Annotated in this window: 51 protein-coding genes, 7 tRNA genes and 1 pseudogene (1 of these 59 cut by a window edge); 25 read left to right on the forward strand and 34 right to left on the reverse strand. The window is 69.2% G+C overall.

Annotated features, from left to right (window positions below; all coding sequences use genetic code 11):
• Positions 1 to 139: 139 nt before the first annotated feature.
• Together ACIRR9_RS30920 and ACIRR9_RS30925 are read right to left on the reverse strand one after the other, a co-directional pair.
• Positions 140 to 934 (reverse strand): M15 family metallopeptidase, encoded by a 795-nt coding sequence (locus tag ACIRR9_RS30920; RefSeq protein ID WP_403758915.1) that lies wholly within the window; start codon positions 932 to 934, stop codon positions 140 to 142.
• Positions 935 to 954: 20 nt separating this feature from the next.
• On the reverse strand, positions 955 to 2202 hold the full coding sequence (locus ACIRR9_RS30925) for an MFS transporter (RefSeq protein ID WP_403758504.1): 1248 nt from the start codon (positions 2200 to 2202) through the stop codon (positions 955 to 957).
• A 501-nt stretch (positions 2203 to 2703) separates the two neighbouring features.
• Here ACIRR9_RS30925 and ACIRR9_RS30930 point away from each other — a divergent pair.
• The gene (locus tag ACIRR9_RS30930; protein WP_403758507.1) at positions 2704 to 3516 is read left to right on the forward strand and encodes a hypothetical protein; all 813 of its coding nucleotides are present in this window, start codon (positions 2704 to 2706) and stop codon (positions 3514 to 3516) included.
• 224 nt (positions 3517 to 3740) lie between these two features.
• On the opposite strand, the gene ACIRR9_RS30935 is transcribed toward ACIRR9_RS30930, so the two are convergent.
• Both ACIRR9_RS30935 and ACIRR9_RS30940 read right to left on the reverse strand, forming a co-directional pair.
• Positions 3741 to 5144: a ricin-type beta-trefoil lectin domain protein gene (locus ACIRR9_RS30935; protein ID WP_403758510.1), complete on the reverse strand. Its 1404-nt coding sequence runs from the start codon at positions 5142 to 5144 to the stop codon at positions 3741 to 3743.
• A 142-nt stretch (positions 5145 to 5286) separates the two neighbouring features.
• Entirely contained in the window at positions 5287 to 6765 is a 1479-nt protein-coding gene (locus ACIRR9_RS30940) for a M1 family metallopeptidase (RefSeq protein ID WP_403758513.1), read from the reverse strand.
• A gap of 420 nt (positions 6766 to 7185) precedes the next feature.
• On the opposite strand from ACIRR9_RS30940, the gene ACIRR9_RS30945 reads away from it, so the two are divergent.
• Positions 7186 to 8031: an alpha/beta fold hydrolase gene (locus ACIRR9_RS30945; RefSeq protein ID WP_403758516.1), complete on the forward strand. Its 846-nt coding sequence runs from the start codon at positions 7186 to 7188 to the stop codon at positions 8029 to 8031.
• Positions 8032 to 8072: 41 nt separating this feature from the next.
• Positions 8073 to 8230, forward strand: a pseudogene (locus ACIRR9_RS30950) (iron-containing redox enzyme family protein); the annotation flags it as partial.
• An 80-nt stretch (positions 8231 to 8310) separates the two neighbouring features.
• Here ACIRR9_RS30950 and ACIRR9_RS30955 read toward each other — a convergent pair.
• The 15 genes from ACIRR9_RS30955 to ACIRR9_RS31025 all read right to left on the reverse strand — a co-directional run bounded on the left by ACIRR9_RS30955 (position 8311) and on the right by ACIRR9_RS31025 (position 19784).
• A complete protein-coding gene (locus tag ACIRR9_RS30955; RefSeq protein WP_403758519.1) occupies positions 8311 to 8673 on the reverse strand; it encodes a glutamate ligase domain-containing protein in 363 nt (120 codons plus the stop codon).
• Complete coding sequence (locus ACIRR9_RS30960) at positions 8673 to 9221, reverse strand: C39 family peptidase (RefSeq protein ID WP_403758522.1); 549 nt, start codon at positions 9219 to 9221, stop codon at positions 8673 to 8675. The genes ACIRR9_RS30955 and ACIRR9_RS30960 overlap by 1 nt, the downstream gene beginning before the upstream one ends.
• A 12-nt stretch (positions 9222 to 9233) precedes the next feature.
• Complete coding sequence (locus tag ACIRR9_RS30965; protein ID WP_403758525.1) at positions 9234 to 10325, reverse strand: ATP-grasp domain-containing protein; 1092 nt, start codon at positions 10323 to 10325, stop codon at positions 9234 to 9236.
• The gene (gene dapF / locus ACIRR9_RS30970) at positions 10322 to 11122 is read right to left on the reverse strand and encodes a diaminopimelate epimerase (protein ID WP_403758527.1); all 801 of its coding nucleotides are present in this window, start codon (positions 11120 to 11122) and stop codon (positions 10322 to 10324) included. The genes ACIRR9_RS30965 and dapF overlap by 4 nt, the downstream gene beginning before the upstream one ends.
• 62 nt (positions 11123 to 11184) lie before the next feature.
• Positions 11185 to 11430 (reverse strand): hypothetical protein, encoded by a 246-nt coding sequence (locus tag ACIRR9_RS30975; protein ID WP_403758529.1) that lies wholly within the window; start codon positions 11428 to 11430, stop codon positions 11185 to 11187.
• 85 nt (positions 11431 to 11515) lie between these two features.
• Positions 11516 to 12058: an NUDIX hydrolase gene (locus ACIRR9_RS30980; protein ID WP_403758532.1), complete on the reverse strand. Its 543-nt coding sequence runs from the start codon at positions 12056 to 12058 to the stop codon at positions 11516 to 11518.
• Entirely contained in the window at positions 12055 to 12441 is a 387-nt protein-coding gene (locus tag ACIRR9_RS30985) for a hypothetical protein (RefSeq protein ID WP_403758535.1), read from the reverse strand. The genes ACIRR9_RS30980 and ACIRR9_RS30985 overlap by 4 nt, the downstream gene beginning before the upstream one ends.
• Before the next feature lie 95 nt (positions 12442 to 12536).
• Positions 12537 to 13382, reverse strand: coding sequence for a helix-turn-helix domain-containing protein (locus ACIRR9_RS30990; RefSeq protein WP_403758538.1), 846 nt, complete (start codon positions 13380 to 13382; stop codon positions 12537 to 12539).
• 27 nt (positions 13383 to 13409) lie between these two features.
• Positions 13410 to 13922 (reverse strand): DUF6879 family protein, encoded by a 513-nt coding sequence (locus tag ACIRR9_RS30995; protein ID WP_403758541.1) that lies wholly within the window; start codon positions 13920 to 13922, stop codon positions 13410 to 13412.
• Positions 13900 to 14130, reverse strand: coding sequence for a hypothetical protein (locus ACIRR9_RS31000; RefSeq protein ID WP_403758544.1), 231 nt, complete (start codon positions 14128 to 14130; stop codon positions 13900 to 13902). The genes ACIRR9_RS30995 and ACIRR9_RS31000 overlap by 23 nt, the downstream gene beginning before the upstream one ends.
• A gap of 354 nt (positions 14131 to 14484) precedes the next feature.
• Positions 14485 to 16212 carry a relaxase/mobilization nuclease domain-containing protein gene (locus ACIRR9_RS31005; protein WP_403758547.1) on the reverse strand — a complete coding sequence of 576 codons (1728 nt, stop codon included), beginning with the start codon at positions 16210 to 16212 and terminating at the stop codon, positions 14485 to 14487.
• Positions 16209 to 16880 (reverse strand): plasmid mobilization relaxosome protein MobC, encoded by a 672-nt coding sequence (mobC, locus tag ACIRR9_RS31010; RefSeq protein WP_403758550.1) that lies wholly within the window; start codon positions 16878 to 16880, stop codon positions 16209 to 16211. The genes ACIRR9_RS31005 and mobC overlap by 4 nt, the downstream gene beginning before the upstream one ends.
• 140 nt (positions 16881 to 17020) lie before the next feature.
• Positions 17021 to 17866: a DUF2637 domain-containing protein gene (locus ACIRR9_RS31015; RefSeq protein WP_403758553.1), complete on the reverse strand. Its 846-nt coding sequence runs from the start codon at positions 17864 to 17866 to the stop codon at positions 17021 to 17023.
• 209 nt (positions 17867 to 18075) lie between these two features.
• Entirely contained in the window at positions 18076 to 19356 is a 1281-nt protein-coding gene (locus tag ACIRR9_RS31020) for a DUF3631 domain-containing protein (RefSeq protein WP_403758556.1), read from the reverse strand.
• Positions 19357 to 19589: 233 nt separating this feature from the next.
• Positions 19590 to 19784, reverse strand: coding sequence for a hypothetical protein (locus ACIRR9_RS31025; protein ID WP_403758918.1), 195 nt, complete (start codon positions 19782 to 19784; stop codon positions 19590 to 19592).
• A 141-nt stretch (positions 19785 to 19925) separates the two neighbouring features.
• Between ACIRR9_RS31025 and ACIRR9_RS31030 the strand changes: the two genes are divergently transcribed.
• Together ACIRR9_RS31030 and xerC are read left to right on the forward strand one after the other, a co-directional pair.
• Complete coding sequence (locus ACIRR9_RS31030; protein WP_403758559.1) at positions 19926 to 20612, forward strand: helix-turn-helix domain-containing protein; 687 nt, start codon at positions 19926 to 19928, stop codon at positions 20610 to 20612.
• The gene (xerC, locus tag ACIRR9_RS31035; protein WP_403758562.1) at positions 20609 to 22246 is read left to right on the forward strand and encodes a tyrosine recombinase XerC; all 1638 of its coding nucleotides are present in this window, start codon (positions 20609 to 20611) and stop codon (positions 22244 to 22246) included. Before ACIRR9_RS31030 ends, xerC begins: the two co-directional genes overlap by 4 nt.
• Before the next feature lie 34 nt (positions 22247 to 22280).
• Here xerC and ACIRR9_RS31040 read toward each other — a convergent pair.
• From ACIRR9_RS31040 to ACIRR9_RS31060, 5 genes are all read right to left on the reverse strand, one after another.
• Positions 22281 to 22353: transfer RNA gene (locus ACIRR9_RS31040), tRNA-Lys, on the reverse strand.
• A 142-nt stretch (positions 22354 to 22495) separates the two neighbouring features.
• Positions 22496 to 24025, reverse strand: coding sequence for an amino acid permease (locus ACIRR9_RS31045; protein ID WP_403758565.1), 1530 nt, complete (start codon positions 24023 to 24025; stop codon positions 22496 to 22498).
• A gap of 82 nt (positions 24026 to 24107) precedes the next feature.
• On the reverse strand, positions 24108 to 26231 hold the full coding sequence (locus ACIRR9_RS31050) for an FG-GAP repeat domain-containing protein (RefSeq protein ID WP_403758568.1): 2124 nt from the start codon (positions 26229 to 26231) through the stop codon (positions 24108 to 24110).
• Positions 26232 to 26430: 199 nt separating this feature from the next.
• Complete coding sequence (locus tag ACIRR9_RS31055; protein WP_403758571.1) at positions 26431 to 28659, reverse strand: DEAD/DEAH box helicase; 2229 nt, start codon at positions 28657 to 28659, stop codon at positions 26431 to 26433.
• A 593-nt stretch (positions 28660 to 29252) separates the two neighbouring features.
• Entirely contained in the window at positions 29253 to 29780 is a 528-nt protein-coding gene (locus ACIRR9_RS31060) for a hypothetical protein (RefSeq protein ID WP_403758574.1), read from the reverse strand.
• A 186-nt stretch (positions 29781 to 29966) separates the two neighbouring features.
• On the opposite strand from ACIRR9_RS31060, the gene ACIRR9_RS31065 reads away from it, so the two are divergent.
• Complete coding sequence (locus ACIRR9_RS31065; protein WP_403758577.1) at positions 29967 to 30557, forward strand: hypothetical protein; 591 nt, start codon at positions 29967 to 29969, stop codon at positions 30555 to 30557.
• 38 nt (positions 30558 to 30595) lie between these two features.
• Here the strand turns inward: ACIRR9_RS31065 and ACIRR9_RS31070 are convergent, their stop codons facing one another.
• Entirely contained in the window at positions 30596 to 31519 is a 924-nt protein-coding gene (locus ACIRR9_RS31070; RefSeq protein WP_403758579.1) for a TolB family protein, read from the reverse strand.
• A 248-nt stretch (positions 31520 to 31767) separates the two neighbouring features.
• On the opposite strand from ACIRR9_RS31070, the gene ACIRR9_RS31075 reads away from it, so the two are divergent.
• From ACIRR9_RS31075 to ACIRR9_RS31125, 11 genes are all read left to right on the forward strand, one after another.
• Positions 31768 to 32109 carry a metallopeptidase family protein gene (locus ACIRR9_RS31075; protein WP_365339764.1) on the forward strand — a complete coding sequence of 114 codons (342 nt, stop codon included), beginning with the start codon at positions 31768 to 31770 and terminating at the stop codon, positions 32107 to 32109.
• Between the two features lie 55 nt (positions 32110 to 32164).
• Positions 32165 to 33634: a metallophosphoesterase gene (locus ACIRR9_RS31080; RefSeq protein ID WP_403758582.1), complete on the forward strand. Its 1470-nt coding sequence runs from the start codon at positions 32165 to 32167 to the stop codon at positions 33632 to 33634.
• 200 nt (positions 33635 to 33834) lie between these two features.
• Positions 33835 to 33907: transfer RNA gene (locus ACIRR9_RS31085), tRNA-Glu, on the forward strand.
• Between the two features lie 47 nt (positions 33908 to 33954).
• Positions 33955 to 34029 (forward strand) — tRNA-Asp (locus ACIRR9_RS31090).
• Positions 34030 to 34053: 24 nt separating this feature from the next.
• A tRNA-Phe gene (locus tag ACIRR9_RS31095) sits at positions 34054 to 34127 on the forward strand.
• A gap of 220 nt (positions 34128 to 34347) precedes the next feature.
• A complete protein-coding gene (locus tag ACIRR9_RS31100) occupies positions 34348 to 34764 on the forward strand; it encodes a hypothetical protein (RefSeq protein ID WP_403758585.1) in 417 nt (138 codons plus the stop codon).
• A 259-nt stretch (positions 34765 to 35023) separates the two neighbouring features.
• Complete coding sequence (locus ACIRR9_RS31105; RefSeq protein ID WP_403758588.1) at positions 35024 to 37900, forward strand: PKD domain-containing protein; 2877 nt, start codon at positions 35024 to 35026, stop codon at positions 37898 to 37900.
• 131 nt (positions 37901 to 38031) lie between these two features.
• On the forward strand, positions 38032 to 38403 hold the full coding sequence (locus ACIRR9_RS31110; RefSeq protein ID WP_403758591.1) for a hypothetical protein: 372 nt from the start codon (positions 38032 to 38034) through the stop codon (positions 38401 to 38403).
• A 74-nt stretch (positions 38404 to 38477) separates the two neighbouring features.
• Positions 38478 to 42446, forward strand: coding sequence for an ATP-dependent RNA helicase HrpA (hrpA, locus tag ACIRR9_RS31115; RefSeq protein ID WP_403758593.1), 3969 nt, complete (start codon positions 38478 to 38480; stop codon positions 42444 to 42446).
• A gap of 93 nt (positions 42447 to 42539) precedes the next feature.
• Positions 42540 to 42614: transfer RNA gene (locus ACIRR9_RS31120), tRNA-Asp, on the forward strand.
• A gap of 399 nt (positions 42615 to 43013) precedes the next feature.
• A complete protein-coding gene (locus ACIRR9_RS31125) occupies positions 43014 to 43205 on the forward strand; it encodes a DUF6274 family protein (RefSeq protein ID WP_403758596.1) in 192 nt (63 codons plus the stop codon).
• A 521-nt stretch (positions 43206 to 43726) separates the two neighbouring features.
• Here the strand turns inward: ACIRR9_RS31125 and bldC are convergent.
• Complete coding sequence (gene bldC / locus ACIRR9_RS31130) at positions 43727 to 43933, reverse strand: developmental transcriptional regulator BldC (RefSeq protein WP_003949541.1); 207 nt, start codon at positions 43931 to 43933, stop codon at positions 43727 to 43729.
• A gap of 618 nt (positions 43934 to 44551) precedes the next feature.
• A complete protein-coding gene (locus ACIRR9_RS31135; RefSeq protein WP_403758599.1) occupies positions 44552 to 45394 on the reverse strand; it encodes a hypothetical protein in 843 nt (280 codons plus the stop codon).
• Positions 45395 to 45651: 257 nt separating this feature from the next.
• On the opposite strand from ACIRR9_RS31135, the gene ACIRR9_RS31140 reads away from it, so the two are divergent.
• Both ACIRR9_RS31140 and ACIRR9_RS31145 read left to right on the forward strand, forming a co-directional pair.
• Entirely contained in the window at positions 45652 to 46743 is a 1092-nt protein-coding gene (locus ACIRR9_RS31140; protein ID WP_403758601.1) for a Leu/Phe/Val dehydrogenase, read from the forward strand.
• Positions 46744 to 47043: 300 nt separating this feature from the next.
• Complete coding sequence (locus ACIRR9_RS31145; RefSeq protein WP_365339614.1) at positions 47044 to 47310, forward strand: DUF3073 domain-containing protein; 267 nt, start codon at positions 47044 to 47046, stop codon at positions 47308 to 47310.
• Positions 47311 to 47395: 85 nt separating this feature from the next.
• Here the strand turns inward: ACIRR9_RS31145 and purM are convergent, their stop codons facing one another.
• From purM to ACIRR9_RS31165, 4 genes are all read right to left on the reverse strand, one after another.
• Positions 47396 to 48469, reverse strand: a complete 1074-nt coding sequence (purM, locus tag ACIRR9_RS31150; protein ID WP_403758604.1) for a phosphoribosylformylglycinamidine cyclo-ligase — start codon at positions 48467 to 48469, stop codon at positions 47396 to 47398.
• Between the two features lie 31 nt (positions 48470 to 48500).
• Positions 48501 to 50030: an amidophosphoribosyltransferase gene (gene purF / locus ACIRR9_RS31155; protein ID WP_123975899.1), complete on the reverse strand. Its 1530-nt coding sequence runs from the start codon at positions 50028 to 50030 to the stop codon at positions 48501 to 48503.
• 232 nt (positions 50031 to 50262) lie between these two features.
• On the reverse strand, positions 50263 to 50694 hold the full coding sequence (locus ACIRR9_RS31160) for an META domain-containing protein (protein WP_365339618.1): 432 nt from the start codon (positions 50692 to 50694) through the stop codon (positions 50263 to 50265).
• A 57-nt stretch (positions 50695 to 50751) separates the two neighbouring features.
• Positions 50752 to 51549 carry a sterol carrier family protein gene (locus ACIRR9_RS31165; RefSeq protein WP_403758608.1) on the reverse strand — a complete coding sequence of 266 codons (798 nt, stop codon included), beginning with the start codon at positions 51547 to 51549 and terminating at the stop codon, positions 50752 to 50754.
• A 109-nt stretch (positions 51550 to 51658) separates the two neighbouring features.
• Between ACIRR9_RS31165 and ACIRR9_RS31170 the strand changes: the two genes are divergently transcribed.
• Together ACIRR9_RS31170 and ACIRR9_RS31175 are read left to right on the forward strand one after the other, a co-directional pair.
• Positions 51659 to 51862: a helix-turn-helix domain-containing protein gene (locus ACIRR9_RS31170; RefSeq protein WP_123975896.1), complete on the forward strand. Its 204-nt coding sequence runs from the start codon at positions 51659 to 51661 to the stop codon at positions 51860 to 51862.
• Positions 51863 to 51869: 7 nt separating this feature from the next.
• Positions 51870 to 52334 carry a Clp protease N-terminal domain-containing protein gene (locus tag ACIRR9_RS31175; protein ID WP_403758611.1) on the forward strand — a complete coding sequence of 155 codons (465 nt, stop codon included), beginning with the start codon at positions 51870 to 51872 and terminating at the stop codon, positions 52332 to 52334.
• Positions 52335 to 52391: 57 nt separating this feature from the next.
• Here the strand turns inward: ACIRR9_RS31175 and purL are convergent, their stop codons facing one another.
• From purL to purS, 3 genes are read right to left on the reverse strand one after another with little or no spacing between them, the layout of a single operon-like run.
• A complete protein-coding gene (purL, locus tag ACIRR9_RS31180; protein ID WP_403758614.1) occupies positions 52392 to 54650 on the reverse strand; it encodes a phosphoribosylformylglycinamidine synthase subunit PurL in 2259 nt (752 codons plus the stop codon).
• Positions 54647 to 55327 (reverse strand): phosphoribosylformylglycinamidine synthase subunit PurQ, encoded by a 681-nt coding sequence (gene purQ / locus ACIRR9_RS31185; protein WP_365339626.1) that lies wholly within the window; start codon positions 55325 to 55327, stop codon positions 54647 to 54649. The genes purL and purQ overlap by 4 nt, the downstream gene beginning before the upstream one ends.
• Entirely contained in the window at positions 55324 to 55587 is a 264-nt protein-coding gene (gene purS / locus ACIRR9_RS31190; RefSeq protein WP_015659417.1) for a phosphoribosylformylglycinamidine synthase subunit PurS, read from the reverse strand. The genes purQ and purS overlap by 4 nt, the downstream gene beginning before the upstream one ends.
• Before the next feature lie 361 nt (positions 55588 to 55948).
• On the opposite strand from purS, the gene ACIRR9_RS31195 reads away from it, so the two are divergent.
• From ACIRR9_RS31195 to ACIRR9_RS31210, 4 genes are all read left to right on the forward strand, one after another.
• Positions 55949 to 56266, forward strand: a complete 318-nt coding sequence (locus tag ACIRR9_RS31195; RefSeq protein ID WP_123975892.1) for an Lsr2 family protein — start codon at positions 55949 to 55951, stop codon at positions 56264 to 56266.
• A 149-nt stretch (positions 56267 to 56415) separates the two neighbouring features.
• Positions 56416 to 56487 (forward strand) — tRNA-Gly (locus tag ACIRR9_RS31200).
• An 80-nt stretch (positions 56488 to 56567) separates the two neighbouring features.
• Positions 56568 to 56643: transfer RNA gene (locus ACIRR9_RS31205), tRNA-Gly, on the forward strand.
• Between the two features lie 128 nt (positions 56644 to 56771).
• Positions 56772 to 57133: the beginning of an ABC transporter ATP-binding protein gene (locus ACIRR9_RS31210; protein WP_403758618.1), read on the forward strand. The gene runs 577 nt beyond the window's last position; the window shows 362 of its 939 coding nt (coding positions 1-362); its start codon is at positions 56772 to 56774; its stop codon lies off the right edge, out of view.

Genomic DNA, 57133 nt, shown 5'->3' on the forward strand with positions numbered 1-57133 from the left:
GGGGGGGGGGGGGGGGGGGGGGGGGGGGGGGTGTGGTTGTTGTTGCTTTGTTTTTGCGGGCCCCGGGGGGGGGGGGCCCCCCCCGGGGGGGGCCCCCCCCCCCCCCCCCACGTCGTGGAACGAGGTCTCGGTGGTCCGGTCAGCCGGTCAGTGAGGACCTGGAGACGGGGAAGTCGAAATAGGTGGACGGGTAGGGTTCGGCGGCGAAGGTGAAGTGCCACCATTCCTCGGCGAGATTGACGAACCCGACAGATTCCAGCTCGTTCTTGAGCAGCAGTCTGTTGCTGTGCTGGACTCCCACGATCCGCGGGTCGAGCGTGTGCGCGAGCGTGTCGAAGCAGTCGTACCCGGTGCCCATGTCGATCGAGTTGTCCGGGAACCTCTGCGCCGCCGGCGCGTAGCACGGCTCCAGCTTCTCCCCCGGAACGTAGGGACGCGTCGAGTGGACCGGCAGCTTCACGAGCGTGAGGTCGATCGTGCTGCCGCGGCTGTGCCCGGACTTCGCCGCGATGTACCCGTCAGTGAAGAGGTCGGCCTTGTCCACCTGCGGGTAGAACTCGTCCTTCATCTTCAGGTCGGTCAGGTCCTGCGCCCAGTCGACGAACTGGTCCACCGCGCGCTGCGGCCGGTAGCAGTCGTACACCTTCAGCGTGTAGCCCTGCGTCAGGAAGTAGTGCTCGGCCTTCGCCAGGGCCTGTGCCGTCGGGGCGGTGACGATGCACAGTGGTTCGGTATAGCCGTTTATCGGTGTGCCGATGAAATTGTGGGGCGTGGCGTAGCGGATTTCCTGCAGGATCGCGGGGGCCACGTCGTGGAGTGCCACGAAATCGGCGGGAGCCTTGCTCTCCGTATCGGCTGCCTGCGCGGTGACGGACGCACTCGTCACCGTGACGAGGACGGCCGCCAGAAATGCCAGCAGCACCGGGACGCGCATGCGCGCGTTGCTGATTCTCACTATGTCGTACCTCTACTTGATATATGGGCGGAGAATTTCCCCAGCCCCGCGAACGGCGTCAGCGAGAGCGCCATGACGAAAACACCGAAGAACAAGGTGCAGTGCAGGAGCCCGTATTCGCCAACGAGCAGACCCGTCACCAGTACCGGAACACACATCGACGTATAGGTGATGGTGTAGATGGCGGCCATCAGACCCGCCCGTTCCGTCGCGAGGACGTTCGCCGTCACCAGACGGACGCCGCCCTGGAACGCGGGGCCGAATCCCGCGCCGGCCACTGCGGTCCCCACGTACAGGGCTGTGGAGGAGTCGCGGTGGGCAGCCAGCAGCGTGACGGCCACCCCCGTCGTGAGAAGCAGGGAGCCGCCCAATGCCGTTCGGCCGGCCTCGGCGCGCCGGGTCAGCAGCACGGCGGGGACCGCACTGGCGGTCAACAGGGACACGATCAGGCCGTCGGCGGTCGACGACGCCGATCCTGTGATGCCCTGGACCAGATCGGGCCCGAGGGACAGATAGAAACCGCCCAGGGCCCAGACGGCGACGAACACGGGTGCGGTGACCAGGAGAGCGCGTCGGCTGGACCGGGGTGCGCGGATCCGTGGTCGCAGCGAAAGCCAGGCTCCCGGCCTCGGCAACCTCGACTCCGGAAGGAAGGCCAGACCGAGCGTCTGCACGGCCAGCGCGCCGAACAGCAACGAGTACACACTGCCGGGATGAGTCGGCATCAGGTCCATGAGCAGGCTGGTGCCGATCGTCCCCAACGCCATGCCGATGAGCGGTGCGATGCTGACGAACAGGGGCCCCCACCGCCTGGTCACGTCGAGCAGGGCGGCACCCAGTGCACTCGTCGCGGCACCTGTGGCCAGCCCCTGGAGCGTCCGGGCGAGGATCAGCGAGGTCACGCCGCCGGCCTGCAGGAAAAGCAGCATGGACAGTGCTTCGAGGGCGAGAGCGGCGCCGATGACCGGCCGTCGGCCGACATGGTCCGAGAGCGCGCCGACGGTCAGGAGCGCGACCAGGACGCTCAGGCAGTACACGCCGTAGACCACGGTGACCGTGCCGGAGGAGAGGTGCCAACTCGCCTGGTAGACGCGGTAGAGCGGAGTGGGCGCACTGGAGGCGACGAGGAACGTGGTGAGGACGACGGATAAGAAGACAGCCGACCTTCGGCGAGTGACCGCCTTGTCGGCCCGCCTGCTGGGCGGCCTGGCCCTCACCTCGGACCTGACATGAAGCTCTTCGAGCATCGTTGTTCGGCTCTCTGTACGGGAAGGGCGGAATGGGTGACAGGAGCGGCAGCCGCGGGGCGCACGTCACCTGGTCCGACGGCACATGGGGGAGTCATCGCCGTGCTCTCGGCACCGCAGGCGACTCGACCGGCATCAGGGCGGCCTCCCGCCGAGGGGGACCGGGGGAGGCCGACGGGGACCACCGTAGGGCTCCGGACGACCTGCTCACGGCTGCCGTAGCGCATCGGGTACCAACGGGACCCCGGCAGGGTCCGAACAGACACTTCGGCACGGCAGGTGCGACGGATGACGCGTCGGCAAGCTGGGGACATGCCGATCCGGCATCGGAGCGCCCCTGGTCGGTATGGGCGGGATCGGCCGCCCCTGACCGAGAATCGGCGAGCGGGTCAGGTCTGCCTCTGCCGCCCGGCGACCCGCCGACGTCCGAGGGAGCCGGCCATCGCCAACGCCTCCAGGCCCAGGTCCGGGCCCCGCCATCCCGGAGGACGAACACCGAACATGACTGACCTCAACATCGCCCAGGGCCCCATCGGTCTCGCGGAAGAGGACGACGTCACCTATCCGGTGAGCATCGTGCTCACGCTTCAGCGCGAGCAGACGGCGTCACTGCTCCGCGCCCTGCGCAGTCAGCAGGTGCTGCCCGCCCAGACGCACACCTGGGGCTCCGAGCGGGCTTACGGCGCCCTGCTGCATGAGGCCGGCCCTCGCCTCACCGTCCTGGACGTACCCGGTTCGCAGTGGAGCGACGGCCTGGAGCAACGCGTGCGCGCGCTCAGCAACATCTCGTCCGTGGTCGTACTCGTACCGGATCACACGGATTCCGTACGGCTCCTGCTGGCGGGTGCCGCCAACGTCCTCCCCCGCGACTCGCCGCCCAGGGAACTCGCCAGCAGAATCGCCGCCGAGAGGCGATGGCTGGACATGCGGCGCGTATCGCGGCGGAGGGCCGCGGACTCACCACCGTTCCGCGCTGTCCGCGCCCAGCAACACTCCCAGCAGGTGCTGTTCGACATCCTCTGTTCCTCCTCGCGGCCCTGGTGCTGCCACGACCTGTGCCTACTGCTCGGCACAGCCGGGGAACCGATGAGCCGCCGAGCGCTGCAGGGCAGGATCGTACGGCTCAACGAACGGCTCGCGCGTGACGGGTTGTCGGTCGACTGCACGACCCAGTGGGGGCGCACGACGTTCCTGGGCCTCGTCGAGGGGTCCGGGGAAAAACCTGGGCCTTCGGACCGCGCCAGCGCGAAAGGGACGACTGAACGGCCCGTCCAGCTTCGTGCCTCGGAGATGAACAGACCTACGGAGAGATGAACATGGACGAGCGAGCGGCGGCACCGGGCGATGAGGCAGAACCGGAGGAATCGGAGGAGGCGGTAAGGGCCGCGCTCCTGAACGCCTGGACAGCGGGCTCGACGGCAGGGGGTGGCGCGAATGTGGCCGGCCCCCATGTGAGACTTCGCGGAATCCCCCCGCAGGGCGGCTTACCGGGTGCCTGAGCACGCCTCCGGCACCCGGTAAGCCGCCCCGGTGAAGGGTCAGGTGGGGATGTTCCAACGCTGGTTGACGGCGCCTGCGCAGGTAGAGATCTGGAGCTGGGTGAGAGCGGTGGTGTAGTCGGCGGTGCCGTCGAGGCACTTGCCGGACTGCGGGTTGTAGATCGTGCCGTCGGCACGCGCCTGCCAGTTCTGGCCGCCGGAGCCGTCGCAGTCGTACAGCTCCACCAGGGTGCCGTCGGCTGTGCCCCCGCCCTTGACTGCCATGCACTTGCTCTCGGCCATGATCGTGCCGTTGAGTTGCAGCGTCCACTGCTGCGAGTTCGTGTCGTTGCACCAGTACAGCTGGACCGGGTTGCCGTTCGCGGTGTCGCTCAGGCGGTTGTCCACGCACATCCCGGCGGAGTTGCCGATGGGGCCCGTCGGGTTCTTCTCGTTGGTCAAGGAGAACCCGCTGTTCGGCGTCAGTACCGCGTAGGACAGATCCGAGCAGCCGAGGTCGGACGACTTCACCGTGGTCGCCACGCTCGAGTTGGCCTCCGTGGCGGCCGTCCAGCCGCCAGCGTAGGAGGTCTGGTACTTGAGTCCCGTGGTCTGGAACACCGCGCCCTTGGTCTCCGCGCAGTACTGGCCCTCGCCGGTCGTGGGGTCGTAGTGCGTGTAGACCTCCATCATGTCCCAGCCTCCGCCGGTATTGCTCAGCTTGCTGGTGTCCGCGCTCTTGAAGAAGGTCTCCCATTCGTGCGTGTCGTAGTTGTAGAGGTACGAGGTCCACTCGTTGGTCGTCGCATTGGTCTGGACGTCCTGGACCGAGTACGACGGCCGGCCGTTCACCTTCTTGGTATAGGTGTCCAGGAAGGCGGAATTGACCACCACGTACTTCCCCCAGCCCGGGCTTGCCGCACACCAGTCCCACGCACCGACCCAGACCGTACCCCCGGAGTAGATCGTGGTCATCTCGATGCAGGTGGCATTGCTCGGGTCCAGGGTCGGCGCATAGACGGTGTCGTCGCCGGTGACCGGGGTCGAGAGATTCACGCTGTGGGTGGCCTGCGCGCCGTGCATGGTCCCGCCGGTGGGATAGACACCCCAGTAGGCGTGGTACTTCCCGGTCCAGGAGGACAAGGCGCTGGCGGTGGAATCCGTGACGGACGGCGCGTCCTCGGCGACATCGCCCAGGCTGACGTGCCCGGAGGCGTTGAGCTCGTAGAACCGCCGGGAGACTTTGGCGGGCAGTTTCTTCCGCGCCGCCGCCCCCGTGGTGCCGGGGACCACGCGCTCGCTGTGCCGGGCACCGGGTGCGGGTGAGCCTGGGTCCGTCCGGGCGGAGGCCGCCGCCCCGGAAGGCCCAGCGGGGGGCGCCGCTTCGGAAGCGGGTGTCCCGGTGGTCAGCGCCAGCACGGCGACGACCCCCACCAGGGCGGAGCTCAGCTTGTGTATGCGCACTACTTTTCCTATCTGGACGTACTCATGGCGGTGCCCGCGCTCGGGCTGTGGTGGCGCGACCGTTGTGTCCGGCGCGGTCCGGGCGGTCTCCGAGGCCGACGCACCGTCGTCGTGACGTGGGAAGACACGGGCCGTCGGCGGCTCAGCGCTCGTGCATGCCGTTCGTGGCCTCGATCTGCGTCCATGAGCTGGGCCGGACCGGAAGAGAAGACCGGCCGGCCATGGTGGGCACCGAGGGCTTGGCCGGCTCGAAGAGCCAGGTGTCGAACAGCGCGCCCAGCTTCTTGCCGGACATCTTCTCGGCGTACCGCTGGAAGTCCGCGACCGAGGCGTTGCCGCAGGCGTGCTTCTGCGGCCACCCCTTCAGCACCGCGAAGAACGCCTTGTCTCCCATCTCGTCGCGCAGTGCCTGGATCGCCAGTGCGCCGCGGTCGTAGACGGCGATGTCGAACTGGTTCTCCGGCCCCGGGTCACCGGGCGCCACGGTCCAGAACCCGTCGTCGGCCGGATGGGACGCGTACACGTGGTCGGCGAGCTCCTGGGTCGTGCCCTGGCCCTCGTGCTCGGACCACAGCCACTGGGCGTAGCGCGCGAAGCCCTCGCTGATCCAGATGTCCTTCCAGTCGGCCACGGACACGGAGTCCCCGTACCACTGGTGGGCCAGCTCGTGCACGACCACCGACGGGTTGGGCCCGCTCGCGAACTGCCGGGGGCTGTAGAAGGGACGGGTCTGGGTCTCCAGCGCGAACCCGGTGGGCACGTCCGGCACATAGCCGCCGAGCGCGTCGTAGGGATACGGCCCGAAGTACCCGCTCAGCCAGTCGGCGATCTCCCCTGTGCGCTCCACGCTGGCCCGGGCCGCACCGTCCCGGTCTCCGAGGTTCTTGCTGTAGGCGTTGACGACGGGGATGCCGCTCGCGCTCGTGCTGGTCATGATGTCGAACTTCCCGACCGCGAGCGTGGCGAGGTAGGTGGCCTGCGGCTTGTCGGACCGCCAGTGATAGGTGGTCCAGCCACCTCCGGAACGCGTGGACCGGAGCCTGCCGTTGGAGATGGCCTGGGTGCCTTCCGGGACTTGCACCGACACGTCGTAGGTGGCCTTGTCCAGCGGGTGGTCATTGCTGGGGAACCACCACCACGCCGACTCCGGCTCGTTGGCCGCGACCGCGCCGTCCGGAGTGTGCAGCCAGGTGGTGAAGCCGTAAGCCTGCTTCGACGACGGTATCCCGCTGTAGCGCACCACGACGGTGATGTCCGTGCCCTCGGCCAACCCGGTCCTGGGAGTGATCACCAACTCGTGCTCGCCAGCGGTCGCGAACGCCGCTTCGACTCCGTTGACTCGCACCTCGCTCACGTCGAGCAGGAAGTCGAGGTCGAACCGGGAGAGGTCCTGGGTGGTGCGGGCCCGCAGGGTGGCCGTGCCCTCCAGCTCGTCCGTGACCGGCTGGTACTTCAGCCGCAGGTCGTAGTGGGAGACGTCGTATCCGCCGTTGCCGTAGGCGGGGTAGTACGGGTCGCCGATGCCCTCGGCGCCGGGCGTACAGGTCGCCGCGAATGCCGGGACGGCCAGCAGGAGAGAGGCGGTGGCGAGCGCGCCCGGAGCGATGACTCTGTAGTGCACTGAAGCTCCAAGTCTTGGCAGATAGACAGGGGTTTGCCCCTGCGGGATCAGCTTTCGGCATGCCGACCACGTCACCGTCCTCACATGGTCGGCGTCCGGTCACCACGAAGACGGCCGCTCCGAGGCGACCGTGCCCGTTCGTACCCCTCGCAGTGCCCACGCCACTGCATTGCCGGCGACTCTCACCGTTTTGAGCGTCAGAATTTCGGTACTGGAAATCGAAGAACTGTAAGAGTCCACTGGCTCATGCCGGATCGACATGGAAAGAAGCAGGATTGGCATTAGCCTTCCGCCGATGCGGCCGCCATAGTCGATTCTGCGAAGCGCCGCCGGCCGCAACAAATACGGTTTCCGTGTCCCTGCGAACCACGCCGCTTCCTCTGCCTTTTATGCTCGACAATCCGAGAGGAACACCACCACATGAAGTCCACCGCTCGAATCAAAGCGCTGGCGGCTGCCGGGCTGGTGAGTGGCGCGGTCGTGGCCTCGCTGGCCGTGACGAACGCGAGCGCCGTCACGCCCCAGGCGAACGACCACGCCGTCGCCTCGCAGACGGCGCACCGCGCGAAGCCGACGGTGGTCCTGGTCCACGGGGCGTTCGCCGACTCCTCCAGCTGGAATAGCGAGATCGGCTACCTTCGACGCCACGGCTACCCGGTCCTCGCGATCGACACCCCGCTGCGCGGCCTGGCCTTCGACAGCGCCTACGTCGAGGCACAGGTCAAGACCGTCAAGGGTCCCGTCGTGCTGGTCGGCCACTCCTACGCGGGAGAGGTCGTCAGCCAGGTCGCCGCGACGACGTCGAAGGTCAAGGCCCTGGTGTACGTGGCGGCGCTCATCCCGAAGGTGGGAGACACCGCCGGCTCCCTCATCGGACAGTTCCCCGGGTCGCAGCTCGTTTCGGAGAACTTCCGCACCGTTCCGCTGCCCGGCGGTGACACCGACGTGTACCTCAAGGCCGACAAGTTCGGGACCGTGTACGGAAACGGGCTGTCGAAGTCGGCCATCCGTACCGCCTCCGTGACCCAGGAGCCGGTCGCCCTTTCCGCGTTCACCGACAAGGCCACGGTGAATCCGCCGGCGACGACTCCGAAGTGGGCGGTCATCTCGACCGAGGACCACGCGGTGCCGACGGCCGCCCAGAAGTTCCAGGCCAAGCGAGTGGGCGCCCACATCAGCTACACCCGCTCGGGCCATGACGTTCCTTCGATCAGCCCGGGAGCGGTCGACCGAGCCATCGTCGCTGCCGCCGCCTCCGTGCACTGATCAACCCCTGTATCGCGGCGCCCGTCAGATCGCTACGGGGGCTTCCGGCGGCCACTCGCTTCTGCACGGAACACGTCGAGGCGGACACGGTGCACGAACAGGTCGTACGGCACGAGGTCGTCGCGGGTCTGTTGGCCGACGAGCCGCATCTGGAGCCGATGTGATGTTCGGCATCCGCGCGACCGGCCACCCGCAGGACTAGGTGGCAGGCCGCCGTGCTGACAGCCTGACGGCACTGCTGGGCCGCGCTGCGCACGGGCCACGCGAGTCAGAGCCGACTCACAGGCTCGTGACAGGCTGCCCGGTCAGTGTTTGGGCGATCTGCCAGAGCTGGCCGCCGCGGGATGCCTTCACGAGGACGACGTCGCCGGGGCGGATGACGGATTTCAGGTAGGCGGCGGCGGTGGCGTTGTCGCCGACCATCGCGATGTCCGGCACACCCGCCGCGCCCGCCGCGAGGGCGAGTTGCTTGGCGAGAACGTTGCCGACTGCCACGACGAGGTCGACGCCGTTCTCGGCTGCCATGCGCCCAACCTCGCGGTGGGCTTCGACGGCCTCGGCGCCCAGTTCCAGCATCTCTCCGAGTACGGCGATCCTCCGGCCGCCCGCGGCCTTGGACGTGTCGCCGTCTACCTCGGTCATCAAGACTCTCCGTTAGGGATAAGGGGTGCGAAGGTGATCACGCGGCCGGTGTAGGAGGCGCACAGGCGGCTGAGGGGGACTCGGTCGTGCGTCTGGCCCCAGGCCGACGGGTCCCGGAAGTGGATCGTGGGGTCGGAGCCGTTCTCGTAGCCGCGAAGGATGACGAGGTGTCCGCCGGCGCGGCCGTCGTCCGGGAACTGCTCGGTCACGGAGACGATGAGCGGGGCGTCATCCAGGCGCCTCGTCAGGTCTTCGGCTGGCACCGGCTCGGCGGTCGAGGGGACGCCGAGGTCGGTCGCCAGGTTCGCGATCCCCGCGTGGAGTGCTCCGCGCCGGGTCAGTACCTCGTACTTGACCGCGAGTTTCAGGAGCTCTGTGACCGTGGGGGCCTCGCGCCCGTAGGCGAGGAGGATCATTCTCAGCGAGGCCAGGCCGCACGCCCGGTTGGACCACTCGATTCTGTCCCCGAGAGCCCATCCCCCGTGTTGATCCCACTCGGTGGGGGCGATGAGCTGACGGCACATGGGGACCTCGTGGACGCGCGGCACAGCGGCGGGCTCCTACGGCGAGACGGCAGCCTCCCGAGCCCGTGTGGTACTGGAGAACGCGGGAGTGGGCAGGGGGACATCGTAGGGCGGGCGGGCCAGGGCCTCGTGCAACATGGCCAACGCGACGTCCGTGTGCGTGAGTCCGACCATCGCCGCCCCGACCACGAAGTTGCTGTCACGGGACATACCCGGCGTGCTGTTGACCTCCAGCACGTACGGCTCGCCGTCCTCAGCGAGGATGAAGTCGATGCGCGCCGAGCCGCGCAGCCCGATGCCGTCCCACAGGATCCGGGTGTCCCTGGTGATCTTGTCCAGCACGTCGGGCGGCAGGTCGGCGGCGCGCACGGTCACAGTGCCGCTGGAGTCCACGTCCAGCTTCGTGTCGGCGTCGTAGAAATCGGCGCCGGTAGCCTCGGTGGCCAGCGGCGGGAAGACAACGACCGAACCACCCGGCAGCTCCAGGAGCCCGACGGTCACCGGTGTGCCAGGCACGTACTCCTCGACGAGCACGGCCGCGCCCTCTTCGCCGGTGGCGTCTGCCAGGGCGCTGGGCAGATCCGCCGGATCGCGCACGAGGCTCATGCCTACGCTGGATCCGCCAAAGGGCGGCTTGACCATCACCGGGCGTCCGTTCCACGTCGTCGGGCCGCCGGTCCAGACGTGCCAGCCGGGGGTCGGGATACCGAGGGCCAGCATCACCCGCTTGCAGAGGATCTTGTCGGCGGCCACCGCGGACGCCCCGACTCCGCTGCCGCAGTAGGGCACGCGCAGGTAGTCGAGCAGGCCCTGCAGCGGGCCGTCTTCACCGTACGGGCCGTGCAGGTTCGAGAGGACGACGTCGTACTCGACCAGGTCCATGATGAAGTCGGGCTCGCACGGGTCCAGCACCTTCCAGCGGACGCCGAGCTCTTCCAATGCCCCGGCCAGGGCGGTGACCGACCGCTGCTCGACGGGACACTTCGCGTGGTAGAGCCTGTCCTCGGCGGACACCGGCCCGTAGACAAGGGCAACGCCCAGGCTCTTGCGGCTCCGCCCCCACTCGCGAAGCTCCTCGGCGGCCTTGCGCACCGCGACGTTCGAGCTGGTGTTGAGGAAGAACGTCATGCGAGTACCCCTTCGAAGGTGTGGGTGACCGGGCCCCCGACCCAATGAGTCCGGTCTGGGCGGGCGTCATACGGCCGGACGGTGAGCGGCTCTCCGGCGCGGTTGTGGACGGTGACGGCGCGTCGTGCCACCAGTCCGCGCATGGTGGCGACGACGACGGCCGCGACCGCCCCGCTTCCGCACGAGAGGGTTTCCGCCTCGACCCCGCGCTCGTAGGTGCGGATCTTCAGCGCCTGGTGGCCGGCGGGCTGGACGAAGTTGACGTTCGTCCCCAGCGGGGCGAGGTCCGGGTGGTAGCGGACGTGGCGCCCGACGGTCTCCGCGTCGAGGGCGTCCACGTCGTTCACGATCGCCACGACGTGTTCCGTGCCGGTGTGGGCGCTGTCGAACCAGGTCGGTCTGCCGTCGATGACCGTCTGTAAACGCCGGGGGAGAACTTCGCCCAGCTCGGCCGTGACCCACACGGAGTCGTCGGAGACGGCCGCCTCGTGCTCCATGCCGTCCATGTGAAGGCGCATCTGCTGGAAGCCGTGATCGCGGTGGGCGGCCCAGGCGGAGCACCTCAGGGCATTTCCGCACATGGTGGCGAGCGAGCCGTCCGCGTTGAAGCAGGTGACTTCGAGGGCAGGCGGGCTGTGGCTGATCAGCCTGCTGATGACCAGGCCGTCCGCGCCTACGCCGGTACGCCTGGCGCACAGGCGTTCCGCTTCCTTGGGCCACTCCTTGTCGTCGTCGGGCCCGAGGTCGGAGAGCAGGACGAAGTCGTTTCCGGCGCCATGGATCTTGCGAAAGCGCATGGCAAAGCTCCTCGCATGATGAGGTGAGAGTGACCGTGCGGTGCCAGGACAAGAACTGGGAATCAGCCGTAGGCGATGGGCCGGTACGTGGTCCGGGCTTCTCGCATGACCCAGGGCTCCCGCCCGGCAAAGATCAGTACGCGGTGGGCTGCGGTGCCGGCGGACCTCATGTCCCGCACCCGCGTGTACTCGCCGTCCAGGTAGACGAAGTCACCGACGCGGACATCCCCCGGCGGCCGGGTCGTTCCCATCGTTCCGGCAGGCGGAGGCGGTACGGAGGGCAGTCTCTTGGCCCTGCGTTCGTGCATCAGCCCCTCCAGATGCCCAGCAGCAGGGAGCCTCCGATGGCGACGAGGCTTACGACGTACTCGAGTTGTTGGCATCGGGGGCTGCTCATGGGGCTCCGATCAGGTGGCGCTCCACACGGCTGCGGACCAAGGGGATGCCTATTTCCATGAGGGGCACCCAGGCCGCCACGCCCGTTTCGATCACCGCCGGGGACACGGCCCCCGAGTGGGCCCGGAAAAGGTACCGGATGCCGACTCGGAGACGGGACCCGTACCGGTGCTGCCCCGGCCTGGTGACATCGACCAGGAACGGCCCCTCGGCACCGGCCTGCGTCCACACGTCCCGGATGCCGGCCTGCTCGGCCAGCAGCCGCAGGGCCGCCTCGCCGAGGGAGTCGTCCGCGTCCTCCGGCTCCGCCTCCGCGAGCGCGTAACCCCCTTCGTGCCGCAGGCACAGAACGCGACTGCGTTCGTCGACCACGACGGCTCCTGTCATCAGAAGGGGGCAGCGCCGGTTGTGCGTGCAGGCTCGGCGCTGTGAGTGGTCGCGGGCCGCGTCGTAGACCGGCAGCAACGCCATCCTGTCGGCGGGGTGCTCGTGGATGTAGTGGGAGAGCTCCCGAACGATCTGGTCGTCCCTGACGCTCACGGCGCCTCCAGCCCGTTCCGCTCGGAATAGACCCACAACAGCCGCCGCGTGAGAAGGGCTGCATCGCGCAGGTACAGGTAGGTCCCGAAGGAAGGGGTCTCCGCGGTCGGCCGGTTCGTGAGATCGACCAAGCTGGTTCCCTTGCGGCGGAGCTGCCGGACCTCGCTGTCGTCGTCGGCTCCCAGATCCTCGCGGAGCAACCGGTTCAGGTGACGGGCGATCGCCGGCACCTGCCTGTCCATCGCCACGCGGGTCGTCGTCCCCATCCGTAGAGCGAGGATGGAATTCGTCTGCGCGGAGACCGCCTCTACGTTGATGGGGGCGTCGTCGTCCTCAATGTCCTCGGCCGTCTCGGCCTTCTTGCCCGCACTTGCCACTGTCATCACCGGCTCCTCCGGAGCACGCTTTCAGCCGTGGTCACAAAGCTAGGAGGGAGGGTGGTCGAGCCTCTATGAATGTGCCGGAACTTGCCCGGCGTTCACCCTAGAGATTCGATGGCTGACGTGATGAGTTCACGTGCGGCGGGGCCGTAGACGGCAAGTTCGGCCAGCTCGCTGAACGTCTTGGCATACATGGCAAGTTCGTTCTTCTGGACGACGGTGAGATGGGCCGAGACCAATTCGATGTTCACCAACTCGTCGTCGTACAGGAAGAACCCTTCTACGGGCCATAGCCCTGACCGGTCGGCGCCCTGAGGGATGATGCCGATGCTCACCGACGGCAGAGCCATGACGCTGAGGAGATAGCCGAGCTGGCCTGCCATGACCTCGGTGCCGCCTATGCGGTAGCGCAGCACGCTCTCCTCCAGAAGGATGGCGAACGTGTGGTTGCCGTAGACGACCTGCTGCTTTTCGACGCGCACTTTGACGGCCGCTGGCACGTCGTCGATGAGTCCGCGGCGGTTGCGAATGGAGGTCAGAAGTGCGGTGATGTAGGAGGCGGTCTGTACCGGGCCGGGGATGAGCCAAGGCGAGTAGATACGAAAGCGCTCGGTACGCTCCCAGAGGGGAACGACAGACTCCTGCGCCCATTTGAGGCCGTGGCGCTCCATCTTCCGCCACTCGACGTACATGCCCTCAATTCCGCGGGCCGTCGAGATGAGGTCCTCTGTTTCGCCCTCGGCGCCGCACGCGGAACACCAGGCACGAAGGTCGCGCTCCGAAGGCGCGCGGGTGCCGCTCTCGAAGCGCGAAGCCTTTGATTCGTGCCAGCTCAGGCTCTGGGCCAGTGCTCGCTTGGTGAGCCCGGCTGCTTTCCGGATTTCGGCGAGGCGTTGCCCGAGCGCCTTGCGGGCTTCCTGGACGCTCGAAGACGGTGATGTCATGTCGGTGCGAGGCTGCTGTTCGAACGGTCAGGCCGGCTCGAACCGGGCGTGCGGTGTTGCCCGCTGCCACACGGCCTCGAAGGCTGACTCGCAGAGCTTCGCCACCTCCGGGTCCTCCGTGAGTTCCACCTGCATGTTCTCGCCCTCGCCGTCGAAGTGGTTGACGAGGACGAGGCTGCAGTCGAACAGCCAGAAGTCGTTGCCCGGAAGAGCGATGTCGGTCGCGTCGCGCCGCGAGAGCCATCGCACGCCTTCGCCGGCGGCGATGTTCAGTCCGTCCGTCACGTCGTACTCGAAGCGGATGTACTCACTGACCGGCGTCGAGACGACGCGGGCGCGTCGGACCTCGACGCCTCGCGAGGTCGCCTCCGTGACGATGGCGTGCCAGTCGGCCCAGCGCTCGGCGGGGTCGAGGACCTCGCCGGCCTTCCAGTCGATGAAGGCAGGGTCCGACTTCATGTAGGCGTCGCGCATCTCCAGATGGACGGCCGTCCGTCGGCAGTCCCGGAAGAGCTCCTCAAACGTCGGGGGCCTCGTCATCCTTCTTCACCTCCAGGAAGAACTGCACCATGCGCCGAGGGATCTCCACCACCGACTCGTGGCCGGGGATGTCCATCTGCCTGAGGCGCTCGGCGTCCTCCACCTTCCACCCCTGCACGAGGTAGCTGTCCTTCTCCTCGTCGAGGTAGATGGTGGGCGAGCCGCCACTGGGACTCTCCGGGTCCTTGCCGAGCTTACGCAGGGCCATGATGTCCTCCTCGGATGCCGGTAACGATCTCTGTGCCAGAGCTTGCCCGCGAACGTCCTGCTGGACCAGGAACTTGCCCAAACTTGCCAGGACTTCACCTGGTGGTCCGCGCGGAAAACCTTGTCCACGGGAGATGGCGCGTGCGCACCGCAGTCGCCAATGCCACGGTGGTCAGGTCTGCGGGGTGAATCGGCAGCCGCTGCAGCCCTGCTGGCGGCCCCCGGCGGGTGGGCCACCTTTGGTGTGTGCAGGTCAGTTGTCGTCGCGCTCGGCACGGTAGTCGAGTCCGTTTCATGTGGCGACCATCTTGACCAGGTGCTCGTATTCCGCGTGGTCCTCGGGGGAGGCGTGTGCTCACCGCGAGCGGTGAGTGCGGGACGACGTCATCGTGGGCGTGGGAGGTGTTCCGGCGGTGTCCCGTGGAGTGGACAAGACGTGGGCTACGTGCGAGCTGCGGGCGCGGGCGGCCTGTGCCTGGGGGCTGGGCGCGTGCCGGTCGCCGAGGCGTTGAATGCGCCAGGTGAGGGTCCTGGCCGGTGAGGTGGCGTCGTCCAACGAGCGTTGCCCTGCTGCGTGGTGCAGGAGTTCAACCGGATCATGCCCGGCTGCTTCGGCAGCAGCGAGGGTGGCGGCCAGAGCTTCCCAGGCAGACTCGGCGAGGATCTGCTCGGCGTGGACGGGAACCGCGTCACGCACGTGTTGGGCATACCGGCGGACGGTGTTCCCGAGGGGCTTGTGACTGGCCAACGCGGCCAGGGGTCCGGGAGCCGCCTGGTCGTGGGCAGCGCGGAGGTGGACCAGGGCTTGGCGGGCGGCGGCGACCTGGCGGTCGTGGTGCTGCAGCGCGTTGCGGCGATGGACGGCGGTGACGACGAGGATGGCGGCGTCCAGGAGCATCGCCAGACCACTGCCGTCGGTGGGCTGGTGGCGCATGGCCTTGATCGCGCCACGCAGGGCACGGGCATGCGAGTGGTCGACGCGTGTTCGGGTGTAGGCAGTGTGCTCGAAGGCGGCGGCTGCCCGACGGAGTTCGGCCTTCAGGTGGGCGGGGGCGTACAGGGGCAGGGCGTAGAGGACTTCACCGAAGGCGGCGAGGTGGGCCTGAGCTACGTCGGCGGGGCTGTGGTCGATGTGGTGGGGGATGCGTTCGGTGCAGGTGGCGGCCTGATGCCACGGGTTCGGCCGGCGTCCGGCGGTTAGGGCTTCCGCCGCGGTGACTTCGGCGGTCGCGAAGCGCTGTCGGATCTTGGGCAGGGAGAGGTCGGTGGCGAGGCTGGAGCCGGAGTAGAAGACGGGCTCGCAGTCGGCGTTGGTGTCGCCGGGCAGAGCGACCTTGTAACCCTGCAGGTCGCCGGAGGGCAGGGTCCTGGTTTCGACCTGGAGGCCGGCGTCGGCGAGCAGGTTGAAGAACTCGTCCAGGTCTTCGGCGCGGGTAAGTGCCGTGCGTACGACGTGGCGGAGTTCCTCGCGCACCGTCTTGGTGCGGTCGGTGCGCTTGGCCTTCTCCTGCTCGGCGCGGGTGGGGCGCTTGGCGGCCGGGGTGTCGGTGGCGGCCGGGCGCCCGCGCGGGATGCGCGTGAGTCCGAGGTCTTCCTCGATGCGGGTGAGTTCGGTCATGGCGCGGTGGTAGTCGTTCCAGTTGCGGGGCGGTCGCAGGTCGCCACGCACCTTGGTGGCAACGATGTGGATGTGATCGTCCGCGTGGCGCACCGCGATCCACCGGCAGCCGTCCGGATCGCCCTCTGGGGCGATGCCGGTGGCGTGCACGATGCGGCGCGCCACCTGTGCCCATTCGGTATCGGTGAGGATGCGGTCGTCGGGTGCGGCGCGGAGCGAGCAGTGCCACACGTGCCCGTCGGGGGCCTGGTCGCCGGCCTGCTTGACGCGCAGGTCGAGGGCCTTGACGAGCTGGTCCATCCGCTCGGTGTGGCCGCGGCTGTCTTCGGGGCCGGGGTCTGGGGCGAAGCCGTCCCAGGAGGCGACGATGTGCTGGTCAGTGTGCACGGTGGCGGTACCCGGCCCGAAGAGGTACCGCAGCACGCCTTGGGTGTGGCTGCCTGGTTTGACGATATTCGCGATCACGCGCGGCCCGCGTTCTGTCCGGCGGCCCGGAAAGCGGCGTCGTCCACGGCCTTCACCGCGGCCTTGGCAGTGGCCAGGAGGCGTTCGGCCCGCTCCAGAACGGCGGCGTCCACAGGGTGTGGATCGCCGTCGGAGTTGAGGCGGCGGGCGACCTGGTTGACGTTGGCGCCGATTCGGGCGATCTGGGTGCGCAGCGCGGCGAACTCGTCGATCACGTCGTCGTAGACGGTGCGCTGGTCGGGCAGGTGCGTCTCACCGTTGACGAAGGCCATGACGACCGCGCCGACCAGATGGGCGCCGGCGATGCCCATCGCCTTGGCCCTGGCCACGATCGCGGCCTTCTCGACCTCGCTGTAGCGGGCATCGACGCGGGCCTCGCGACGGCCGTCGTCGCACCGCTCACGGCGGCGCAGGACACGGTAGAGCGCGGCTTCATCGGCAGCGCGCACGACAGCTGGCTGCTGCTCAGCGGCGACATCTTCGCCCAGCCCCGGCTCCTGCTCCGGTGCGCCCTCGCGCCGGAGCTTCTCCTCCGCCACCCCCGGGGTGGAGGAGCCCGCGTCGGACCGGCCCATGGACGGTCCAACGCCATTGCTTGCTGGCGTGGTGGCTGAGGTGGTGATCATCTCCTGCTGGAGGGTGGGCAGTTCGTTTTGCGGCTCGCGCATGGGTGGTGTCTCCGGGGTGCCGTGCTTGGGTTCTGAGTTGGGTTGCGTGGTGCCTCGGGCGTGGCCGGGCCCAGGAGTTCCGTGCGCTACCGGAAGTCCGGAAGTCGTTCCGGACTTCCGGTAGCGCGGGTCTGCGAACATCAGATGGGTGAGTCGATCGGGGCCGGTGACTCGTCGTGCTCCTCGGAGAGAATGTTGATCACCTTCTGCAGGCGGTCATTGGAGACCTTGCGTCCCTGCACCTCCCGGATTTCCTCCGCAATCGCGTCTCGGTCGACCTGGCCGATGCGCTGGACCACTGGGCGCCCCATGGCCACCAGTTCTTCGAGCGAGGCGTTGGGCGGTCGACCGGCACGCCGGGGAGGGGGCGCGATATGTGCCGGAACCTCGCTGTCGGGATCTGGTTCGGCGGAGACCGCTGCACTGGCCAGGAGGCCACGATCGGTTTCCAACGGAGGCGGAGGACAAGCTCGGCCACGGTCGTTGTCGTGGTGATCTCCAGCCGCTTCGATCCCGGCTGCGCTGCCTGCCTGATGGGGAGACGCTGGGTGCCGCCGGATGACGATGTAGAGGTGGACCGCACCGGCCAGGGCGAGCGGAGCGACGGCGGACAGGATGCCCACCGTGAGGTCGTCGAGCCGGAGGCCATCGGCGTGACGGGCCTGCTGGTTGAGGCGGACGGCGTGGAGGGCGTTGGCCCAGATACTCGTTACGGTGGCCGCGCCGACGAGCCCCCATACATAGACGCGGGAGCGCAGTGGGGCGGTGCGCAGCATGAGCAGGGCGCCGACACCGATGGCGATGAAGCCGTCGATCACGAGCGGGAAGGCGTAGGTGAGCACCCCGCGGACGTGGATGGCGACGGCCATCTGGCGCAGGGCGTCGTAGGAGAGGGCGAAGGCGAATGCGGCGAGCAGGGCGATGCCGAAGCGGATCGCGGCGGTGCCCGGTATCGCGGAGGGCGCGGTCGGGGTGGGGGAGGTCAAGCCGAGGAGCTCCAGGTGAGGTGAGGCGCGGCGATCACCGGCAGGGGGAAGTGGCGGTCGCCGTCGAGATGCGGTGACTCGTCCCACTCGTTGCGTACCTGGTCAGAGCAGGTACGGGTGGGCTGGTGATGTCGAGACGACTCGTTGCGGGCCGTTCACTCGTCCCCGCGCTGACCTGCGCTGGGACGAGTGCGACGAGTCGAGGCGGGTCAGGCTGCGGTGCCGGGCAGCGGATCAGCCGCGGACCGGGCGGGCTCGGCCGGAGGTTTCGGCTCCGGGCAATAGCGGGCCCAGGTGTCGAGGAACTGGTTGCGCGCGAAGCCCTTGGCCTGGGTGCCATCGGGGAAGCGGCGAGTGGCCGAGCTGATGCCGTAGGGCTGCAGCAGCACTTGCAGGCCGCGCGGAGTCAGCCCGTTGGTGCTGTGCTCCGCCCACGCGGCTTCCTTGTCCGCGTTGAGGTGCTCCAGCAGGCGCCTGGTGCCCAGGACCGCCGGGTCGTTCTCGGCGGCGAAGGCCCGGCGGATACCGACCAGGAGGCGGGTGCGCAGCCCACCCTCCTCGTCCTGCCCCGCCTCGTAGTCGGTCATGACACGGCAGGCGGTGCGGGCGAGCGCGGGCCATTCGCCGCTGGCGAGATCGGCGATGACCACCAGGGGTTCCCAGGTGTCCGCCGCGCGGTCCTCGACCGGCATGGGCGGCTCCATCTCCAGCGCCCGCTGGTGCAGCGGCTGGAGCCAGGCGGAGAGCCGGTCGCGGACCGCGTGCAGGGCAGGGGTGTCGCGGGTTGTGCGGAAGGCCGCGACCTTCTCGCCCGCCGCGCGGCGCCGCATCCGGATGACCACCGAGCGGTCCATCACCGTGTCGGGCAGGTCACCGATCCCGGCGAGTGCCGCCATGGCGAACGTGGGGAACGCGGTGGGCTTGTGCTCTGGTCCGGTCACCCGGAGCGTGGGCCGGTTGCGCTGGTGCCCGGCGTTGATCAGGCCGCGCACCTCCTCGTTCTTCTCCGCCGCCTTGGCTGTACTGAAGAGGGTGTCGGCCTCGTCGACCAGGAGGCTCGGCGGGTCCTCGTCGTCGATCGAGCGGAAGATCGCCGCCGGGCTGGCGTTGACCGTGATCAGCGGGTTGCGCACGGTCTCGGTCACCACGTCCAGCAACCGCGACTTGCCGCACCGCTTCTCCGGAGCCACGATCGCCAGCCGTGGCGCGTGCTGCCACGCGCGCTGCAAGTGCGTCGCCGCGATCCACAGGGTTACGCCGGTGAGCGCCTCCTCGCTCGGGATCACCACGTACCGCTTGATCTGCGCCCGTAGGTCGGCGAGCACCTGCGCGCCCTCGTAGTCGAGCGACGCGGTCGGTGCCTCAACTGGACTTGTGGGCGTGTCCGGTGAAGACACTTCAGTCCCGTCGGCCGACTGACCGGGGACCGTGACCGGCAGCCACGCCGGCATGTTGGGGTCGGAATAGGGCTCGGCTCCCGCATGTTCCACAGGGCAGCTCCTCGTCTGGCGGTGGCGGGCTTGCGCGCCCTTGCCGCCGGGTTGGTACTTCACGGGCCGTACGGGGTTGCTGGGGCCTCCGGCGTTGCACCGCCGGGGGCCCGTTACCTTCTCGCGGGCACCAGGTGATCGCGAGGGAACACGGACCGTACGTCCACGCCCGGCAACAGTCCAGCGTTTCTGTGTCAGCTCAGCGCAGAATTGTTTGCTACGATGCCGCTCCTTCACGCCGCCCGGCCCAGCAGATCCAGCAGATCCGCGGTCACCACCCGGTAGGCATTGCCGAGCCGCAGCACCTTGCACGGGTAGGCGCCCCGCTTCGCCAGCTCATACCCCTTGCTCCGCCCGAGCCCCAGAGCCCGATTGCCTGTTTCCAGGTCAACGGAGACGGGGAGGGCAAGGAGCTCCTCCCGGCTCATCCCCTTCGAGCACTGAGAGTGCTCGGCTGCCGTGTCGTCGCGCACCCAGTGCGCCCCTTTCCTTGCAGCCCTCGGCGAACGTGGCCATCACGTCCGGCTCCAGGCGTCCGCAGACCACGCTAGCGAAGTTAATGTGTCTCCATGACACAACGCGGTTTCGAAGATGGAAGTGACGATGACGACGTCCCTGAGTGGGCCGACCGGATCAAGGCCAATGTGGCCGGCGAAGTCCGGCGCAGAAGAAAGGAGATGGGGTGGAGCGCACAGGAGCTGGCGGACCGGTGCGAGCAGCTCGGGCATCCCATCCCCCGGAACGTGATCGCCAACATGGAGTCCGGCCGACGGGCCAACCTCCCCCTCGTGGACGTCATGGTCCTGGCCGCCGCCCTGGAGACGTACCCGGTCTGCCTGATCTTCCCGGTCGGCTACGTCGAGGAGACCCAGGAACTACCGTTCCAGCACCTCGTGCCCACCTGGGACGCCCTGCGCCGTTTCACCGGCGAGGAGGACGTGCCCGGCTACGACGCGGGTCTGGTCCCCGACTTCGAGCTTCACGCCAGCCTCGTCCGCACCGCTCTTGCTGCGCTCGAAGAGGAGGAACAGGCCCGGTTCGCGGCCAAGACCGCCACCAGCCGCGCCGAGAAAGAAGAGGCCGAGCGCAGGCGCACGAAGTACCGCGATCAGGCCGTCTCCGCCAAGTACAGGCTCCGCCACCTCCGCCGCCACCTCTGCGAGGACGGGGCCACCCCACCCGATCTGCCACCCGCCCTGGGCGACGTCGACCCGCCCGAACCCGATACCGAACCGACCTCGGAGGAACGCCTTTGAAGGGCTCCACCTATCGCCGCTGCTCCTGCCGCGACCCGAAGACCGGCAAGGAACTCGGCTCGTCGTGCCCCAAGCGCAAGGGCCGCAAGCACGGCTACTACTCCATACGACAGGAGCTGCCACCCCGCGAGGACGGCACCCGCCGATCCTTCAGTCGCGCCGGCTACGAGTCCCTGAAGGACGCCCAGTCGGACCTCGACCACGTCCGTTCGCTGCTCGCTCTGGCGGACAAGGACGACCCCGACAGCCTCCAGCGCCTCGTCGACATGCTGGAGGAGGTCGCCACCGAGAAGGTGCTGCTGCCGGCCATCGAGGAGACCCGCCGCCGTCTGCGCGCGGGCCTGGCCCTCCGCGGCAGCCTGACCGTCGGTGAGTGGCTCGACCAGTGGTTCGCCGCGAAGAAGCGCCGCAAGACCACGCTCAACGGCTATGCCTCCCACATCCGCGTCCACCTGAAGCCGCGCATCGGGCACGTACGCCTCGACCGGCTCAACGTCGGCCATCTGGTGGAGATGTTCGACGCGATAGCCGACGAGAACGAGGTGATCGCGGCCGAGAACGAGGCTCGCCGCGAGCAGATCGCCCGCTGCAAGCCGAGCAAGCCCGGACGCCCCGTAGGGGCCGAGCGGAAGCTGCTCGCGGCCGAACGAGCCAAGCTCGCCGAGATGAAGCCGTTCCGGAAGATCACCGGCCCGGCATCCCGGCAGGCGATCCGCCGCACCCTCCGCGCGGCACTGAATTCTGCCATCGCCCAGCAGCTCATCACCTTCAATCCCGCCTCCCACGTGGAGTTGGAGTCCGGCAGGCGCCCGAAGCCCCTTCTGTGGACCGAGGAGCGGGTCCGCCGCTGGCGCGAGACGGGCGAGCTCCCCGGTCCGGTGATGGTGTGGACTCCACAGCAGTTCGGCGGCTTCCTGGACGCCGCCGAGGGTGACCGGCTGTACGCGATCTTCCACCTCATGGGCACCCGCGGCCTTCGGCGTGGTGAGGCGGTCGGCCAGGACTGGCACGAGATCGACCTCGTCGCCGGCCTCATCACCCCGGCCAAGGAGATCGTGGTGGACGGCTGGGACCTCTACGAGTCGGAGCCGAAGACGGACGGCAGCGCGAACACGATCGCGCTCGACAGCATGAACATCGCCGTGCTGCGCGACCACAAAGCCCGCCACGAGAAGGAGCGCACCGAGTGGGGCAGCGCCTGGCAGGACACCGGGAAGGTGTTCACCAAGGAGGACGGCTCCTGGCTCCATCCCGGAACGGCCTCCGAGACCTTCCGCCGCATCCTCGCCGCGACCGACCTGCCACCCATCACCCTGCGGGACCTGCGCCACGTCGCCGCAACGCTCACGCACGGAGGCGGCGGCGACATCCACACGGTGAAGGAGACGCTCCGGCACTCCACCATCACGCTGACCTCGGACACGTACACGAGCCTGCTCCCCGAACTGGACCGTGAGATCGCCGAGAAGGCGGCGAAGCTGATCCCCCGGTCGCGTCGGGCGGCTGCCGAATCATCCGCCCGAACGGCGGCCGATCCGCAGGGCACGGCCACGTCCGCTCACGCATCGCTCACGCACGAGCCCGAGAACGAAGCAGCGCCCGAGCCGACCGAAGCCGACTCAGGCGCTGCGTAGCAGGTCAGAGGGCGTTTACCTCCCCCGCCACCTGTAGGCCGTGTGGGACTCGAACCCACAACCAATGGATTAAAAGTCCACTGCTCTGCCAATTGAGCTAACGGCCCAGGCGATGTTGCCTCCCCGAGCATAGCCGGACGGAGCCGTGTGTCCGATCGGGTATCGGGGTCGTGGCCGCGTCGTGTGGCAGAAGTGGGACGGATGTGGGGCGGATGTAGGGCGGATGTGGGGCGGATGCGGGCCTGGGGGTCAGAGATCGACCAGTTTGGCGGTGTCCTCGGGGCGTGCCGCCCGGTCCGGGTTGAGGAACCAGTGGCGGGCCGAGGCCTGCCACCAGATCGCGGCGAAGCCGAGGACCGCCAGGACGGCGACCGGGGCGTAGTTGAAGGACTTCCAGGTGACCGGGGAGACCTGCGGGAGCATGAAGAGGACGGTGATGACTCCCACCCACACCACCGACACCACGCCTATGACGTTCGACCAGCGGCCCAGGTGCCAGGGGCCTCTCTCGAACGCGTCGCCCTTGCGCACCCGCAGCAGTGTCGGGATGACGTAGGCCACGTACAGCCCGATCACCGCGATCGACGTCACGGCGGCGTAGGCCGTGTAGTTGATCAGGTAGGGGAGGCCGAGGGCGAGTGCGGAGAAGGCCGCCAGCCAGACCGCCGCGACGGGGGTGCGGGTGCGCGGGCTGACCGTGTGCCAGATACGGGAGAAGGGGAGCGCGCCGTCGCGGGAGAAGGCGTAGATCATGCGGCTGTTGGCCGTCACCGAGGCCATTCCGCAGAAGAGCTGGGCGCCGATCACGACCAGGAGGAGGAGCTTGCCGGTGGTGGCGCCGAGCGCGTCCAGGAGGATCTGGGCCGGGGGCGCGCCCGTCGGGGACGCGAGCTCCTTGTCGTACGACTGGATCGCGAAGGTGAAGCCGAGGAGCAGGACGAAGCCGGCTATCCACGAGGTCCAGATGGAGCGGACGATGCCCTTCGGGCCCGCCGTCGCCGCGTCGTGGGTCTCCTCGGTCATGTGCGCCGAGGCGTCGTAGCCCGTGAAGGTGTACTGGGCCATCAGGAGGCCCAGGAGGACGACGTACGGGCCGCTGCTCCAGCCCGTCTCGTTCACGAACTTCGTGAAGACGAAGGACGCCGACTGGTGGTGGTCGGGGACGAAGGTCAGCGCGCCGACGATCACCAGGACGCCGATCACGTGCCACCACACGCTGACGCTGTTCAGGATGGCGACTATGCGGACGCCGAAGGTGTTGAGGAGGCCGTGCAGCACGAGGATCGCCGCGAAGAGGAGGATCGTGCGGCCGGGGGTGACGGTGAAGTCGAACTGCAGGTTCAGGTACGCGCCGAGGAAGGACGCGGCGCCGAAGTCGATGCCCGCGGTCACCGCCACCTGGCCCAGCACGTTGAACCAGCCCGTGAACCACGCCCAGGCCGCGGCCGAGCGGGGCGGGGCCAGTCGGTGGGCCCAGAAGTAGAGGCCCGCGGAGGTGGGGTAGGCGGAACAGATCTCGGCCATCGAGAGGCCTACGAAGAGGGTCATCAGGCCGACGGCCACCCAGCCCCAGGTGATCACCGCGGGGCCGCCGGTGATCATGCCGAAGAGGTAGAGGGTGAGGCAGCCGGAGAGGACCGAGATGATCGTGAAGGAGACCGCGTAGTTGGAGAACGCCGACATACGGCGGGCCAGGACCTGGGTGTAGCCGAGCTGGGCGAGCCGCTCCTCGTCGGAGAGTGCGCCGGAGGGCGACTTGGCTGTCGCGTCTTCTGTCATGCCCCCAGCGATTCCCTCACCGGGGGCGTGACATGCGTCACAGCTTGGCCGAAAACAGGCTGGAACGGCCATGAAACAGACCTCAGAAGAGCGCCTTGTAGCCCTGCCAGCCCGTCGCGATCTTCACGCGCGCCGCGAACGACCCTTTGCCCGCGCCCGTCTGCCGGTACAGGTTGCCCGCGGTGTCCCGCATCACCAGGTCGTTCCTGCCGTCCCCGGTGATGTCACCGACGCCCACGACCGCGTTGTACGAGGCGTTCCAGTGCGCGGCGACCTTCACCCGCTCCTTCACCTGCCCCGTCCCGGTGCCGTCGTACCGCCACAGCGTCCCGGCCTTGTCGACCGCCAGCACGTCCCCGAAACCGTCGCCGTTCAGGTCACCGGCGCCGACGATCTTCGTGTACGCCGCCCAGGTACGGATCCTGACCCCGGCCTTCAGCCTGCCGGTGCCGTCGTCGGCGAACAGGTAGACGTCCCCGGTGGACGCCTTGCGGGCCAGCAGGTCGGTGCGGCCGTCGCCGGTGAGGTCGCCGGGAGCGGTGAGGACGTTGTACGCGTTCCAGCCGGTGCCGAGGGAGACATGCTTGTCCGACGGCTTGTACGAGCCGCCGCACTTGCCGGTGTACCGGCGCAGCTCCCCGTTGGGCATCCGCATCAGCATCTCGGCGCACCGGTCGCCGGTCATGTCCCCGAAGGGCACGACGACCGTGCCCGCCGCCCAGCCGGAGGCCGCCCATACGCCGCTGAACTTGCCGTTGCCCGTGGTGGAGTGCAGCGTGAGGCCGCCGGCGGAGCTGAGGGTGGCCAGGTCGCCGTAGCTGTACCCGCTCTGGTCGTGGAAGCCCTGCGTGCCGCCGGTGTAGCCGAACTTCCCGCCCGTCGTGTAGGTGCCCGAGCCCGCGACGGCGGTGGCGGTCAGCGTCCAGGTCTTCGGACCGTTGAGCGGATAGCCGCCCTTGTCGTTCGTCCCGTCCCAGCCGATGTTGATCGCCGTGCCGCTGCCCTTGATGGTGGCGTCGGCGTGCCCGTGCGTGTCCTTCACGGTGAAGGTCCAGTTCGCGGGCTTGCTCAGCTGCCAGACACTGCCCCAGACGGTGTTGCCGGTGTCGCCTTCCCTGGCGTCCTCGTCCCAGTCCGCCACCTCCGACTCGATCCCCGTCAGGGGCTGGGTCGGCACCTCGCTCGGCACGATCCGGATCACGTCGTCCGGGCCGACGTACGCGATGCCGCCGCCGAACTTGTCCACGGACCAGGTCAGCCGCCGCTGGTCGGCGGTGTGACCGGCGGGCAGGTCGGCGATCGCGCGGGCCGCGGCCGCCGTCCCGGTGTGGAAGTCCGTCAGCATCAGCTTGCCGGCGGTCCGGTCGTGCTGGACGAGGTAGCCGTCGCCGACCAGCACCGGGCCGGAGGGCACCTTGATGTTCTTCTTCGCCGTACGGTCGTAGACGCCCGCGGCGCCCGTCGGACCGCAGTTCCAGTAGATCCAGCGGCCGATGACCTGAAGCTCCTTGACCGTGCAGGGCGCGCCGGTGGAGACGGTCGCGACCGTCTTCTTCGTCTTCAGGTCGTATCCGGTGACGACCCCGTTGCCGGTGCCCGGCGTCCACAGCGTCGAACCCCACACGGAGGCGGCGGTGATGGACCGGGTCAGCCTGACGTTCTGGGTCTGGTACGCGGGCACCGCGTCGACGTACTGCTTGCCTGTGGAGGACGCCTGGTAGACGTAGAAGCGGCCGGTGGCGTCGACGAAACGGCCGCCGGTGACGACCGGATCGGGCCCGCCGTCCATCGAGTCCTCGGTCAGGTAGATCTGGGCCGTCTGCCTGCCGGTGCCGTCGTCCATGAAGTCGCCGACGTAGGTGTTGCCGAAGGTACGCATCGGCACGCAGCCCTGTGCACCCTCGTCGCACGGCACCCGTTGGAGATGGCCGCCGACCGCGTCCGTGCCGGCGAATCCCCGGGTCGTCTTCTCCAGCACCGTGGAACCGTCGGCCGAGATCTGCCGGCCGATCACCCACTGGCCATAGTTCGGCGCGTGCTCCACGGTGGCCAGGAAGCCCCCCGCGTAGTCGATGCCGTAGACGCCGTCCGTCACGATCGGCGTCGGGGTGGTGTCCGCGGCGGCCGTGCCCGCGGTGGTCAGAGAACCGGCGCCGAGGGCGGCCAGTCCGACGAGAGTGAGTGCGATCCGGGCATGCCGGCTCAAGGAACCCCCCCAGGAAGTCAAAAGTCAAAGGATGTTAACAACCGGCACACAGGTATCAATAGTGAATTGCCCGTGAGCAGAGGGCAGTTGGCGGATCGTCAGCGGGACGGCGGAGGGTCGGCGGAGGGTCCCGGGAACGCGGAAGGGCCCGTACGACAGGTCGTCGTACGGGCCCTTCCGGGGTTCAGCTCACTCGGTGTCAGCCGTTGCGCTTCCAGCGCGGCTTGTCGTCGCGGCGGCCGAAGGAGCCGGAGGACGAGCCACGGTGGTCGTCACGGCGACCGAACGGGCGGTCGTGGCCGCTGTGGCCGCCGCTGCGGAAGCCCGGGCGGTCGTCACGGCGGTCGCGGTTGAACGGACGGTCGCTGCCCCGGTGGCCGGACGGACGGTCGTCGCGGCGGAAGCCGCCACGGTCGCCGCCGTCACGGCGCTCGAAGGAGCGGCCGCCGCGGTCGTCACGGTCGCGGTCGAACGGCTGGCGCTCGTCCCGGCGGAAGCCGCCACGGTCGCCGCCGTCACGGCGGTCGTCACGACGGTCGTCCCGGCGGAAACCGCCCGACGGACGCTCGTCACGACGGTCGAAGGAACGGGCACCACGGTCGTCGCGGCGGTCGTCCCGGCGGAAGCCACCGGACGGACGGTCATCCCGGCGGAAGCCGCCACGGTCGCCGCCGTCACGGCGGTCGTCACGACGGTCGTCCCGGCGGAAACCGCCTGACGGACGCTCGTCACGACGGTCGAAGGAACGGGCACCACGGTCGTCGCGGCGGTCGTCCCGGCGGAAGCCACCGGACGGACGGTCGTCACGACGGTCACGGCGCTCGTAGTTGCCCCGGTCGTCACGCTGCTGACGCGGACGCTCGTACGAGGAGGGCTCCTGGCGGGCCGGCGCCTCGGCGGCCGGCTGCTCCGCCACCACGGCCTCGGCGTCGACCTGGGCCGCGGCAGTGGCCTCGGCCACCGCTGCCTCCGGGTCCTCGCCGCGCTCGCGGGCGACCCGGGCGACGAGGCGGTCGGCCTCCTCGCGCAGCTCGGCGGCCCGGCGCTGCGCCCGCTCCAGCTCCTTGGTGAGCTGGGCGACCTCGCGCTCGGCCTGCTGCGCCGCGTTGGCCGCGGACTCGGACTGGACCTCGGTCATCGAACGGGCGCCGGTGATCTCGGCGACCTCGGGCTCGAAGGCCGTACCGGAGTTGATGATGTGACGCCCGGCGTCGACGCCCGCGTCCTCCATCAGCCGGAAGATCTGGCGGCGCTGGTGCGGCAGGGAGAGCGACACGACGGTGCCGGTGCGGCCGGCGCGGGCGGTACGGCCCGCGCGGTGCAGGTAGTCCTTGTGGTCGCCGGCCGGGTCGACGTTCAGGACCAGGTCGATGCCGTCGACGTGGATACCGCGGGCGGCGACGTCGGTGGCGACGAGGACGTTGACGTAGCCGTCCTTGAAGTCGGCCAGGGTCCGGGTCCGCGCGCCCTGGGTCATGCCGCCGTGCAGCGCGTCGGCCTTCACACCGGAGTCGCGCAGCTGCTCGGCGACGCGGTCGGCGCCCAGCTGGGTGCGGACGAAGATGATGGTGCGGCCCTTGCGGGAGGCGATCGCGGCCGTGACCGGCGCCTTGTCCTTGGGCTTCACGATCAGGATGTGGTGGGACATGGTCGTCACGGCACCCTGGGCGGCGTCGACCTCGTGCGAGACCGGGTCGACCAGGTAGCGCTTGACCAGCGTGGAGATCTCGTTCTCCATGGTGGCCGAGAACAGCATCCGCTGGCCGCCGGCCGGGACCTGGTCGAGCAGCTCGGTGACCTCGGGCAGGAAGCCCAGGTCGGACATCTGGTCGGCCTCGTCGAGGACCGCGATCTGCACGTCCTCCAGCGAACACGCACCACGGTTGATGATGTCGCGGAGACGGCCCGGGGTGGCGACGAGGATGTCGACGCCGCGCTCCAGGGCGTAGATCTGGTTGCCCATGGACGTACCGCCGCAGACGACCTTCATCTTCAGGCCGACGACGTCGCCGTAGGGCTGGAGGGCGTCCGCGACCTGCATCGCCAGCTCGCGGGTCGGGGTGAGGATGACGGCGCGCGGGCGCTTCTTCTCCGTACGGCCGCCGGCCAGCGTGGCCAGGGTGGGCAGACCGAAGGAGAGGGTCTTGCCGGAGCCGGTACGGCCCCTGCCGAGGATGTCCTTGCCTTCCAGGGCGTCCGGGATGGTCGCGGCCTGGATCGGGAAGGGGGTGGTCACACCGTTCTGCGCGAGCTTGCGCACGACGCCCTCGGGAAGACCGAGGTCGGCGAAGGTGATCTCAGGGGTGTTGTCAGTGGTGTTGTCAGTGGTGTCGGTGGTGTCAGCGGTCTCTTCGGAGACCTTGGTCACCAGGTCGTCGTCCTGGGTGTTCTCGGGCACGACGAACTGATCAGTACTGGACACGGACATGCGAATGCGAAACCTTCCGGAGTCTCTTCGGCACGCGCCCGTCAACTCCGTGATTCGCTCACGACCGCCTCAATGCGGTCCGCCACGGCAAGGGAGAGTACGCGCCACACGGCGCGCTCTGCGGTGGCGCCGGGCAAATGGGATCAAACGATCTACCACCATACGCACCCACCACCCCCCAAGGCAAACCGAGCCACTGTCTCGCAGCTCACAGCTGGTCTGCCACGGCCTCGGCGACACCCGAACCGACCCGTCGGCGCACCGCCCCACGCTCCGTTCCGGCGCACTGGCTGACACTCCGACGCGAGGCTCGGGCCGACACACGGACCGGACGCGCTGATCTACACCCCCACCAACACCCGACCCGCCCGCCTTCTTCCCGCCCCCACGCGCCCCACGCGCCCACCACGAAAACCGCTTCCCGGAAATTCGCCCCGCCGCAGCCACGTCCCGGCTGAGCCCACGTCCCCGCCGGTCTCCTCCCCGCCGGTCTTCTTCCGGTTCTTGCGGTGCTTGCCTCGCCCGAAATCTTTCCCGCCGCAGCGGCGCTCAGCCCCCGCGGCGCTCACCGGCGGTGCCGAGCCCCCGCACCCCTACGCCGGTGTCCCCGCCGCCGGTGCCGGCTCCCGCTGTACGAGCTGGGTCCCCGAGCCGTCGTCATGCGCCGAGGAGGACGGCTCGGCGGACGGTGGGTCGGTCACCGGGGGCGGCGGGGAAGGGGAAGCCGGCGGCGGGGTGGGCGTGACAGCCGGCGGCGTGGGCGTCGCCGGAGCTCCCGTGGGCCCGGCCGGCGCCCCCGGCGCCCCGCTCGTCCCCGGGTTCACGGGCGTGGCAGGCGCCGCGCTGCCGCCCTTCGCCGGCTTCGCGGACGCCGACTCCGACTCCCCCGGCTTCGGCTTCCCCGGATGCCCGCGCTTGCCGTCGGGCACCTCACCGCCGTACCCCGCGCCGCCCTCGCCGGACACCCCGGAGTCCTCGTCGGCCTCGCCGGCGCCCCGGTGTCCCGCGGAGTGCGACGGCTTGGCCTTCCCCGCGTCGTCCCCGACGTTCACACAGCCGGCGGCGGCCGCGACGGCCATCACCGTGACGGCCAGACGGACGGGTACGTACAAGGGGCGCACGGCGGCCACCTCCGGGGGCGGAGAAAGAAGTCAATCTGCCCAACTCCCGTCGCCCACAAGAGGACACGCCCCCCGGACCGGAGGTACCGGCCTTCGGTACGACAAACGCCGGACCTCCGCACCCCGACTGTCGCGGGCGCTCGGGTGTGTGGTTCACCATGGGGTGTGCGATTCGACTCCGTTCCCATGCCGGCGAGCGTCGAGGCCAGGCCTCGTGACGGCCGCGGCTACCCCGTGCCCGCCATCACCCCGTGGGAGGGCGACGCCCCCCAGTTCGCACTCACCGACTACGAGCGCAGCGCGGAGTGCGCCCGGAACAGGCTCTGTTCCGTCTGCAACACCCTGATGCCCAAGGGCCCGGTGTGGCGGGTGGTCGGCGCCGCCGAGAGCGCCGCGATCCGCGAGGCGCTGGCCGCCGGGCGGCCGTACCGCAACCTGGCGCCGACCCTGGAGGCTCCCGGGCACCGCGCGTGCATGCTCTACGCCTCGATGGTCTGCCCGTATCTGGCCCGCCCCAACGCCCGCCGGGGCACCAGCGCGGAAACCCCGGACGACATGACCGCTCATGTCGTCCGGGGTGCTGTACGAGGGAAGCTGGGTGCCGTGGTGGGGTTCGGCGACTACGAGTTCGCCGTCACCAGGTCCCAGGTGCTGTTCCGTTTCCTCGACGTGGTCGAGTTCCTGCCGCACGACACGGCCGACGAGCACCTGGAGGCGCTGCGGGCCGAACTCGCCCGCTCCGACGGCCGGCTGGGCGGCGACGGCCGGCCCCAGTAGACGGCCGGCCGCGGTGGACAGCCGGCCGCGGTGGACGGTCAGCGGCGGTAGGCGGGCAGTCCCGTGTGCGAGGAGGCCTTGACCGGGCTGCCGAACCCGTGGGCGGTCTTGGTGACCGTGTACGTGCCGCGCGGGGTCCGGAAGGCGATGGTCTTGCCGTTCGGCGACCAGGTGGGCTCGGTGTAGTCGGTGGTGGCGTGCGGGGTGATGTCCTTGACGGCGTTGGTGCCGGCGGTCAGGTCGTCGACGAAGAGGTGGTCGTGGCCGCCGACCGAGCGGACGAAGACGACCTCCTCGCCGCCGGGGGCGAGCGCGGGCTCGGAGCCCTTGGCCAGCGCACCGCCCTGCTGACGCAGGTAGTCGTCCCGGATGTAGACCTCGCCGTTGTGGGTGTTCTCGTAGACGGACGTGCCGTAGGACCCGCCGGCGTTCGGCCAGGTGTTGTTCGTCTTCGGGAGCGCACCCGCCTCCGGGTCGTCGCTGTTCAGGCTGATCGTGGTCGGCCTGCCGTGGTTGCTGGTGGCCTTGACGCTCTCCAGCACGGTGCTGCCGTGGATCTTCGCGGAGAAGATGATGTTGTTCTTCGCGGGGATGCCGTTCGTCCGGTCGGCCGCGGCGACCTGCCAGGTCGGGTGGGACCAGGTCTGGTTGCCCGGGTTGGCGGCGGCGGTGACACGGTGGCTGCCGTCGGGGTCGGAGACGACGAGGTTGCCGTGGCCGTCGATGAAGGCGGCCTTGGTGCCGCTCGGGTTCCAGGCCAGGTCGCGGACGGCGGTACCGAAGTCGATCGACTTGCCGCCGACGATGACGTGCCGGGTGCCGTCGCTGATGGTCAGCCCATGAGGCACGCTCACGGCGGCCGGAGCGGCCATGGCGGTGGCGGACACGCCGGCAACGGCCAGCAGCGCGGCGACACCGGTGGCGACGGCTGTTGTGGTGCGACGACGGAGACGTGCGGACATCAGGTTCCCCCAGGGTGAGTGGCACTGCGGCAAGTGGTCATCGCGGGAGTCGCCTGCCGTCCCCGGAACTGGTCCGGTCCCCGTCGGCCTGCTGCCGCCCCTTCGCGATGAGAGAAGTCTTCCCACGGGGAGTGACGGAGCTGTGCGCGCGCTGTCACAGACGTGCAATAGGGGCCGGAAGACATCCCGTGCGCGCTTTCGGATACCCCTGCTCCACCCGCGTCCCCGACAATGGCCCTGTGCTGGAGATGACACGCGACAGGTTCGAAGAACTGGTGAGCGAGGCCCTGGACCGGATCCCGCCGGAACTGACGCGGGTCATGGACAACGTGGCCGTGTTCGTCGAGGACGAGCCGCCCGCCGACGATCCGGAACTGCTGGGCCTGTACGAGGGGACACCGCTCACCGAGCGCGGGGAGTGGTACGCCGGGGTCCTCCCCGACCGGATCACGATCTACATGGGTCCGACCCTGCGGTACTGCGAGACGCAGGAGGACGTGGTCGACGAGGTCTCCGTGACCGTCGTCCATGAGGTGGCGCACCACTTCGGCATCGAGGACGCCCGGCTCCACGAACTGGGCTGGGGCTGACCCCCGCGCCGCGAACCGCCGCATACCAGCCCGCAATCCTGGGCATACGGCACCAATGGCCCGAGCCCGAGCCCATGTCCGCGCCCGCCTACCCGTCCTGGAACTCGCCTCCGAGCAGCACCGGCCGCCCGCCTGGAGCCGCGCCCTGGGCCTGATGGCCGTCGTACTCGTCGGCGCCTGGCTCGGCCTGCTGATCGTCGGGAACGTCCGCGCCCAGGTCGGCCCGATGGACACGACGATGACCCTGCGCCCGTCCCTCACCGGCGGCACGAAGATCAACGTCTCCCCGCTGGGCGCCCTGTCCCTGGACACCCACACCGCGCCCGTCCGCCTCGACGTCAACGTCGACCAGCTCGACCCGGTCCGCTCCCAGGCCCTGGTCGATCATCCCGAGCGCATCTCCGGACTCCAGGACGAGGTCACCCACGACGTCGAGCACGGCACGCTCACCCTGGCCGTACGCTCCTGCGTGGCCGTCGTCTCCGGCGCCACCGCCCTCGGTCTCGCCGTCTACCGCCGCCCGCGCCGCGCCCTGGCCGCCGGCGGCCTCGCCCTCGCGCTCCTCGCCACGTCCGGCGCGACCGCGTACGCCACCTGGAACCCCAAGTCGGTCCTGGAACCGCGGTTCTCCGGCCTGCTCTCCTCCGCCCCCGCGCTGGTCGGCAACGCCCGCAGCATCGTCACCGAATTCGACGTCTACCAGAAGGAGTTGGCCCGCCTGGTGACGAACGTGACGAAGCTGTACGACGTCACGTCCACGCTCCCCGCCTACACACCGGACCCGACCACGCTGCGTGTCCTGCACATCTCCGACGTCCACCTCAACCCGGCGAGCTGGAAGATCGTCGCCTCGCTGGTGGAGCAGTACAAGGTGAACGTGATCGTCGACTCCGGCGACACCATGGACCACGGCTCGGCCGCCGAGAACGGCTTCCTGGACCCGATCGCCGACCTGGGCGTGCCGTACGTCTGGGTCCGGGGCAACCACGACTCCCTCATCACCCAGCGTTATCTGCAGCGCATGAAGAACGTGCACGTCCTGGACGGCGGCCGCGCCCAGACGGTCGCCGGGCTGCGCTTCGCCGGCATCGGCGACCCCCAGTTCACCCCCGACCGGTCGACGGTCCCCGGCGGAGACGCGGCCGAGGAGCTGGCCGGAGACCGTCTCGCCACCGCCCTGCGCGAGCAGCGGGCGGCCGGCACCCCGGTGGACGTGGCGATCGTCCATGAGCCGGCGGCGGCCCGGATGACGGACGGCGAGGTGCCCATCGTCCTTGCGGGCCATCTCCATCACGAGCTGACGGAGATCCTGCCGCACGGCACCCGGCTCCGGGTGGAGGGCTCCACGGGCGGCAGCGGGCTCCGTGCCGTCGAGGGCAAGTACCCGGACCCCATCGAGGCCTCGATCCTCTACTTCGACCGCGACAGCCGCCGCCTCCAGGCCTGGGACGAGATCAGACTGGGCGGTCTGGGCCAGACGACGGCCGAGGTCAGCCGCCACCTCCCGGCGGAGAACCGGCCCTGAGCCCGCGCAGCTATTCAGTTTGGTCCAGGTCCCGACGTCGTAGTACAGTCACGTCGTGCCCAAGGGCACCGGTCAGGGCTTGACCGTCTCAGACCTCGACAAGAGGCGAGGGAGAAGCGGAACCTTAGAGGGGAAGCGGAGTCACATGCTTCTCACGTCCCCTGGACGCGAAGACGAAGCAGAGCAGCACCTGGTAGTACGCCCTCATCGTCTAGCGGCCCAGGACGCCGCCCTTTCAAGGCGGTAGCACGGGTTCGAATCCCGTTGGGGGCACGCAAGATCGTGTGCGACACTGTTGCACACAAAGCAATACAAAGCTTGGTCCTGTGGAGCAGTTTGGAGTGCTCGCCACCCTGTCAAGGTGGAGGCCGCGGGTTCAAATCCCGTCAGGACCGCTGAGGTTTCACGTGAAACCTCGTGGCTGGGTAGCTCAGTTGGTACGAGCGATCGCCTGAAAAGCGATAGGTCGCCGGTTCGACCCCGGCCCCAGCCACAACGAACAGCCCCTCCGGGTCCCCGGAGGGGCTGTTTTCGTTCAGCACCCGGCACCCAGCCCCCTGCGCCGCGACAGACAGTCACCAGCCGACAAATCAGGTTGACGATCCAGGTAAGAAAAGGGTTAAGTTGCGGTGATCATCAAGTGCCGGACGGGGGCGGTCTCTTGCTGCTTGATCCATGGGCGCGCCCTCGACCGACGGGGAAGAGGATGTCGCGTGAGACTAAGTAAGACGAAGGCCGCCTGCGTCACTCTGTGCGCATTCGGCTTGGGGCTCGTCACCACCAACTCCGCGTCTGCCGCGGGGTGGACCTACGGCGCCTACGAAGGCGGCGGGTACGGCGTCTGGAACTACGACCCGGGCCCGGACCCGATCGGCTTCGGCGACGCGCCCGGAGACGCGATCGCGGCCTGCGACACCAAGGCCGACGGCTGGGGCATCGAGGTCCGGCTCGACATCGGCCGCGACGGCGACATCGACCGCACGGTCAGCACCCGCGGGCACTCCTCCCCGTACTGCTCGGACTACAAGACCGGCAACATCAGCCCCGAAGGAACCCCGGTCCGCGTGTGGGTCGTCAAGGTCAGTGGCGACACCGACTACCACCCCGTCTACAAGGACGGAAACGCCTGATGTAGGCGCCACCGTCCCGCCGGGGCACCGAGTCCAGGGCCTGTCTCCCCGATCCAGTCGGGAGGGCGGGCCCTGGACTCTGTTTTGGACAAGAGCGGGGCGGATCATGGCATTCCTTTGAGATCGCCTCGAGAGCATGACGGCTGCATGTCAACGCCGAGCCGAACCGCCCCCGGATCCCAACCGGTCGTATCCTCCGGGCTGTTCATGCTCTCCGGCGATCTCGTGACCACCCCCGCGAACGCTCCGTGGAGACCTCATGCACAGATCCCGCCCTGCCGTCGGGCTGTCCCTCGCCATGATCGTCATGGCGGGGGTGATGAGCGGCTGGGGGACCGGACGGGCCGCGGCCGATCCCGGGCCGGACACGACGCTGTACGTGAAGGGCTACAGCCCGGCATGCAGTGACAGCGGTACGGGGACGGAGAGCCGGCCCTTCTGCACCGTGCAGGCCGCCGCGGACGTGGTCGAGCCGGGGGACACGGTCCGGATCCTGGGGGACTACTCCCTGTCTCCGCACCCGGAAGCGGTGACCCTCACCCGGTCGGGGACCAGCGAGAAGCCGATCACGTTCAGCGGAGCACCCCTCCCCTCAAGCCGTCTGACGGCGGTGCTCGCCACTCCCGCCTCCGCACCGGCGCTGACGCTGAAGGGCGTGCACGACGTGCGGGTCGACTCGCTGACCTTCACCGACGAGCACCACTCGGACGTGGTGGCGGTGACCGGGTCCGACCACGTGACCCTCGACCGGCTGACGGTCGACAACTACGCCCCGACGGTCCCCGTCACCGGGACGGCGATCGGCGTGGACGGCACGTCCTCGGACGTGACCGTGTCACGGAACACGCTCTATCCGAGCACCGCTTACGGCGTGCGGGTGCAGCCGGGAGCGGCCCGCATCACCGTGACGACCAACATGATCCTCATGTATCAGCAGGGCGGCATCGCGGTGTCGGGCACCGCCGACGCGGACGTGACCAGCAACACCGTCTTCGCCCCCTGCGACGCCGGAATCTCGCTGGACGGCGGAAGCTCCGGGGTGGTGGAGAACAACGTGGCCATCACCAACGGCTCGTCGATGCAGACCAGCGCCTGCGCGGCGCCGACCGCTCCGCTCTACACGGTGTCGGCCGACTCCACGGGCCAGGTCACCGCCGACTACAACGTGGCGGCGCACTCGGCGTCCACTTCCGCCCCCGCCCGCACCGAGTACTCCTGGGCCGGCACCTCCTACGCCACCAGCGGGGCGTTCCGGGACGCGACCGGCCAGGGCACGCACGACATCGACGGGATCAACGGGTACCCGACGACGCCGTCCGAGCACTCCCCCCTGATCGACTCGGCCGACGCCACCGCGCCCGGCGAACTCGGCACCGACGCCCAGGGTCGTCCGCGCGTCGACGATCTGCTGGTCGACAACACCGGCAACGGCACCGGCCACCCCGACCGCGGCGCCCTGGAACGGCAGGACACCCTCACCATCGCCGCCGGCGACGTTCCGACGCCCCCCAAGGGGCTCGCACCGCTCGGCATCTCCATGAAGACCGACGCCACCAGCTCCTGGGGCGCGCCCCTCACCTACTCGGTCGACTTCGGCGACGGCAGCGACCCGGCCACCGGCACTCCCGGCACCCCGGCCTCCCACACCTACACCACGCCGGGGCTGTACACGACGCGCATCACCTTCACCGAACCGGACGGGACGAACGCCGAGAAGTCGTACGCCGGGGTGGCGGCAGGTACGGCCACCCCGCCCGCCACCGCCCTGTCGGTAGCCCCGGACACCGCGAGCGGTCAGGTCAACGCCGGGTTCGCGCGGTTCACGGTGCCGGCACCGGCCGACTCGTGGGAGGTCGGGTACCGGACCCTGAGTTACGGCGACGGCACGCAGGACAACCTGGCCGCGGGCGCACAGCAGCCCACGCACCAGTACCCGGCCCCCGGCAGCTACACCGCCACCCTGACGCAGACCGACCTGCTCGGCCGTACCACCACCGCCACGACCGTCTTCCACGCCGCGGACGCCTTCGTCGCCATGACCCCGCAGTACGACACCGAGAAGACGATCGCCGCGCACGGTGTCCTGAAGCTCTCGGCGGCCACGCTGCGGGTCGACTCGGACGGCGTGGACGCGGCCCAGCTCCAGATCGTCACCAGCGACGCGAAGGCGAGCGGCGCGCTCACCCTCTACACCCATGGCACCAGCCGCCCGGGTACCGCCGGCGTCTCCTTCGAGCCGGGCCGTACGGCCACCGGCGAAACGACGGTGAAGGTCACCCCGACCGGTGCGGTCGACGTCTACAACGGCAGCTCCGGCGCGGTGACGGTCGACGTCGCCACCGTCGGCCTCCAGTCCCACGCCCAGTACGCCGACACCTACCACCCGGTCACCCCGGTCCGCCTGCTCGACACCCGCACCGGCACCGGCGGCGTGCGCGGCCCGGTGGCCGGCGGACACTCGGTCACCCTGACCGTCGGCGGCACCCACGGCGTCCCGGCGGGCGCGGACGCGGTCGTCCTCGACGTCACGGCAACCACCACCAAGGCGGCCGGCGACCTCACCGTCGCCACGCACGGCACCAACGACTCCATCGTGAGCGGCCCGTACTGGACCACCGGCCAGACGACCACCACCCAGGTCGTGATCCCCGTGCACGACGGAAAGGTCGTCCTGCACAACGACAGCAGGGCATCGGCGAACCTCGTGACCGACCTCGCCGGCTGGTACGGCACCACGGCGAACGGCGCGGAGTTCCTGCCCGCGAACCCGGCCCGGGTCCTCAACACCCGCACCGGAACCGGCACCAACGGCAAGATCGCCAAGCTCGCCGCCCACGCCACCCTCAAGCTCAAGGTCACCGGCGCCCACGGCGTCCCCGCGACCGGGGTGAACGCGGTCGACCTGGACCTGACCGTGGCCGCCCCGTCCGGCAGCGGCTACCTGGTCGCCTACCCCGACGGCACCGCACGCCCCGGCGTGTACTCGCTGAACTTCACCAAGGGGCACCCCGCGGCCGGCCGCGCCCTGGTCAAGGTCGGCATCGACGGCGACATCGACCTCTACAACGCCGGTTCCAGCCCGGTGGACGTGTATGCCGACCTCTTCGGCGCCTACGCCGTGTTCCCGACGGGCTGACACCGCTTGGCGGCGGGGCCGCACGACGCTACGTTCTGCGTCGTCGACCAGACGTCGGTACAGACGTCAGTACAGACATCGAGACAGACATCGAGACAGACCTCAATACGGACCGGAGGCGGGCGGGGACGATGAGCGAGGACCAGGACAGAGTCGGTGAGGACATACGGCTGGAGAAGGCCCGGGCGCGCTACGGCCTGCTCGCCGTCGTCGTCAGCAATCTCGCCATCGCCGGCGTAGCGGCCTTCGGCGTCTGGCGGCTCGGCGGTGACAGGTCGGTGATCGTCGGCGTCCTCACCGCGGCGTTCACCGCCGTGAGCAGCATGACCACCGCCTACCTGGGGATCAAGGCCGTGTCCAACACGGCGAAGTCGATCGCGTCCGCGGCCGCCGCCACCCATCAGGCACCTGCCGCCACCCACCCGGCGACCACCTCCGCCGCCTCCGCCGCTTCCGCGGCTTCCGCTCCCTCCACCACCCCGCCCGCCCAGCGGAGCCAGTAGGCCAACCCCGGCCGAACCGCCGGAGGCAAAAGCGTTCGCCACGAATTTCCCCGAGGTGAGATCCTGGACCGCGTATGTCTACGCATCCCGCCCCCGCCCTCGGCGCCCTCGCCCCCCGCCTGACCGAGCTCTCACTGCGCGACGCGCACCGGCTCGGGCGCAGGCTGGAAGGCGCGCGCAAGATCCGTAAGCCGGAGGCCCGCGCCGCCGTCCTCGCCGAGATCGAGGCTGAGGTGGCCAGGGCCGAGGAACGGATGGCCGGCCGGCGTGCCGTCGTGCCCGCCGTGTCGTACCCCGAGCAGCTGCCCGTCAGCCAGAAGAAGGCCGAGATCGCGGAGGCGATACGCGATCACCAGGTCGTGATCGTGGCCGGTGAGACCGGCTCCGGCAAGACCACCCAGATCCCCAAGATCTGTCTGGAGCTCGGGCGGGGGGTGCGCGGCATGATCGGGCACACCCAGCCCCGCCGGATCGCCGCCCGCACCGTCGCCGAGCGGGTCGCGGAGGAGCTGCGGACGCCGCTCGGCGAAGCCGTCGGCTGGAAGGTCCGCTTCACCGACCAGGTGAACCCGGACGCCACCTTCGTCAAGCTGATGACCGACGGCATCCTGCTCGCCGAGATCCAGACCGACCGCGAGCTGCGCGCCTACGACACGATCATCATCGACGAGGCCCACGAGCGGTCCCTCAACATCGACTTCCTGCTGGGCTACCTGGCCCAGCTGCTGCCGAAGCGCCCGGACCTGAAGGTCGTGATCACCTCCGCGACCATCGACCCCGAGCGGTTCTCCCGGCACTTCGGCGACGCCCCGATCGTCGAGGTCAGCGGCCGGACGTACCCCGTGGAGGTGCGCTACCGCCCGCTCCTCGAAGAGGACACGGACGACGCCGACCGGGACCAGATCACCGCCATCTGCGACGCCGTGGAGGAGCTCCAGGGCGAGGGGCAGGGCGACATCCTCGTCTTCCTCTCGGGAGAGCGGGAGATCCGCGACACGGCGGACGCGCTGGAGAAGAGGAAATACCGGTTCACCGAGGTCCTGCCGCTGTACGCGCGGCTCTCGCACGCCGAGCAGCACCGGGTCTTCCAGCCGCACACCGGGCGCAGGATCGTTCTGGCGACCAACGTCGCCGAGACCTCCCTGACCGTCCCCGGCATCAAGTACGTCATCGACCCCGGCTTCGCCCGGATCAGCCGCTACAGCCACCGCACCAAGGTGCAGCGGCTGCCCATCGAGCCGATCTCCCAGGCCAGCGCCAACCAGCGCAAGGGCCGCTGCGGCCGTACGTCCGACGGCATCTGCATCCGGCTGTACGACGAGGAGGACTTCCTCGGCCGGCCGGAGTTCACGGACGCCGAGATCCTCCGTACCAACCTCGCCTCCGTCATCCTGCAGATGACCGCGGCCGGCCTCGGCGAGATCGAGAAGTTCCCCTTCATCGACCCGCCGGACCACCGCAACATCCGCGACGGTGTGCAGCTGCTCCAGGAGCTGGGCGCGCTGAACCCGGACGAGAAGGATGTCCGGAAACGGCTCACCGACAGCGGCCGCAAGCTGGCCCAGCTGCCCGTCGACCCGCGCCTCGCGCGCATGGTCCTGGAGGCCGACAAGAACGGCTGTGTCCGCGAGGTCATGGTCATCGCCGCCGCGCTCTCCATCCAGGACCCGCGCGAACGCCCGGCCGACAAGCAGACCCAGGCCGACCAGCAGCACGCCCGCTTCCGGGACGAGACCAGCGACTTCCTCGCCTTCCTCAACCTGTGGCGCTATGTCCGCGAGCAGCAGCGCGAACGCGGCTCCAGCTCCTTCCGGCGGATGTGCAAACAGGAGTACCTGAACTTCCTGCGCATCCGCGAGTGGCAGGACATCTACACGCAGCTGCGCACGGTCGCCAAGCAGATGGGCATCCACCTCAACGAGGAGGACGCCCCCGGCGATCGCGTACACGTTTCCCTCCTCGCCGGGCTCCTGTCCCACATCGGCATGAAGGACGTGAAGAACGCCGGGGGGGAGGGCGGGAAAAGCACAGCGAAGAACGAGTACCTGGGTGCGCGCAACGCCAAGTTCGCGATCTTCCCGGGCTCCGCGCTGTTCAAGAAGACCCCCCGGTTCGTGATGTCGGCCGAGCTGGTGGAGACCAGCAGACTCTGGGCCCGGGTCAACGCGAAGATCGAGCCGGAGTGGGTGGAACCCCTCGCCGGGCACCTCCTGAAGCGGACGTACAGCGAACCGCACTGGGAGAAGGACCAGGCGGCCGTGATGGCCTTCGAGAAGGTCACGCTGTACGGCGTACCGATCGTCGCCGACCGGAAGGTCAACTACGGCCGGATCGACCCCGAGGTCAGCCGCGAGCTTTTCATTCGCAACGCACTGGTCGAGGGTGACTGGCGTACGCACCACAAGTTCTTCGCCGACAACCGCCGGCTCCTCAGCGAGGTCGAGGAGCTGGAGCACCGGGCGCGGCGCCGGGACATCGTCGTCGACGACGACACGCTCTTCGACTTCTACGACCAGCGGGTGCCCGAACACGTCGTCTCCGGGGCCCACTTCGACTCCTGGTGGAAGCACAAGCGGCACGAGCAGCCGGAGTTCCTCGACTTCGAGCGCGCGATGCTGATCCGGGAGTCGGCGGAGGCGGTCACCAAGGCCGACTATCCGGACAGCTGGCGGCAGGGGCAGCTCAAGTTCCGGGTCACCTACCAGTTCGAGCCGGGTGCGGACGCGGACGGTGTGACCGTGCACATCCCGCTCCAGGTCCTCAACCAGGTCGAGGACGAGGGCTTCGACTGGCAGATCCCGGGCCTGCGGGAAGAGGTGGTCACGGAGCTGATCCGCACCCTCCCCAAGCCCGTCCGCCGCCACTACGTCCCCGCGCCGAACTACGCGAAGGCCTTCCTGGAGCGGGCGGTGCCCCTGCAGGAACCTCTCACCACGACCATGGCGCGCGAGCTGAAGCGGATGGTCGGCGTGCCCTTCGAGGCCGAGGACTTCGACTGGGCGAGGGTCCCGGACCACCTCAAGATCACGTTCAGGATCGTCGACGAGCGGCGCCGGAAGCTGGCCGAGGACAAGGACCTGGAGGCGCTGAAGCTCCGTCTGAAGCCGAAGGCGCGCCAGGCCCTCTCCCAGGCCGCCGCGGCCACCGCGGAGCGCCAGGGCGGCGAGTCCCTGGAACGCAAGGGCCTCACGGACTGGACGATCGGCACGCTCACCCGTGTCTTCGAGACCCGCCGGGCCGGGCAGCCGGTCAAGGCGTACCCCGCCCTCGTCGACGACGGCGACACGGTCTCCGTGCGCCTCTTCGACACGGAGGAGGAGCAGGCCGCGGCGATGTGGAAGGGCATGCGCCGGCTGATCCTGCGCAACATCCCGGTGAACCCGGCGAAGTTCGCGTCGGAGAAGCTGACCAACGCCCAGAAGCTCGCGCTCTCCGCCAACCCGCACGGCTCGATCCAGGCCCTCTTCGACGACTGCGCGATGGCCGCGGCGGACAAGCTGATCGCCGACTTCGGGGGGCCGGTGTGGGACGAGGAGTCGTACCGGAAGCTGTACGACAAGGTGCGCGCCGAGATCGTCGACACGACGGTCCGTACGGTCACGCAGGTGCAGCAGGTCCTGGCCGCCTGGCAGGCCTGTGAGCGCCGTCTGAAGGGCGTACGGAGCCCCGTGCTGCTGGCGAACCTGACGGACGTACGCAAGCAGCTGGACGCCCTAGTGAAGCCGGGCTTCGTAACGTGGGCCGGTATACGACGGCTGCCCGACCTGATGCGCTACCTGGTCGCCGCGGACCGCCGGCTGCAGCAGATGCCGACGAACGTCCAGCGGGACACCACCCGCATGGAGAAGGTCCACGAGATGCAGGACGAGTACGCCTGGCTCTTGGAGCAGCTCCCCCAGGGCCGGCCGGTGCCGCAGCAGGTGCTGGACATCCGCTGGATGCTGGAGGAGCTCCGGGTCAGCTACTTCGCGCACGCGCTGGGCACGGCGTACCCGGTCTCCGACAAGCGGATCGTGAAGGCGATCGACACGGCAGCCCCGTAACCGGCCGGGCACGCTGGGTGAGTTCGACCAGCACCCTCGCCCTCCTGTACAGTCCTTCTCGCAGCACAGCGCAGACAAAGTGCCGCGAAACCTGGTCCTGTGGAGCAGTTTGGAGTGCTCGCCACCCTGTCAAGGTGGAGGCCGCGGGTTCAAATCCCGTCAGGACCGCAGAAAGCTGAGGCCCGTATCCCGCCAAGGGATGCGGGCCTCAGGCGTTTCACGCGTTTCATCAGGACCGCACGGAGACCGAGGTCCGCACCCCGTGCAGGGGTGCGGACCTCCCCCACGCCCAGCACCTTTCCCCGCCGCAGCGGCGGGCCACCACGACGGTGCGGGCCGGCGGTGCCGAACCCACCGGCCGCGGCCGGTCCGGCACCACCGAGAACCGCCGTCGTGGCCGAGCACCGTCGCGGCGGACGGAAAGCGGGGGTGGCGGAAGACCGCGGCCCAGCGAAGGCGGCCGGGGAGGGCGGCCGGGAAAGGGCCCGCGCCATTGACGGCGTCACATTCGCTCGGTACCCAGAAGACAGGGCCCGCTTCCCGTCGGCCCTCTCCTGGAGGTGGCGTATGGCGGCTTCGGTGCGGCACGAGACCCGGGCGTTGCTGAGGGCCCATCTGGCGGCCGCCTCGTCGTACCGACATCTGACCCGTCACTGCCCGGTCTGCCATCAGCTCCTGCGGCTCGCCATGGCCTCCGCTCCGCACGCCACGGAGGTCCCCGAGGACGCCGTGGAGGAGGAGGGCCCCATCGGTGTGTGACCGACCGTCGCCGGCCCCAACGGCCGTTCCCTCGTGGGGCGATGGAGGGTGCGATTCCTCGCACGACTCCTCTAGCGCACCCGGGGCAGTACAAACAACCCGTGCGGTATGTGACGGGTGTCACCGCATGAGTTTCTGATTCAGGGGTTCTTACCCCTGTCCTACAACTGGTCAATTTAATATGTGCAATTGCACCACCCTGAGGGCACTGTCCCGACTTCCCTCCGGGTGCTCGCACAGCAGATCCGACAGCCGTCCTCAGGCTCCGACAAGGCCGCTCACAGAGCCGCTGGTCACGGTCGGCCAGAGCCCCACGGACGCCCATGGACGCACAAAAAAGATCGCGCTGGACCCGGCGGAGTCCAGCGCGATCTACGACGCACCCTGTGTCGCTTGCCTGAGAAGTTCTTGGTCGGCCTGGGCGTGGGTCCCGTTGGGGCAGGTCCCGCGTCGCTCGGAGCTAGGGTTTCGGGCATCCCGACCAGTTGGGGGAACGGTCGGTTTGCCCGCTATTCAGTTGGTCAGGCCTCGCTGCGCTGCTGCGGGATACCCGCGAGCAGGGCGCGGACCTCAGCCTCGCGGTAACGGCGGTGTCCGCCGAGCGTGCGAATGGACGTGAGCTTGCCGGCCTTCGCCCACCGCGTGACCGTCTTGGGGTCGACACGGAACATGGTGGCGACCTCAGCCGGGGTCAGCAGCGGCTCGGCATCAGGGGTGCGAGCGGTCATGAGCGGCCTCCTCGGGAGAACCGAACCTTCTCGGTTCTTTCCTCTAAATTCTGCACCTTGACCCGCGTTGCCCGAAATGGTGGACGCGAGTCGAGTCGGTTATAGGACGAACGGCTTGTCCTCGGCACTACAACTACACCATCTGTCCAGCCGCGTCGGCCAAACCGATGGAATTGCCCTCCCAGGTAGTCATCAGCCGCGGAAGCCGATGGACCATGCCATAGCGGACAGTCACGCCACTGTGACGATCAGTCACAGGACGATCAGGAGTCACCAGACCCCCCAAAGCACGTAATGCGGAGAATCCGCCCACAGTGCACCACACTTGGACGGAAGGAGACCTCCCCGGACTCCTTGTCCTATTTTGGCATGAGGGGTGGTAAGAGACGCAAGAGCCGCGTAAGTGCGATCCGTCACCCTTGGAATAAAAGCCCGGATCAGGACCTACGTCCCGTGCGTTCCCTGAAGTGCCGTCAACGTACGTTGTTTCGTAGCATCTGGGCCGTGACGTACATCACTCACCGCCCACACGTCACTCAGGTGTCATCCGACCGCAACCGGAGCCAGACAACCCCGCCATTAATACGGATCACTCGGCATCCGTGCTCAGACCGGTACTCAATTCGCGGACCGGCGGTCCCGCACCGCCCGCCACCGCTCCACCAGCCGCCCGTACGCCTCCCCGGCCGCGGCCCCGTCTCCCTGGCGCAACGCCTCGATACCGGCCGCCACATCGGCCGCCGAATGGTCGTCCTCCAGATCGCCGGCCGGCACCGCGTGCACCAGGCCGCCGTAGTCCAGCTCGACCAGCGAGCGCGGGTGGAACTCCTCCAGCCAGCGGCCGACGTCCATCAGACCGTCGATCAGCGGCCCTTCCTCGATGGTGTCCCTGAGCGTGCGCAGCGCCCGGGCCACCCGGCGCCGGGCCTGCACCATCGGCGTGCGGTAGCGCAGCATCGGCGGGATCTCGCCGGTGCCCTTCTCGTACCGGCGCTCCGCGTCGGAGACCAGCACGAACCAGTTCAGCGGCACCTGCCAGGTCGCCGTACGGATCCAGGGCCGTGAGTCGGGGTTGCGGACCAGCCAGCGCTCGTAGTCCACCGCGGCCTGGCGCCGGACCACCGGGGGCAGCATCGCGTCCAGGACCGTCTTCGGGAGCTCCTCGGACAGCTCCTGGAGGGCCTGCCAGCCGCGCAGCCGGGTCCGCCAGGGGCAGACGCACACGACACCGTCGACCTCCAGGACGAAGGCGTCGCCGCTCTCCTTCACCGGCACCGGGATCGGCGGGGTGGGCAGCAAGTCGGCCAGGGAACGACGGAGTTCGTCCTGGTACGAGGGCCGGCCCGGACGGCGGGCGTAACGCGTCCAGTGGTCGCGCTCGGGCTCCGGGAAGGCGGCCAGCGGCTCGTACACACGCAGGTACGTCGCATAGGGGACGACCACCGAGGACACCTTGGGCACGCCTGCTCCCTCCCCATCGGGCCGGGCTCGAAACCAGCGCAACCCACCACGGAGCCAGCCGGGGCCGGCCGCGAAAACCACAGCAAATCGTCCCACGCTCATACGTGCGCTCACGGCGCGGGAGAGTGATCCTGAACACTGCGCGGATGGTCTGCGGGCCGGGGCTCTACGCTCATGCCACGGCCCCCGCCACCCTTACGGGAGCCCCGCCGCAGCCACCCGCCGCGACACACGCGACACAACCGGGAGTCACCACAGTGACCGACGTTTCCACCGGCGTCCTGCACACCCTGTTCCACTCGGACCAGGGCGGTCACGAGCAGGTCGTGCTCTGCCAGGACCGCAAGAGCGGCCTGAAGGCCGTCATCGCCATCCACTCCACCGCACTGGGCCCCGCCCTCGGCGGCACCCGCTTCTACCCGTACGCCACGGAGGAGGAGGCCGTCGCCGACGCCCTCAACCTCGCGCGCGGGATGTCGTACAAGAACGCCATGGCCGGGCTCGACCACGGCGGCGGCAAGGCCGTGATCATCGGGGACCCGGACCGGGACAAGACCGAGGAGCTGCTGCTCGCCTACGGGCGGTTCGTGGCCTCGCTCGGCGGCCGGTACGTCACCGCCTGCGACGTCGGCACCTATGTCGCCGACATGGACGTGGTGGCCCGCGAGTGCCGCTGGACCACCGGCCGCTCCCCGGAGCACGGCGGCGCCGGCGACTCCTCCGTGCTCACCGCGTTCGGCGTCTACCAGGGCATGCGCGCCAGCGCCCAGCACCTGTGGGGCGACCCCTCGCTGCGCGGCCGCACCGTCGGCATCGCGGGCGTCGGCAAGGTCGGCCACCACCTGGTGGAACACCTGCTGGACGAGGGCGCCGAGGTCGTGATCACGGACGTACGGCAGGAAGCCGTCCGGCGCATCGCCGACAAGCACCCCTCCGTACGGGCCGTCGCCGACACCGACGCACTGATCCGCGTCGAGGGCCTGGACATCTACGCCCCCTGCGCGCTCGGCGGCGCCCTGAACGACGCGTCCGTGCCGGTGCTGACCGCCCAGGTGGTGTGCGGCGCGGCCAACAACCAGCTCGCCCACCCGGGCGTCGAGAAGGACCTCGCCGACCGCGGGATCCTCTACGCGCCGGACTACGTGGTGAACGCCGGCGGGGTCATCCAGGTCGCCGACGAACTGCACGGGTTCGACTTCGAGCGGTGCAGGGCGAAGGCCGCGAAGATCTTCGACACCACGCTCGCCATCTTCGCACGTGCGAAGGATGACGGGATTCCGCCGGCCGCGGCGGCCGACCGGATCGCCGAACAGCGGATGCACGAAGCCGCAACGGCGGGTGGCCGCTGATCGAACGCCGGGTTTCCGGGCACATTTTCGGTACCCGCCGGCGGGCAGTTGGAGAGAACTCTCACGTTCGTCGGCGGGTCGCCCGCCAGGAAGTGGTTAAAATCGTGGTTGACCAGCGAGGACGGGGCGCCTCGCGGGTCATGGAGTCAGGCGCGTGGTGCGGGCGACGTACCGTATGGGCGCGGGCTCAGGTACCGTGGAAGCCCTACGGACCGGTCTCTCCGAGGAGAGTCCGTTCCGGATCATGAACGCGTGTCAGACTCTGGGGCCGTCGAGCCCCGTCACCGAGGGGGTCGAGCCATGGGGCGCGGCCGGGCCAAGGCCAAGCAGACGAAGGTCGCCCGCCAGCTGAAGTACAACAGCGGTGGGACTGACCTGTCACGTCTGGCCAGCGAGCTGGGCGCATCGACTTCGAGCCAGCCGCCGAACGGCGAGCCGTTCGAGGACGATGAGGACGAGGACGACGACCCGTACTCCCAGTACGCGGATCTCTATAACGACGACGATGAGGACGAGGACGAGGACGACCAGTCCGGTCCGCACTCCCAGCATCGTCGCGGTGCTTGACGCCGACGGCTGCTTAGCCGTTTCACTTACCCGGTCCGGGGTTCCATAGCCGGACCGGGTTTTGTGCTGGCCGTCAGGCTGCCTGTCAGGCGGCGTAGTCCCCGATCAGGGCGGCACCGGTGGTGTGCTCGCCCCGTTCGGTGATCTCGCCTGCCACCCATGCGTCGACCCCGCGGTCGGCCAGTGTGGTGAGCGCCACATCGACCGATTCCTGCGGGACGATCGCGATCATGCCGACGCCCATGTTGAGCGTCTTCTCCAGTTCCAGCCGCTCGACGTCGCCGGTGCGGCCGACCAGGTCGAAGATCGCGCCCGGGGTCCAGGTGGCGCGGTCGACGATGGCGTGCAGGTGGTCCGGGATGACCCGGGCCAGGTTCGCCGCGAGTCCGCCGCCGGTCACATGGCTGAAGGCGTGCACCTCGGCGGTGCGCATCAGGGCCAGGCAGTCCAGCGAGTAGATCTTGGTCGGTTCGAGGAGCTCCTCGCCCAGCGTGCGGCCGAGTTCCTCGATGTGGGCGTCCAGCGCGAGGCCGGCCTGGTTCAGCAGGACATGCCGGACCAGGGAGTACCCGTTCGAGTGAAGCCCGGAGGACGCCATGGCGATCACCGCGTCACCCGTACGGATGCGATCCGCGCCGAGCAGCCGGTCGGCCTCCACCACGCCCGTACCGGCGCCGGCGACATCGAAGTCGTCCGCGCCAAGGAGGCCGGGGTGTTCAGCCGTCTCCCCGCCCACCAGGGCGCAGCCGGCCAGCACACAGCCCTCGGCGATGCCCTTGACGATCGCGGCGACCCGCTCGGGGTGGACCTTGCCGACGCAGATGTAGTCGGTCATGAACAGCGGCTCGGCGCCGCACACCACGATGTCGTCCATGACCATGGCCACCAGGTCGTGGCCGATGGTGTCGTACACGCCGAGCTGCCGGGCGATGTCCACCTTGGTGCCCACGCCGTCGGTCGCGGAGGCGAGCAGCGGGCGCTCGTAGTTCTTGAGGGCGGAGGCGTCGAAGAGGCCGGCGAAGCCGCCGAGGCCGCCGAGGACCTCGGGGCGCTGCGTCTTCTTCACCCACTCCTTCATCAGCTCTACGGCGCGGTCGCCCGCCTCGATGTCGACACCGGCGGCCGCGTAGGAGGCACCGGAGGACTGGCTCTCAGACATTGCCTGGGATCTTTCGGGTTGATGACAGGGCTTACGGGCGACGGATCGCGTCGGCCGCGGCCGTGGCTGCCGGACCGGCGGCCAGCTCGGTCTCCAGGAGCTGCTTGCCGAGCAGCTCGGGGTCCGGGAGCTCCATCGGGTACTCGCCGTCGAAGCAGGCGCGGCACAGGTTCGGCTTGGCGATGGTGGTCGCCTCGATCATGCCGTCGATGGAGATGTACGCCAGGGAGTCGGCGCCGAGCGAGGTGCCGATCTCCTCGATCGTCATGCCGTTGGCGATCAGCTCGGCGCGGGTGGCGAAGTCGATGCCGAAGAAGCAGGGCCACTTCACCGGCGGCGAGGAGATCCGGATGTGGACCTCCGCCGCGCCCGCCTCCCGCAGCATCCGCACGAGCGCGCGCTGGGTGTTGCCGCGCACGATCGAGTCGTCGACGACGACCAGGCGCTTGCCCTTGATGACTTCCTTCAGCGGGTTCAGCTTCAGCCGGATGCCGAGCTGCCGGATGGTCTGCGAGGGCTGGATGAAGGTCCGGCCGACATACGCGTTCTTGACCAGACCGGCGCCGAAGGGGATGCCGGAGGCCTCCGCGTAGCCGATGGCGGCCGGGGTGCCGGACTCCGGGGTCGCTATCACCAGGTCGGCGTCGACCGGGGCTTCCTTGGCGAGCTTCCGGCCCATCTCCACCCGGGAGAGGTAGACGTTCCGCCCGGCGATGTCGGTGTCGGGGCGGGCCAGGTACACGTACTCGAAGACACAGCCCTTGGGCTTCGCGTCCGCGAACCGTGAGGTGCGCAGGCCGTTCTCGTCGATGGCGACGAACTCGCCCGGCTCGATCTCGCGGACATAGCTGGCGCCGCAGATGTCGAGCGCGGCGGACTCCGAGGCGACGACCCAGCCACGCTCCAGGCGGCCGAGGACCAGCGGGCGGATGCCCTGCGGGTCGCGGGCGGCGTAGAGGGTGTGCTCGTCCATGAAGACGAGCGAGAAGGCGCCCCGGACCTTCGGGAGGACCGCGTGGGCGGCCTCCTCGATGGTCAGCGGCTTGCCGTCCTCGTCGACCTGGGCCGCGAGCAGCGCGGTGAGCAGGTCGGTGTCGTTGGTGGCCGCGACCCGGGTGGACCGGCCGTTGTGGTCCTTGGGGAGTTCGGCGACCATCTCGGCGAGCTGCGCCGTGTTGACCAGGTTGCCGTTGTGGCCGAGCGCGATCGAGCCGTGCGCGGTGGCACGGAACGTCGGCTGGGCGTTCTCCCACACGGAGGCACCGGTGGTCGAGTAGCGGGCGTGACCGACCGCGATATGACCCTGGAGCGAACCGAGCGAGGTCTCGTCGAAGACCTGGGAGACAAGCCCCATGTCCTTGAAGACGAGGATCTGGGAGCCGTTGCTGACCGCGATACCCGCGGATTCCTGGCCCCGATGCTGGAGGGCGTACAGCCCGAAGTACGTGAGCTTGGCGACCTCTTCACCGGGAGCCCAGACACCGAAGACGCCGCAAGCGTCCTGGGGGCCCTTCTCACCGGGGAGCAGATCGTGATTGAGGAGACCGTCACCACGTGGCACGACACCGAGTGTAGGCGAGATCGACCACTGGTCCGAATTGGGGATACCCGGCCGTAAAGGATCTACGACCGTGGACGCGATTGTGGCTTTCTCCATTTCCGCTGGTCAAAGCGGTGAGAGGATCCTCCAGGCGAACTCTGTTCGTGCGGACCGGAGCCGGCGCAACCCCCTCACACCGTATCTCTGAGTGAGGTGTCGCACATCATTCGGGGGGCCGGCGGGGGCCCGGCGGTCACTTCCTGGACAGCTGCACCCGGTCGCCGCCGACGGCGGTGAGGGTGAGTTTCTCCCCCTCGGTCTTCATGGTCAGCGGCCCCGAGGTGAGCGTCCGGGCGAGGGCCCGCTCGAAGGTCATCCGCGCGTTGTCGCAGGCCATCCGTGTGGTGCGGGCGTGGCTCAGCCGGACGTGGCCGTCCGTGACCTCTGCCGTGGCGCTGAACTGGTTGCACCCGAGGTTGCCGGCGGCCCTGCCGTCCTCGATCTTCAGATGGGCGCGCGCCGGGGCGGGGTGGGTGGTGCCGTCGACGGTCACGCTGTCCACGGTCCAGTCGATCCCGGTGACCGGTTGGGTCCCCACGGAGACACCGCCTCTCGCACTGCCGCAGGCCACCGTGAGCGGGACGAGCACGGCGGCCGCTGCCATCGTCAGGGTCATACGCTGCATGCGCTGTTTCCACCCGTACATACCGATTCGACGGAACGCACAGGGTGATCGGTTCCCTCAGCTCATGAGGGGCAGGTAGGGCCCGATGTCCGCCCGCTCCCCGCTCGCGCTGACCTTGGCGTCCGCCACGGCCTCCTGCCACCGCGTCCGCCCGGTGGCCAGCCGGATCCAGGTCAGCGGATCGGTCTCGACGACGTTCGGCGGGGTGCCCCGGGTGTGCCGGGGCCCTTCGACGCACTGCACCACGGCGTACGGCGGTACCCGTACCTCGGTGGAGCCGCCGGGGGCCTTGACGGCGAGCGCGTCGGCGAGCAGCCGGGTGCAGGCGGCCAGGGCCTGCCGGTCGTAAGGGATGCCGAGTCCCGGGACGGCCGCGGCGAGGTCGTCGGTGTGGACGACCAGCTCGACGGTGCGGGTGACGAGGTAGTCGTCGAGGGACATCGCGCCGGCGCTGGTGGCGAGCAGCCGGGTGCCGGGGTGCGCGTCGAGCAGGGCACGGAGGCTGCCGTCGGCGTCGGCGAGGTAGGCGTCGAGGTCGGGGTGGTCGGCCGCGAGGCGCCGGGTGAAGTCGGCGATGGCGGCGGAGTTGCCAAAGGTCCCGAACGGCCAGTCGAGCAGCACCGCGTCGGCCTTCGCCGGCTCGGGCTGGTCCAGGGCCCGGTGGACGGCGGTGACCGCCATGCCGATGTGGGCGACGAGGTCCCGCACGGTCCATTCGCCGAGCCGGGTGGGGAGCGCGAGCTGCTCGGGGGTGAGGCCCGCGACGGCCTCCCGCACATGACCCAACTGCGCGAGGACCGCGGCGCGGGTCTTCGCGGGGTCGTACGTCCTGGGGCGTTTCTTGGCCGGGGGCATGGGGGCGAGCCTATTCAGCGGCACGGCTCCACCGCGAGCGGCACCGGCAGCGGAAACGCTTGTCAGTCTGGATTGACAAGCAGATGCCTGTCAATCCAGACTGACAGGCATGGAAACGGGAGATCTCTCAGCACGCCTCCGGTCGCACGACCCCTCGGTGGGGCTGCGGGCCGTGGGTGCCCTGCACCGACTGGCCGAGCAGGTCGAAGCGGCAGCGGTCGCGCGCGCCAGGGAACAGGGATGGTCCTGGGAACAGATCGGTGATGCCCTCGGCGTGTCCCGGCAGTCCGTGCACGCCAAACACGGGAAGTGAGACGACCATGTTCGAACAGTTCGCAGCAGGCGCCCGGACGGCCGTCGCATCGGCGGTGGACGAGGCCTCACTGCGCGGCGACCGCCGCATCGGTACCGAGCACCTCCTGCTGGGAGTGCTCCACGAACCCGGCTCGGTCCGGGCCCTCGGCACCGACCTCACGGCCGCGCGTGCCGCTCTCGACACCCTCGACCGGTCCGCGCTGGCCGTGGTGGGCATCGACGTCCAGGGAGTGGAACGGCCGCCGGTTCCGGCCTCGCGCAAGCGAGCCCCCTTCACCTCGGGTGCCCGTGCCGTCTTCCCCCGCGCCCTGGCCGAGACACGGAAGGCCCGCAGCCGGCGCATCGCACCCGAGCACCTGCTGCTGGCCCTGCTCGACTGCGAGAGCCCGGATCCCGCGGCGGACCTTCTGGCAGAGCTCGGCATCGACCGCACAGCAGTCCGCGAACGCATCCGGGAAACCGGCCGCTGAGCCGAGAAGCCCCCCGCCCGGGCGGGCGAGGGGCTTCGGTGGCGTTCGGGCCGGGTGTCAGGCCAGCAGCGCCGGGATCGTCGCCTCGTGGGCCTCGCGGAGCTCCGCCAGGCTGAGGGCGAACTCGCCCTGGACGTCGATCGCGTCGCCGTCCACGACACCGATGCGGGTGACGGGCAGGCCCCGTGCGCCGCACATGTCGTTGAAGCGGACCTCCTCGGAGCGCGGAACGGCCACGATCGCGCGGCCGGCCGACTCGGAGAGGAGGAAGGTGAACGCGTCGAGCCCGTCCGGTACGACCAGACGCGCGCCCTTGCCGCCGAGCAGCGCCGACTCCACGACCGCCTGGATCAGACCGCCGTCGGACAGGTCGTGCGCCGAGTCGATCATGCCGTCGCGGGAGGCGGAGATCAGGATCTCGGCCAGCAGCCGCTCGCGCTCCAGGTCCACCTTCGGGGGCAGGCCGCCGAGGTGGTCGTGGACGACCTGGGACCAGGCCGAGCCGCCGAACTCCTCACGAGTGTCGCCGAGGAGGTAGATCAGCTGACCGTCCTCCTGGAAGGCGACCGGCGTGCGGCGCGCGACATCGTCGATCACACCGAGGACCGCGACCACCGGGGTCGGGTGGATCGCCACCTCGCCGGTCTGGTTGTAGAGCGAGACATTGCCGCCGGTCACCGGGGTGCCCAGCTGCAGGCAGCCGTCCGCCAAACCGCGCACGGCCTCGGCGAACTGCCACATCACCGCCGGGTCCTCCGGCGAACCGAAGTTCAGGCAGTCGGAGACGGCGAGCGGCTTGGCACCCGTCGTCGCCACGTTGCGGTAGGCCTCGGCCAGCGCCAGCTGCGCGCCCGTGTACGGGTCCAGCTTGGCGTAGCGGCCGTTGCCGTCCGTCGCGATGGCGACACCGAGGCCGGTCTCCTCGTCGACGCGGATCATGCCCGAGTCCTCGGGCTGCGCCAGCACCGTGTTGCCCTGCACGAAGTGGTCGTACTGGGAGGTGATCCACTTCTTGGAGGCCTGGTTGGGGGAGCCGACCAGCTTGAGGACCTGGTCCTTCAGCTCCGCACCGGTCGCCGGCCGCGGCAGCTTGTTCGCGTCGTCCGCCTGGAGCTCGTCCTGCCAGGACGGACGGGCGTACGGGCGCTCGTAGACCGGGCCGTCGTGCGCGACCGTGCGCGGGTCGACGTCGACGATCTTCTCGCCGTGCCAGAAGATCTCCAGACGGTCGCCGTCGGTCACCTCGCCGATGACGGTGGCGATGACGTCCCACTTCTCGCAGATCTCCAGGAAGCGGGCGACCTTCGCCGGCTCGACCACCGCGCACATGCGTTCCTGCGACTCGCTCATGAGGATTTCCTCGGGCGAGAGCGTGGAGTCGCGGAGCGGGACGTCGTCCAGGGTGACCGTCATACCGCCGGAGCCGTTCGAGGCCAGCTCGGAGGTGGCGCAGGACAGGCCGGCCGCGCCGAGGTCCTGGATGCCGACGACCAGCTTCTCGCTGAACGCCTCCAGGGTGCACTCGATGAGGAGCTTCTCCTGGAAGGGGTCGCCGACCTGGACGGCCGGGCGCTTGGAGGGCTTCGCGTCGTCGAAGGTCTCGGAGGCGAGGATGGACGCGCCGCCGATGCCGTCGCCGCCGGTCCGGGCGCCGTACAGGATGACCTGGTTGCCCGCGCCGGAGGCCTTGGCGAGGTGGATGTCCTCGTGCCGCATCACACCGATGGCACCGGCGTTGACCAGCGGGTTGCCCTGGTAACAGGCGTCGAAGACGACCTCGCCGCCGATGTTCGGCAGGCCCAGGCAGTTGCCGTAGCCGCCGATACCGGCGACGACGCCGGGCAGGACACGCTTGGTGTCGGGGTGGTCGGCCGCGCCGAAGCGCAGCGGGTCGACCACGGCCACCGGCCGCGCGCCCATCGCGATGATGTCGCGGACGATGCCGCCGACACCGGTCGCGGCGCCCTGATACGGCTCCACGTACGACGGGTGATTGTGGGACTCGACCTTGAAGGTCACCGCGTAGCCCTGGCCGACGTCGACGACGCCGGCGTTCTCGCCGATGCCGACGAGCATCGCGTCGCTCTGCGGGGCCTTCTCGCCGAACTGGCGGAGGTGGACCTTGGAGGACTTGTACGAGCAGTGCTCGGACCACATGACCGAGTACATGGCGAGCTCGGCGCCGGTCGGGCGGCGGCCGAGGATCTCCACCACGCGCTCGTACTCGTCCTTCTTCAGACCGAGTTCGGCCCAGGGCAGCTCGACGTCGGGGGTCGCGGCCGCGTTCTCGACCGTGTCCAGAGGCGTCCGGCTCATGCGCCCACCAGCTTCTTGAGGATCGAGGTGAAGAACGGCAGGCCGTCGGTGCGGCCGGTGCCGATGAGGGGTTCGACCGCGTGCTCGGGGTGCGGCATCAGGCCCACGACGTTCCCGGCCTCGTTGGTGATGCCGGCGATGTCGCGGAGCGAGCCGTTCGGGTTGAAGTCCAGGTAGCGGAAGACCACCCGGCCCTCGGCCTCCAGCTGGTCGAGCGTGTACGAGTCGGCGACGTACCGCCCGTCCATGTTCTTCAGCGGGATATGGATCTCCTGGCCCTCGCGGTAGTCGCCGGTCCAGGCCGTCCCCGCGTTCTCCACCCGCAGCTTCTGGTCGCGGCAGATGAAGTGCAGGTGGTCGTTGCCGAGCATCCCGCCGGGGAGCAGATGTGCCTCGGTGAGGACCTGGAAGCCGTTGCAGATACCGAGGACCGGGAGACCGGCCTTCGCCTGTTCGATGACCGTCTCCATCACGGGCGAGAAGCGGGAGATGGCGCCGGCCCGCAGATAGTCGCCGTAGGAGAAACCGCCCGGAAGGACCACCGCGTCGACCTGGTGGAGGTTCTTGTCCTTGTGCCAGAGGGCGACCGGTTCGGCACCCGCGAGGCGGATCGCACGCTGGGTGTCCCGGTCGTCCAGACTTCCCGGGAAAGTGACGACGCCAATACGAGCGGTCACTTCGCGGCCTCCGCGACTTCCTCCACCTTGACGGTGAAGTCCTCGATCACGGTGTTGGCGAGGAAGGATTCCGCGAGATCGTGGATGCGGGCGAGCGCGGCCTCGTCGACCGGCCCGTCAACTTCCAGTTCGAATCGCTTTCCCTGACGTACGTCGGAGATGCCCTCGAAACCCAGGCGCGGCAGCGCACGCTGGACCGCCTGGCCCTGGGGGTCGAGGATCTCCGGCTTGAGCATGACGTCGACTACGACGCGTGCCACTGGCACTCCCGGTGTTGTGGTGCTGGCTGCTGTGCAGGTACCCGTCGGTGTCTCCGACCGGTGTCTTCAGACTACCCGCACAAAATTTCTACGCGGGTAGAGTTGTAGGAAACTACGTGAGCCGCATCACGATCGGGTGACGTAGACGGATCCTCACGAAAAGTTCTGGGAAAGTTCCCCGGGTTCGCCCGTGACATCTATTGCGCTGGTGACACGCGGACGGATTTAGTCGGGCTTCACTTTGTATTGCCAGGCACTGTACAAATGAATTGGCAATAGCCGATACTCGGCACGTCATCTCCGCCATCGCGGTCATCGCGCATGAGCTGTATAGACGTGCCACACGAAGGGACCGATATTCGTGGCGCAGAAGGTCGTGGTCACTCTCTTTGACGACATCGACGGCTCGGAAGCGGCGGAAACGATCGCCTTCGGACTCGACGGCAAGTCGTACGAGATCGATCTGAATCAAGCCAACGCCAAGAAACTGCGCAGGGCGCTGGAGCCGTACGTGGTGGCCGGCCGTAAGCGGTCGAGGTCGGGCAAGGCGTACAAGCAGACGGAGGTCGCCCCCGACCCGGCTGCCGTCCGCGCCTGGGCGCAGGCGAACAAGATGGACGTCCCGGCCCGCGGCCGTATCCCGAAGAAGGTGTACGAGGCGTTCAGCGCCGCGCAGTGACCGAGGCCGAGGCCGAGAGCTCCGGGTGCCCTCAGGAGCCGTCAGGACCCCCTGAGGGCAGCCGACTTGCGCTACCCCCCTGCTGATCAGCTAATGTCTGGAGCACGCCGAGGGGCACAGGCCGAAAAGCCGAAACCCACGGAGTACATGCGGGTGTAGTTCAGTAGCAGAACATCCCCCTTCCAGGGGGAAGGCGCAGTGTGCAATTCCTGTCACCCGCTCTGCACCGCCGTCCTGAGCATGCTTGTGGATCAGGTAGGCTGGTGCTCGCACCGATCGGTGGGAGCCGGTCGGGGGCAGTGCGGACGTAGCTCAGTTGGTAGAGCGCAACCTTGCCAAGGTTGAGGTCGCGAGTTCGAGCCTCGTCGTCCGCTCCAGCTCACAGGAGAAACCCCAGTCAATGACTGGGGTTTTTTCGTGTGCCACGGCGCGCTCTGACATTTGTCATGGCGAGTGATGACACCGCGCACTGCTCCGGAGACCCGGCCGCGGAGACGCTGATCTCATGGAAGACAGCGAACACGAACACGTGATTGAGGTCACAGATCTCCGGCGTGTCTACGGGGGCGGGTTCGAGGCGGTCCGCGGAATCACCTTCTCCGTGGCCCGTGCGGAGATCTTCGCCCTGCTGGGCACCAACGGCGCCGGAAAGACGTCCACCGTCGAACTGCTGGAAGGGCTCGCACCGCCGAGCGGAGGCCGGGTGCGGGTACTGGGACACGATCCGCACCGCGAGCGGGCCGCCGTACGGCCGCGTACCGGCGTGATGCTCCAGGAGGGCGGCTTCCCGTCCGAACTGACCGTCGGCGAGACCACGCGGATGTGGGCCGGCTGTACGACGGGAGCCCGGCCCGAGGCGGAGGCCCT

Source organism: Streptomyces sp. NPDC101234 (assembly GCF_044767525.1).
Lineage (GTDB): Bacteria > Actinomycetota > Actinomycetes > Streptomycetales > Streptomycetaceae > Streptomyces > Streptomyces sasae.

Coding starts and splice junctions, on each gene's coding strand:
- ACIRR9_RS31080 (WP_403758582.1), top strand. CDS start 32,165: ATGGCCCGAGCCCGAGCCCATGTCCGCGCCCGCCTACCCGTCCTGGAA.
- ACIRR9_RS31145 (WP_365339614.1), top strand. CDS start 47,044: ATGGGGCGCGGCCGGGCCAAGGCCAAGCAGACGAAGGTCGCCCGCCAG.
- ACIRR9_RS30995 (WP_403758541.1), bottom strand. CDS start 13,922: ATGACGAGGCCCCCGACGTTTGAGGAGCTCTTCCGGGACTGCCGACGG.
- ACIRR9_RS31170 (WP_123975896.1), top strand. CDS start 51,659: ATGGAAACGGGAGATCTCTCAGCACGCCTCCGGTCGCACGACCCCTCG.
- purM (WP_403758604.1), bottom strand. CDS start 48,469: ATGTCTGAGAGCCAGTCCTCCGGTGCCTCCTACGCGGCCGCCGGTGTC.
- ACIRR9_RS31165 (WP_403758608.1), bottom strand. CDS start 51,549: ATGCCCCCGGCCAAGAAACGCCCCAGGACGTACGACCCCGCGAAGACC.
- bldC (WP_003949541.1), bottom strand. CDS start 43,933: ATGACCGCTCGCACCCCTGATGCCGAGCCGCTGCTGACCCCGGCTGAG.
- hrpA (WP_403758593.1), top strand. CDS start 38,478: ATGTCTACGCATCCCGCCCCCGCCCTCGGCGCCCTCGCCCCCCGCCTG.
- ACIRR9_RS30965 (WP_403758525.1), bottom strand. CDS start 10,325: ATGACGTTCTTCCTCAACACCAGCTCGAACGTCGCGGTGCGCAAGGCC.
- ACIRR9_RS31000 (WP_403758544.1), bottom strand. CDS start 14,130: ATGGCCCTGCGTAAGCTCGGCAAGGACCCGGAGAGTCCCAGTGGCGGC.
- ACIRR9_RS31055 (WP_403758571.1), bottom strand. CDS start 28,659: ATGTCCGTGTCCAGTACTGATCAGTTCGTCGTGCCCGAGAACACCCAG.
- ACIRR9_RS31065 (WP_403758577.1), top strand. CDS start 29,967: ATGCCGGCGAGCGTCGAGGCCAGGCCTCGTGACGGCCGCGGCTACCCC.
- ACIRR9_RS31105 (WP_403758588.1), top strand. CDS start 35,024: ATGCACAGATCCCGCCCTGCCGTCGGGCTGTCCCTCGCCATGATCGTC.
- ACIRR9_RS30920 (WP_403758915.1), bottom strand. CDS start 934: ATGCGCGTCCCGGTGCTGCTGGCATTTCTGGCGGCCGTCCTCGTCACG.
- ACIRR9_RS31045 (WP_403758565.1), bottom strand. CDS start 24,025: ATGACAGAAGACGCGACAGCCAAGTCGCCCTCCGGCGCACTCTCCGAC.
- ACIRR9_RS31030 (WP_403758559.1), top strand. CDS start 19,926: ATGACACAACGCGGTTTCGAAGATGGAAGTGACGATGACGACGTCCCT.
- ACIRR9_RS30975 (WP_403758529.1), bottom strand. CDS start 11,430: ATGCACGAACGCAGGGCCAAGAGACTGCCCTCCGTACCGCCTCCGCCT.
- ACIRR9_RS30930 (WP_403758507.1), top strand. CDS start 2,704: ATGACTGACCTCAACATCGCCCAGGGCCCCATCGGTCTCGCGGAAGAG.
- ACIRR9_RS30985 (WP_403758535.1), bottom strand. CDS start 12,441: ATGACAGTGGCAAGTGCGGGCAAGAAGGCCGAGACGGCCGAGGACATT.
- purL (WP_403758614.1), bottom strand. CDS start 54,650: ATGAGCCGGACGCCTCTGGACACGGTCGAGAACGCGGCCGCGACCCCC.
- ACIRR9_RS30990 (WP_403758538.1), bottom strand. CDS start 13,382: ATGACATCACCGTCTTCGAGCGTCCAGGAAGCCCGCAAGGCGCTCGGG.
- ACIRR9_RS30955 (WP_403758519.1), bottom strand. CDS start 8,673: ATGACCGAGGTAGACGGCGACACGTCCAAGGCCGCGGGCGGCCGGAGG.
- ACIRR9_RS30925 (WP_403758504.1), bottom strand. CDS start 2,202: ATGCTCGAAGAGCTTCATGTCAGGTCCGAGGTGAGGGCCAGGCCGCCC.
- ACIRR9_RS31175 (WP_403758611.1), top strand. CDS start 51,870: ATGTTCGAACAGTTCGCAGCAGGCGCCCGGACGGCCGTCGCATCGGCG.
- ACIRR9_RS31075 (WP_365339764.1), top strand. CDS start 31,768: ATGACACGCGACAGGTTCGAAGAACTGGTGAGCGAGGCCCTGGACCGG.
- ACIRR9_RS31160 (WP_365339618.1), bottom strand. CDS start 50,694: ATGCAGCGTATGACCCTGACGATGGCAGCGGCCGCCGTGCTCGTCCCG.
- ACIRR9_RS31110 (WP_403758591.1), top strand. CDS start 38,032: ATGAGCGAGGACCAGGACAGAGTCGGTGAGGACATACGGCTGGAGAAG.
- ACIRR9_RS31025 (WP_403758918.1), bottom strand. CDS start 19,784: ATGAGCCGGGAGGAGCTCCTTGCCCTCCCCGTCTCCGTTGACCTGGAA.
- ACIRR9_RS30945 (WP_403758516.1), top strand. CDS start 7,186: ATGAAGTCCACCGCTCGAATCAAAGCGCTGGCGGCTGCCGGGCTGGTG.
- ACIRR9_RS31070 (WP_403758579.1), bottom strand. CDS start 31,519: ATGTCCGCACGTCTCCGTCGTCGCACCACAACAGCCGTCGCCACCGGT.
- ACIRR9_RS31125 (WP_403758596.1), top strand. CDS start 43,014: ATGGCGGCTTCGGTGCGGCACGAGACCCGGGCGTTGCTGAGGGCCCAT.
- dapF (WP_403758527.1), bottom strand. CDS start 11,122: ATGCGCTTTCGCAAGATCCATGGCGCCGGAAACGACTTCGTCCTGCTC.
- mobC (WP_403758550.1), bottom strand. CDS start 16,880: ATGCGCGAGCCGCAAAACGAACTGCCCACCCTCCAGCAGGAGATGATC.